This is a genomic window from Providencia rettgeri (assembly GCF_013702265.1).
GTDB lineage: Bacteria > Pseudomonadota > Gammaproteobacteria > Enterobacterales > Enterobacteriaceae > Providencia > Providencia zhijiangensis.
Map to the genome: position 1 here is coordinate 1441786 of NZ_CP059348.1, position 57671 is coordinate 1499456.

47 protein-coding genes (2 of these 47 only partly in view) are annotated in these 57671 nt (G+C 42.2%); 26 read left to right on the forward strand and 21 right to left on the reverse strand.

Going from position 1 to position 57671, the window contains the following annotated elements; all coding sequences use genetic code 11:
- The 3 genes from H0913_RS06610 to H0913_RS06620 all read left to right on the forward strand — a co-directional run.
- On the forward strand, window positions 1-575 hold the end of the coding sequence (locus H0913_RS06610; RefSeq protein WP_181478265.1) for a hypothetical protein. Its footprint begins 1021 nt before the window's first position; only the last 575 of its 1596 coding nucleotides appear in the window; its start codon lies beyond the left edge, outside the window; the stop codon is at window positions 573-575.
- 309 nt (window positions 576-884) lie between these two features.
- Complete coding sequence (locus tag H0913_RS06615; protein ID WP_181478267.1) at window positions 885-1064, forward strand: hypothetical protein; 180 nt, start codon at window positions 885-887, stop codon at window positions 1062-1064.
- A gap of 12 nt (window positions 1065-1076) precedes the next feature.
- Window positions 1077-1556, forward strand: coding sequence for a type II toxin-antitoxin system death-on-curing family toxin (locus H0913_RS06620; RefSeq protein WP_181478704.1), 480 nt, complete (start codon window positions 1077-1079; stop codon window positions 1554-1556).
- A 33-nt stretch (window positions 1557-1589) separates the two neighbouring features.
- Here H0913_RS06620 and H0913_RS06625 read toward each other — a convergent pair whose 3' ends face one another.
- Window positions 1590-1871 carry a DinI-like family protein gene (locus tag H0913_RS06625; protein ID WP_181478269.1) on the reverse strand — a complete coding sequence of 94 codons (282 nt, stop codon included), beginning with the start codon at window positions 1869-1871 and terminating at the stop codon, window positions 1590-1592.
- 624 nt (window positions 1872-2495) lie between these two features.
- On the opposite strand from H0913_RS06625, the gene clpS reads away from it, so the two are divergent.
- Together clpS and clpA are read left to right on the forward strand one after the other, a co-directional pair.
- Entirely contained in the window at window positions 2496-2816 is a 321-nt protein-coding gene (gene clpS / locus H0913_RS06630; protein WP_036951847.1) for an ATP-dependent Clp protease adapter ClpS, read from the forward strand.
- 31 nt (window positions 2817-2847) lie between these two features.
- On the forward strand, window positions 2848-5133 hold the full coding sequence (gene clpA / locus H0913_RS06635; RefSeq protein WP_154604273.1) for an ATP-dependent Clp protease ATP-binding subunit ClpA: 2286 nt from the start codon (window positions 2848-2850) through the stop codon (window positions 5131-5133).
- 67 nt (window positions 5134-5200) lie between these two features.
- Here clpA and infA read toward each other — a convergent pair whose 3' ends face one another.
- The 6 genes from infA to trxB form a co-directional block, all read right to left on the reverse strand.
- Window positions 5201-5419, reverse strand: a complete 219-nt coding sequence (infA, locus tag H0913_RS06640; protein ID WP_004244560.1) for a translation initiation factor IF-1 — start codon at window positions 5417-5419, stop codon at window positions 5201-5203.
- 139 nt (window positions 5420-5558) lie between these two features.
- Window positions 5559-6281, reverse strand: a complete 723-nt coding sequence (gene aat / locus H0913_RS06645) for a leucyl/phenylalanyl-tRNA--protein transferase (RefSeq protein ID WP_154604272.1) — start codon at window positions 6279-6281, stop codon at window positions 5559-5561.
- An 8-nt stretch (window positions 6282-6289) separates the two neighbouring features.
- On the reverse strand, window positions 6290-8032 hold the full coding sequence (gene cydC, locus H0913_RS06650; protein ID WP_154637916.1) for a heme ABC transporter ATP-binding protein/permease CydC: 1743 nt from the start codon (window positions 8030-8032) through the stop codon (window positions 6290-6292).
- Between the two features lie 2 nt (window positions 8033-8034).
- A complete protein-coding gene (gene cydD / locus H0913_RS06655) occupies window positions 8035-9801 on the reverse strand; it encodes a heme ABC transporter permease/ATP-binding protein CydD (protein ID WP_181478271.1) in 1767 nt (588 codons plus the stop codon).
- 321 nt (window positions 9802-10122) lie between these two features.
- Entirely contained in the window at window positions 10123-11796 is a 1674-nt protein-coding gene (locus H0913_RS06660; RefSeq protein ID WP_154604269.1) for a DUF7057 domain-containing protein, read from the reverse strand.
- Window positions 11797-12015: 219 nt separating this feature from the next.
- The gene (gene trxB / locus H0913_RS06665) at window positions 12016-12978 is read right to left on the reverse strand and encodes a thioredoxin-disulfide reductase (protein ID WP_132494451.1); all 963 of its coding nucleotides are present in this window, start codon (window positions 12976-12978) and stop codon (window positions 12016-12018) included.
- A gap of 553 nt (window positions 12979-13531) precedes the next feature.
- On the opposite strand from trxB, the gene lrp reads away from it, so the two are divergent.
- The 5 genes from lrp to serS all read left to right on the forward strand — a co-directional run bounded on the left by lrp (window position 13532) and on the right by serS (window position 21601).
- Entirely contained in the window at window positions 13532-14026 is a 495-nt protein-coding gene (gene lrp / locus H0913_RS06670) for a leucine-responsive transcriptional regulator Lrp (RefSeq protein WP_004918089.1), read from the forward strand.
- Between the two features lie 412 nt (window positions 14027-14438).
- A complete protein-coding gene (locus H0913_RS06675) occupies window positions 14439-18128 on the forward strand; it encodes a DNA translocase FtsK 4TM domain-containing protein (protein ID WP_181478273.1) in 3690 nt (1229 codons plus the stop codon).
- A gap of 86 nt (window positions 18129-18214) precedes the next feature.
- Complete coding sequence (lolA, locus tag H0913_RS06680) at window positions 18215-18835, forward strand: outer membrane lipoprotein chaperone LolA (protein WP_154604266.1); 621 nt, start codon at window positions 18215-18217, stop codon at window positions 18833-18835.
- 24 nt (window positions 18836-18859) lie between these two features.
- A complete protein-coding gene (locus H0913_RS06685) occupies window positions 18860-20203 on the forward strand; it encodes a replication-associated recombination protein A (RefSeq protein WP_181478275.1) in 1344 nt (447 codons plus the stop codon).
- A 105-nt stretch (window positions 20204-20308) separates the two neighbouring features.
- The gene (serS, locus tag H0913_RS06690) at window positions 20309-21601 is read left to right on the forward strand and encodes a serine--tRNA ligase (protein ID WP_154604265.1); all 1293 of its coding nucleotides are present in this window, start codon (window positions 20309-20311) and stop codon (window positions 21599-21601) included.
- A 137-nt stretch (window positions 21602-21738) separates the two neighbouring features.
- Here serS and H0913_RS06695 read toward each other — a convergent pair whose 3' ends face one another.
- From H0913_RS06695 to ycaO, 5 genes are all read right to left on the reverse strand, one after another.
- A complete protein-coding gene (locus tag H0913_RS06695; RefSeq protein ID WP_154604264.1) occupies window positions 21739-22590 on the reverse strand; it encodes a BPSS1780 family membrane protein in 852 nt (283 codons plus the stop codon).
- Window positions 22591-22813: 223 nt separating this feature from the next.
- On the reverse strand, window positions 22814-23548 hold the full coding sequence (gene pflA / locus H0913_RS06700; protein ID WP_181478705.1) for a pyruvate formate lyase 1-activating protein: 735 nt from the start codon (window positions 23546-23548) through the stop codon (window positions 22814-22816).
- 172 nt (window positions 23549-23720) lie between these two features.
- A complete protein-coding gene (gene pflB, locus H0913_RS06705) occupies window positions 23721-26003 on the reverse strand; it encodes a formate C-acetyltransferase (RefSeq protein ID WP_154604263.1) in 2283 nt (760 codons plus the stop codon).
- An 88-nt stretch (window positions 26004-26091) separates the two neighbouring features.
- Window positions 26092-26949: a formate transporter FocA gene (focA, locus tag H0913_RS06710; protein WP_154604262.1), complete on the reverse strand. Its 858-nt coding sequence runs from the start codon at window positions 26947-26949 to the stop codon at window positions 26092-26094.
- Window positions 26950-27322: 373 nt separating this feature from the next.
- Window positions 27323-29077 (reverse strand): 30S ribosomal protein S12 methylthiotransferase accessory factor YcaO, encoded by a 1755-nt coding sequence (gene ycaO, locus H0913_RS06715; protein ID WP_181478277.1) that lies wholly within the window; start codon window positions 29075-29077, stop codon window positions 27323-27325.
- A gap of 235 nt (window positions 29078-29312) precedes the next feature.
- Between ycaO and ansB the strand changes: the two genes are divergently transcribed.
- Window positions 29313-30356, forward strand: coding sequence for an L-asparaginase 2 (ansB, locus tag H0913_RS06720; protein ID WP_181478279.1), 1044 nt, complete (start codon window positions 29313-29315; stop codon window positions 30354-30356).
- 176 nt (window positions 30357-30532) lie between these two features.
- On the opposite strand, the gene H0913_RS06725 is transcribed toward ansB, so the two are convergent.
- From H0913_RS06725 to ybfF, 8 genes are all read right to left on the reverse strand, one after another.
- Window positions 30533-31054, reverse strand: a complete 522-nt coding sequence (locus H0913_RS06725) for a bactofilin family protein (protein ID WP_230089171.1) — start codon at window positions 31052-31054, stop codon at window positions 30533-30535.
- 432 nt (window positions 31055-31486) lie between these two features.
- The gene (gene fur, locus H0913_RS06730; RefSeq protein ID WP_154604258.1) at window positions 31487-31933 is read right to left on the reverse strand and encodes a ferric iron uptake transcriptional regulator; all 447 of its coding nucleotides are present in this window, start codon (window positions 31931-31933) and stop codon (window positions 31487-31489) included.
- Between the two features lie 229 nt (window positions 31934-32162).
- A complete protein-coding gene (fldA, locus tag H0913_RS06735; protein ID WP_036951795.1) occupies window positions 32163-32690 on the reverse strand; it encodes a flavodoxin FldA in 528 nt (175 codons plus the stop codon).
- A 155-nt stretch (window positions 32691-32845) separates the two neighbouring features.
- A complete protein-coding gene (ybfE, locus tag H0913_RS06740; protein ID WP_036951793.1) occupies window positions 32846-33139 on the reverse strand; it encodes a LexA regulated protein in 294 nt (97 codons plus the stop codon).
- Window positions 33140-33312: 173 nt separating this feature from the next.
- Entirely contained in the window at window positions 33313-35403 is a 2091-nt protein-coding gene (locus H0913_RS06745; RefSeq protein ID WP_154604257.1) for a type I secretion system permease/ATPase, read from the reverse strand.
- Window positions 35404-35406: 3 nt separating this feature from the next.
- Entirely contained in the window at window positions 35407-36735 is a 1329-nt protein-coding gene (locus H0913_RS06750; RefSeq protein ID WP_154604256.1) for an HlyD family type I secretion periplasmic adaptor subunit, read from the reverse strand.
- A 17-nt stretch (window positions 36736-36752) separates the two neighbouring features.
- A complete protein-coding gene (locus tag H0913_RS06755) occupies window positions 36753-38840 on the reverse strand; it encodes a peptidase domain-containing ABC transporter (RefSeq protein WP_181478281.1) in 2088 nt (695 codons plus the stop codon).
- Window positions 38841-39061: 221 nt separating this feature from the next.
- Complete coding sequence (gene ybfF / locus H0913_RS06760; RefSeq protein WP_181478283.1) at window positions 39062-39838, reverse strand: esterase; 777 nt, start codon at window positions 39836-39838, stop codon at window positions 39062-39064.
- Window positions 39839-40060: 222 nt separating this feature from the next.
- On the opposite strand from ybfF, the gene seqA reads away from it, so the two are divergent.
- The 13 genes from seqA to kdsB all read left to right on the forward strand — a co-directional run bounded on the left by seqA (window position 40061) and on the right by kdsB (window position 55289).
- Complete coding sequence (gene seqA, locus H0913_RS06765) at window positions 40061-40609, forward strand: replication initiation negative regulator SeqA (RefSeq protein ID WP_154604253.1); 549 nt, start codon at window positions 40061-40063, stop codon at window positions 40607-40609.
- Between the two features lie 112 nt (window positions 40610-40721).
- On the forward strand, window positions 40722-42356 hold the full coding sequence (pgm, locus tag H0913_RS06770) for a phosphoglucomutase (alpha-D-glucose-1,6-bisphosphate-dependent) (RefSeq protein WP_181478285.1): 1635 nt from the start codon (window positions 40722-40724) through the stop codon (window positions 42354-42356).
- 292 nt (window positions 42357-42648) lie between these two features.
- Window positions 42649-43737 carry a 3-phosphoserine/phosphohydroxythreonine transaminase gene (gene serC, locus H0913_RS06775; protein WP_181478287.1) on the forward strand — a complete coding sequence of 363 codons (1089 nt, stop codon included), beginning with the start codon at window positions 42649-42651 and terminating at the stop codon, window positions 43735-43737.
- Window positions 43738-43845: 108 nt separating this feature from the next.
- Window positions 43846-45123, forward strand: a complete 1278-nt coding sequence (gene aroA, locus H0913_RS06780; RefSeq protein WP_181478289.1) for a 3-phosphoshikimate 1-carboxyvinyltransferase — start codon at window positions 43846-43848, stop codon at window positions 45121-45123.
- A 190-nt stretch (window positions 45124-45313) separates the two neighbouring features.
- The gene (gene cmk, locus H0913_RS06785) at window positions 45314-45997 is read left to right on the forward strand and encodes a (d)CMP kinase (RefSeq protein ID WP_036951769.1); all 684 of its coding nucleotides are present in this window, start codon (window positions 45314-45316) and stop codon (window positions 45995-45997) included.
- Window positions 45998-46170: 173 nt separating this feature from the next.
- Entirely contained in the window at window positions 46171-47844 is a 1674-nt protein-coding gene (rpsA, locus tag H0913_RS06790) for a 30S ribosomal protein S1 (protein WP_006662163.1), read from the forward strand.
- Between the two features lie 54 nt (window positions 47845-47898).
- Complete coding sequence (ihfB, locus tag H0913_RS06795; protein WP_006657810.1) at window positions 47899-48186, forward strand: integration host factor subunit beta; 288 nt, start codon at window positions 47899-47901, stop codon at window positions 48184-48186.
- Between the two features lie 294 nt (window positions 48187-48480).
- The gene (locus H0913_RS06800) at window positions 48481-50793 is read left to right on the forward strand and encodes a DNA internalization-related competence protein ComEC/Rec2 (protein WP_181478291.1); all 2313 of its coding nucleotides are present in this window, start codon (window positions 48481-48483) and stop codon (window positions 50791-50793) included.
- A gap of 35 nt (window positions 50794-50828) precedes the next feature.
- Window positions 50829-52577 carry a lipid A ABC transporter ATP-binding protein/permease MsbA gene (msbA, locus tag H0913_RS06805; RefSeq protein ID WP_154639094.1) on the forward strand — a complete coding sequence of 583 codons (1749 nt, stop codon included), beginning with the start codon at window positions 50829-50831 and terminating at the stop codon, window positions 52575-52577.
- A complete protein-coding gene (gene lpxK / locus H0913_RS06810) occupies window positions 52570-53544 on the forward strand; it encodes a tetraacyldisaccharide 4'-kinase (RefSeq protein ID WP_181478293.1) in 975 nt (324 codons plus the stop codon). Before msbA ends, lpxK begins: the two co-directional genes overlap by 8 nt.
- Window positions 53545-54000: 456 nt before the next feature.
- Window positions 54001-54216: a cold-shock protein gene (locus H0913_RS06815; RefSeq protein ID WP_036951758.1), complete on the forward strand. Its 216-nt coding sequence runs from the start codon at window positions 54001-54003 to the stop codon at window positions 54214-54216.
- Window positions 54217-54358: 142 nt separating this feature from the next.
- On the forward strand, window positions 54359-54538 hold the full coding sequence (locus H0913_RS06820; RefSeq protein ID WP_036951756.1) for a Trm112 family protein: 180 nt from the start codon (window positions 54359-54361) through the stop codon (window positions 54536-54538).
- A 4-nt stretch (window positions 54539-54542) separates the two neighbouring features.
- Window positions 54543-55289, forward strand: coding sequence for a 3-deoxy-manno-octulosonate cytidylyltransferase (gene kdsB / locus H0913_RS06825; RefSeq protein WP_154639096.1), 747 nt, complete (start codon window positions 54543-54545; stop codon window positions 55287-55289).
- Between the two features lie 79 nt (window positions 55290-55368).
- On the opposite strand, the gene elyC is transcribed toward kdsB, so the two are convergent.
- Complete coding sequence (gene elyC, locus H0913_RS06830) at window positions 55369-56175, reverse strand: envelope biogenesis factor ElyC (RefSeq protein WP_154604246.1); 807 nt, start codon at window positions 56173-56175, stop codon at window positions 55369-55371.
- Window positions 56176-56358: 183 nt separating this feature from the next.
- On the opposite strand from elyC, the gene cmoM reads away from it, so the two are divergent.
- Window positions 56359-57147 (forward strand): tRNA uridine 5-oxyacetic acid(34) methyltransferase CmoM, encoded by a 789-nt coding sequence (cmoM, locus tag H0913_RS06835; protein WP_108478905.1) that lies wholly within the window; start codon window positions 56359-56361, stop codon window positions 57145-57147.
- On the forward strand, window positions 57144-57671 hold the 5' end (the start) of the coding sequence (gene mukF / locus H0913_RS06840; protein WP_132494492.1) for a chromosome partition protein MukF. Its footprint extends 798 nt past the window's final position; 528 of the gene's 1326 nt are visible here — the first part of the coding sequence; the start codon lies at window positions 57144-57146; its stop codon lies beyond the right edge, outside the window. Before cmoM ends, mukF begins: the two co-directional genes overlap by 4 nt.

The following is a 57671-nucleotide window of genomic DNA, read 5'->3' on the forward strand; positions in this document are numbered from 1 at the left end:
GCAACGGAAACATAAAATCAGCATCCCCAATCATTAAAGTCTTCGCAGACCATATCGAACTTAACGATGAATCAGAAGGTGTAGAGCTCGAAAAAATCGGCACTGGGCGCTATAAACTTAAAGGCACCCTCGGTATGAACTCCGACGCATCATGGGGCGGGATTCACGGAGGCTTAGTGGTACCGAATGGGATTAACAATTTACCATTAGTCTGGGCTGATTTTGACGTGTTATCAGATGGTGACATCATCATTGAAACCCGCTATAGAAAGCACACTCTTCATCCTCGACTCGAAGCCCAGCGACTAATGACTTATCCAGAGTTTCTCGATGAGAATAACGTTGAGCGCGAAGACTATGACTATTGCGACATCCCCAATGGTCACTGGATTGATGTTCGTGTGAATATGCCAAGTGATTCTATCTACAATCAGAAGCTAGCTGAAGCAGAGCAATTAGCGAAAATTGAAGCTGAACGGGTAGTGAAAGAAGAGGCTGAAAAAGCTGCGCGTGATGAAGCGGAGAGATTAGAGGAAGAATCCAAACAAGAACAAGCAAGCAAACTAGAAGAGTAATAACTAAGGTGCGCCAGCTCGAGTAGTTAGCGCAATCATATATTTATTCTTTAGGGCTTGGATCAAGTAGTCACTAACTCTTTTTATGATTTGCTCTTGCGAAGCATCACCGGTTCTATCTAACTAATTTTCAGTTGCAGATATGTTCAGGTCGTGTCAATCTCGCGGGGCGCGAATTATACGAGCGTCAATGTAAAATACAAGCAAAACTGTTGACTTAATGTAACTTAACTTACATTATAACCAGAGGTAATACGCATCGTATACCTAGATGTAAATTATAACTCATTGGTTTATAACGAGGTTAATATGGGTCACGCACTGCAAAAGCCTAGTCGCTTAAATATACCTGCTCGTGACAAAAGTAAAATTGCAGCACCAAAAGCTGCTATGAGCGAGCAAGGAAATCATGGTAATCAAGTCAATAATGCCTTTGACTTTGGTTTCGCTCGCTATGAAAAAGCCATGGAAAAATTAGCTAAGGTATAGTGAGTGTTGAATATCACAGGGGAGTTTGTTGAAGGTATTAACTATTTATCTATTGATGACTTAATAAATATCAATAGAAAACTGATAGAGCTACAAACTCCCAATGAGCCAATAGAAGTATTGAATTTCAACAACCTTAGCTCCTCCCAATCAAGACCAAGCCAAGTCAAATACTATCAGCAAACAGATGATATGTTTGTTCTGGCTTCTGTGTTAATTGAAAGTTTGATTCAAAATCACCCCTTTGCCAATGCAAACAAACGAACAGCCATGATGTCGGGGTATATTTTTTTATTGCTCAATGGCTATGAATTAACGGCCCCAGAAGACGAAGTGGTAGAAATGGCCCGAGGCTTGGCAACTAAAGAATATTCACTTGATGAGCTAGATAGTTGGCTTTGCAATTGGTCAAGGGACTTTGACTCTAGGCAGCTATGCTGTAAACAAGTAAATATCGAAATCTGTTCTGTAATTAAAATAAATATAGACTAAATAGCGCCAGCTCGAGTGGTTGGCGCAATCTGATCATTTATCGAAATACTCCACTTCCTCAGTTTCTTTCATTTCAGGCATCCAATCCCCATCATTCCATATTTCTTCCAGTGTTTCTTCGATGTAGGTTTTCTTTTCGTTCTTTCCAAGACCATCAATAGATACATTAGCTTGAGAACCCCAGTTGATATCGATGTTTAAATCGGGATATTTGGGACTCAATCTTTTTGTGATCTCATTTCTCAATGCGTCGAAAGTCCCCATAGGTAACTTGCCTTTCATACTTGCAGCGAAGCGAACTTTAATAGTAACCATCGTACATTCTCCTTACATAAAATACTGTATATAAAAACAGTTAAATAATAACTGTGATTATATACAGTAAAATATTAATGGAGGTCAAGAAATAAGGTGAAATTTATCTTATGGCTAAGAAAACGACTTCCCCAAAACCATTTAAAGAATATCGTTAAATCAAGAGGTTAAATGATAGTTGAAAATGACATAAAACTAAGGGGTAATGCCATTTAAATAACTATGAATCAATAGTTTAAGTTATTATTAAGCGCATGAATAAAATACACATGCAAACTAGGTATAAATACGAAGTTAATCGCGCGCATTTTATACTGTATTGAATAGGGATATCTGGTCAAGAGTCGGATTTTGGCTTTTTGAATAAACTGAAAATAATCCGATGAGCGTTTTTCGTGAATTTTTAAATTATTTGATGTGTGTCACAAAATTTAGGTGCTATAAGTTAGTCATCAGCCCATGGTACACTGAGATAAATTGAGAATTCAGTACCAAAATGAAGATTAAATATTTTTAATGGCTTAGCTTTATTGAATTGCTATTTAGTGAATAGATATCATTGATAATAAAGGCTATGCTTAAATTGAATTTCCACACTGAGTAATACGACTGAGCACGAAAGTAATGAGTGATTTTCTGGGCACATTTAAAACTGACACAATTTTTAAAGATGAAGTTGAAAAGACGCTGCAACCACCATCGATGTATAAAGTACTGTTAAATAATGATGATTATACGCCGATGGATTTTGTTGTTGAGGTGTTACAAAAATACTTTTCTTTTGATGAAGAACGCGCTACACAGATAATGTTAGATGTGCATTTTCAAGGTAAAGGTATTTGCGGTGTTTATACTGCTGAAGTTGCAGAAACTAAAGCCGCCCAAGTCAATGCTTTTGCAAGGGAACATGAATATCCTTTATTGTGTACTATAGAGAAAGTCTGAAGAGTCTTAATATCAATTTTGGGAGGTGCTTATGCTCAATCAAGAATTGGAGCTTAGTCTAAATGTTGCTTTTACCAGAGCGAAAGACAATCGCCATGAATTTATGACTGTGGAGCACCTATTGCTGGCATTATTGAGCAATATCTCTGCGCGTGAAGCTTTAGAGGCTTGTAAGGTCGACTTGGTTGCCTTGAGACAAGAACTCGAGCATTTTATCGCCCAAACCACGCCGCTATTGCCTGAGAATGATACGCGAGACACTCAACCGACTTTGAGTTTCCAGCGCGTACTGCAACGTGCTGTTTTTCATGTTCAATCATCAGGACGCAGCGAAGTGACTGGCGCGAATGTGCTAGTGGCGATTTTTAGCGAACAAGAATCCCAAGCGGCCTATTTATTACGTAAGCATGATGTTAGCCGCCTCGATGTGGTTAATTATATTTCCCACGGTACCATTAAAGGTGAAGATTCTTCTTCATCGGAGGATGATGCCGCAAACAATACACCACCAAGTGAAGAGCAGCCGGTCTCAGAAGACCATATGGACAACTTCACCACCAATCTGAACCAACAGGCCAAGAAAGGGAATATCGACCCGCTGGTGGGACGTCAGGCTGAATTAGAGCGTACCATTCAAGTGTTGTGCCGTCGCCGTAAGAATAACCCACTATTGGTTGGGGAATCCGGCGTAGGTAAAACGGCGATTGCTGAGGGTTTAGCGTGGCGTATTGAGCAAAATGATGTGCCTGAAGTGATGAAAGATTGCACAATCTACTCACTGGATATCGGCTCATTGTTGGCTGGCACTAAATATCGCGGTGATTTTGAAAAACGTTTTAAAGCGCTGCTGAAAATGTTGGAAAAAGATCCGAAAAGCATTCTGTTTATCGATGAGATTCACACAATTATTGGTGCTGGTGCGGCATCGGGTGGACAGGTAGACGCCGCAAACTTGATTAAGCCGCTGTTATCAAGTGGTCGTATCCGTGTGATTGGTTCCACGACCTATCAAGAATTCAGCAATATCTTTGAGAAAGATAGAGCGTTGGCTCGACGTTTCCAAAAAATTGATATTGTGGAACCTACCCCTGAAGAAACCGTGCGTATCATTAATGGGTTGAAACCGAAATATGAGTCTCACCATGATGTTCGCTACACCGCGAAAGCCATTCAGGCTGCGGTGGATTTATCGGTGAAATACATTACCGATCGCCATCTGCCGGATAAAGCCATTGATGTTATCGATGAAGCGGGAGCAAGAACCCGTTTAGTGGCGCCAAGTAAACGTAAGAAAACCATCGGTGTACCTGAAATCGAAACCGTGGTGGCGCGTATTGCGCGTATTCCAGAAAAAACCGTTTCCTCGAGCGATAAAGATCGTTTGAGAACCTTAGACTCACGCCTGAAGATGTTAGTCTTTGGACAAGATAAAGCGATTGAGGCGCTGTCTGAGGCGATTAAAATGAATCGCGCAGGCTTAGGGTTAGATCATAAGCCCGTCGGCTCCTTCTTGTTTGCAGGGCCAACTGGCGTGGGTAAAACGGAAGTCACCGTGCAACTGGCAAAAGCGTTAGATGTGAAACTGCTGCGCTTTGATATGTCTGAATATATGGAACGCCATACGGTTAGTCGACTGATTGGTGCACCTCCGGGGTATGTAGGTTTTGACCAAGGTGGATTGCTGACCGATGCCGTCATTAAGCATCCACATTCCGTCGTGCTATTGGACGAAATTGAAAAAGCGCACCCAGATGTGTTTAACATTCTTCTGCAAGTAATGGATCACGGTACGCTAACGGATAATAACGGTCGCAAAGCAGACTTCCGTAATGTGATTGTGGTCATGACCACCAACGCAGGGGTGCAAGAAACTCAGCGCCGCTCGATTGGTTTTGCAGAGCAAGATAATAGTACGGATGCGATGTCTGAAATTAAAAAGACATTTTCACCGGAATTCCGTAACCGTCTTGATGGCATTATTTGGTTTAATGCGCTGTCGATGGATATCATCACGCAAGTGGTGGATAAATTCATTGTTGAGCTGCAAGCACAGTTGGATGAGAAGGGTGTTTCGATTGAAGTAAGCCAAGCGGCTCGTCGTTGGTTGTGCGAGAAAGGGTATGACAAAGCAATGGGTGCCCGACCTATGGCGCGTGTCATTCAGGATAACCTGAAGAAACCATTGGCAAATGAACTGTTATTTGGTTCGTTAACGAATGGCGGCTCGGTGAGTATCGGGCTTGATGAAAAGAGTCACACACTGACATACAGCTTCAGTAGCGTACACAAGGCCTCTCCAGAGGATGCTGTAATCTGACAATAGCTAGTACCACAGGTGTCTTAGGCACCTGTGGTCTTGTCAGGCCTTGCCTGAAAATCGAAAATCAGCGGCTACGGAAAATGATGCGGCCTTTGCTCAGGTCGTAAGGAGTTAACTCTACAGTTACCTTGTCGCCTGTCAGAATGCGGATGTAGTTTTTACGCATTTTACCAGAGATGTGCGCAGTCACGACGTGACCGTTTTCCAGTTCAACGCGGAACATTGTATTTGGCAGGGTATCCAAAACCGTTCCCTGCATTTCAATATTATCTTCTTTGGCCATCTAATCCTCTAAGTCTAATAACCGTGATTTTTTACGGGCAAGATAATGCCCAAAAACCCACACTAAGTAAAGAAGTGTCGCATTTTAAAGCGATCTTTCTTTAAAATAGTTGGGGATAAAATTACTGTATTGCCACTTTCTATCGCTTAAAAAGTGGTGATTTTTCAAATGATTGAGGTAAATCAATTGACTGTGGTAACCAGCATGCTGGGTCAATCCGCAGGTCACGCCACCGATAAAGAATATGCAGAAAATCCCTGCGGGAGATCTCCGTCGCGCCAAGTGAAGCGGTGTGGTGGTTAAGTACCTGACAATCAAAAAGTTGCCCATTATAGCGCAAAAAATGAAAATAGAATGTAATAAAAGCACATTTGGACGCATCATTCATTCTACTGAACATTGACTCCCCACAAAACAGGTGTCCCATGTTCACGCCATACAAACCGCCCACCAGCTGATCACCATGCCACGCCTCAATAGAGTGGGCGAGTCCCTCTTGGTGTAGTGCGAGATAGCCCGCTTGTACAGAGGGCAGGATCCACGTGCCTTCTTTGCGTACAGCACAAGCCGCTATCACCTCTTTGAACGCATGATTTATGGTAATGCGATAAGGAGATTTTTTTAATGTTTTGATCATGGAACGGCTGATATGCAAGTCGCCCACTCTCAAGACGGCTCGCGGATCGGGTGACCACCATAAAGGCACTTCACCAGGGTTAAACCACGGGAAAATACCATCATAGTAAGCCGCTTGTAAGCGTCGAGATGATAAATCACCGCCGATCGCCAGTAACCCATTAGGTTCCCGCATCGCTTCAGACACGGGCGGGAACAGGTATGAATCATCGTCTAATTGGTACATGATGCACCTCAGCGAGTTTGCTGAACCAAATGACGTTGACGGAATTGATAATAACGACCTTGCTCAGCTAACAATTGCGAGTGTGAGCCTTGTTCGATAATTTCGCCATTATCCATCACACAAATGGTATCCATCTGCTCTAAACCTTGCATACGATGGGTGATTACCAGCAGGGTTTTATCGGCACATTTTTGCTTGAGCAGGCTGAGAATTTGCTGTTCAGTGTGGGCATCTAACCCTTCTGTTGGCTCATCCATTAATACCAGCGGCGTATTGTGCAGAAGGGCGCGAGCGATACCTAAGCGGCGCTGCTCTCCTCCTGATAATTGACGACCGCCTTCACCCATCCATGCGTTTAATTTTAGCTGATTATCCAACAAATTATCTAAGCCAACTTGAGTGAGTACATCGCAAAGTTGCTCATCTGAGGCTTGTTCGTTGGCTAATAATAAATTGTTGCGCAGGGTATCACTGAAGACATGAACACGCTGAGGAACCACGGACATCACGCCACGTAGCGCTTCTTCGCTGTAAGCTTGAATTGGCTGGCCATTAATCGATATCACGCCACTGTCCACATCCCAAGCGCGGGTGAGCAATTGCAGTAGAGTTGATTTACCGCAGCCCGTTTTTCCTAATAACGCGATGTGCTCGCCTTGTTTGATCGACAAAGTGACATTTTTTAGTACGGCGAAAGGCTGTTCTGGATAAGTGAACGTGACGTTATCAATGATTAAATTTTCTAGCGATTTTAGTTCATTACCTTGATTGACAAAGTTCACTTCCGGTTTCGCATGCATTAACTGAGAGACGCGGGTAGCCGATGCAATCACTTGCCCCATGTGTTGGAATGCGACGGCAACAGGCCCTAAAGCCTCAAACGAAGCTAATGCACAGAACACAAATAAGGCAATCAGCGCACCGGGTTGTGTGTTTCCGCCAACATGTTCAGCAGCCATCCATAGAAGCAAGGTTGCGGTAAGTCCTGATGCACACAGAATGATGGCTTGAGATAAACCTGTCAGTGCCGCTTGTTGCTGCTGGCGACCTTGCCATGAGTTTTCGATGCTTGATAAGTGTTGACGAAAACGTTGAGTCGCGCCAAATAAGGCTAATTCGGCTTGGCCTTGTAATGCGGAAGTTAATACAGTGCGGTAATTTCCACGTAACTCAGTAAGCTCACGTCCAATCGGTTTACCGGCACGATAAAATACAAATGGCATCGTAAACAGCAGGAACAGCATGACGCCGCCTAACGTCCATGCAAGGCGAGGGTCAAGGAAGCTTAAACCAATAATCAGGACAAACGTGACAAAGAAAGCACTGACAATCGGGGAGAGAACGCGCAAGTAAAGATGGTCTAGGGTCTCGACATCCGCCACCAGTCGATTTAATAGATCCCCTTGGCGGAAACGGCTGATCCCACCGGGAGATAGTGGTAAAACCTTACTGAAGGCGAAAACTCGCAGATGGGCTAAGACTTTGAATGTCGCATCGTGGCTGACTAAGCGTTCGGCATAACGTCCCGCAGTACGGAAAATAGCCGCACCACGAACTCCAGCCGCAGGGAGCATATAGTTAAAGAAAAAGATCCCCGGCGCACCAACGATAGCAGCACCGGCTAAGAACCATCCCGATAACGTGAGAAGGCCAATACTGGAAAGCAGCGTGACAATCGCCAGAATGATCCCTAAGGAAATCAAAAACCAATGACGGCGATAGAGGGCTAAGAAGGGGAGTAATACTTTCATTTTCAAAGCTCCTCTTGGCGATGAGCGAGTAATTGGGCAAAGGCACCTTCAGACTGTCTCAGTTGTTGGTAGTCACCACGCTGGATAATTTTCCCGTTAGACATCACCCAAATTTGGTCGTAATCCATGGTTTCTTCAAGTAAATGGGTCACTAATAACGTGGTTTGCTGCTCAGATAATTGATTCAATGTTTCCATCACGCGTTGCTCGCTGTGCGCATCTAAGCTGGCAGCTGGCTCATCTAATAGCAATAAGCGAGAAGGTTTTAAGAGTACGCGAGCGACAGCGACACGTTGGGCTTGCCCAACAGAAAGACGTGCGGCGAAATCACCTAAGCGAGTATTTAACCCATCCGGTAAGTTTGGCAGAAATTCCGCCACATAGGCTTTTTCGATAGCAGATTGAATTTCTGATTCAGTCGCATCGGGTTTACCTAGGCAAATATTTTCTTGCAACGTTTGTTCAGGCAAATGCGGGTTTTGCCCAACCCAGCCAACCAAAGCACGCCATTGTTCAGGGCATAATTGATTGAGCTCATTGCCATTAATAGTAATGGAGCCGCGATAAGGCAGGAAGCCAAGTAATAAGTTTAATAGGGAACTTTTACCTGCACCACTTTGACCCACTAAGGCGATGCGTTGCTGCGGTTCAATGGTGAAATCGAGAGGACCTGCGAGAATAGTGCCATCATGGGAGAGAACTTCCAGTTGTTTGGCTTCAATGCGAATAGGTTGCTCATCAATCACCTTGTCGCCTTGTGGTAATTGTTCGTCACCTTGGCTTTCGAGTAAGGTCACCAGCGATTCCGCGGCGCCTACTGCTTGGGCTTTTGCGTGATAGTAAGTACCTAGGTCGCGCAGAGGTTGGAAAAATTCCGGGGATAAAATCAGCGCAAGGAAACCTGCAAATAGTGTGACAGGTAGACCATAACTACCGAAACTTAACTCTCCAAGATAAGAGAATCCGAAATAAACAGCGACCACCGCAATGGAGATTGACGCGAAAAATTCTAAGACTCCCGACGATAAAAATGCCATACGCAGCACTTCCATGGTGCGAGAACGGAAGTCTTCAGTGGATTCACGAATTTGGGTGACTTCTGCTTTGCCACGGAAGAACAGGCGTAGGGTGTCTAATCCACGTAAACGGTCGAGGAAACTGCCACTCAAACGGCTTAAAGCAAGGAAGTTACGGCGGTTAGCATCGGCAGCACCCAGCCCAACCAGTGCCATGAAAATCGGAATTAACGGTGCGGTTGCAAATAAAATCAGCGCAGCTGCCCAGTTAAAAGGGAAGATGGCAATCAAGATCATGATTGGGATAATGGTGGCTAAATACATTTGCGGAAGATAGCGAGAATAGTAATCTTGCATATCCTCAATCTGCTCAAGAATAATCGTCGCCCAGCTTCCTGCTGGCTTACCTTTGACCCAAACAGGGCCTAATTCTTGCAGTTTATCTAACACCATGCCGCGGACTTGCTGTCTGACAACTTGTCCACAACGGTAGCCAGCGCGTTCACGAAGATAATGAACAACACCGCGTAAAATAAAAACACTAATTAGTAACGCAAAGTCGGTGAGGAGTTGCTCGCGTGGAATACTCTCCATCATGAGCGCTTGTAGGATCACAGCAAGGAACCAAGCCTGCGCAATAATTAATAAACCGCTGACTATGCCTAATAGCATAGAAATTCGGAGCCAACGCTTAGCAGGAGCGCTGTGTTGCTTTAACCAACGCACCAATTCAGTCTGTCTTGATTTATCCATAATGATTTAGTTAGCAGGTGTAGTTTTCATGTTATTGAGTGCAGTTAAGATAGTTGACTTTGTCATCAAATCTAACCGAATTTTTGCCTATCATAACAGCTTCCATCAGATATGTTACATAATAAAAGCCAGTTATTTGAATAGAACAATTTTTGTTATCGATATGTTTTATAAAGGTAAATTATATTGGGCGTAATATAATTAAATTTGAACGAACAGAGGATGTTACCGTTATTACAAAGAAAAAATAAGGTGGCTTAATTTATAATTGTTAAGCCACCTGCATTTTAGGTTGAAATAATTTTGGGGGAATTTTGTGTGTTATTCAGGAACAATTTGCAACCAGGTTTTTGGTTTCAATATAAACTGGTTGTTAAGTAGCTTATCCCATGCCGCTTTTTTGGATGACATATCGTCGAATACCTCTCGTTGCGTATCGACTAATTTCCATGTGTTATCCACGGACTGCCAAATAGTACATTCATAATCAAGGGACTCGGGAATGGAGTAGCACATCACCACTTCGTTTGTTCCATCGTGGTTTGCATCGGCCATAAATCCAAGACATTCATAATTGCTGTAATAATTGGTGCAATTCCATGCGTCGCGGATCCCGTCTTCCATATCAAACCAGTTTTGTGGCAATGGTTGGCTGCCTTTGGCGATGATGAGCACATCTTTAAGCGGTTTAGGGACATCAGAGTAAGCGCCAACTTTGAGCTGTGCTTTCGTTTCAGGATCTTGCTCCAATTTTGCTAACGCTTCTTTTCCCCGCACTCCTAACTTCTCTAAGTCATAAGACAAATCGTAGTTAATTTTAATTTTGCCTTTCTCAACGGCCGCCATAATGCTGTTGACCGCAATACGTTGGAAATCACCAATAGGGCTGTTAATAACTAAGATAGTGGCGATTAAACCAAGAATAGCGACCTTATTGATAGCGCCGAGGGAGAATGCCCAGCGGTGTCGCTTTATAATGATTGCGATACTATAAGCTAAAATAATCAGGGCTAAGAATAGTGCAATAGTAAATGCATATAGCCTACTTACACTCCAGCTATATTGGCTAACACGAACGAAAATACCGTACAGAGAAAGTGCAGAAAATGCATTTAATAGAACGATGCTGATTAATACAAAGCCATTGATAATCGATTTAAATTGGAATTGTGTTGTGCCATCGCCATAAAGGGCATTAATAAAGATAATATTTAAAATCACAAAGCAGAGCATGGTGCCAGAACCCAGCTCTGAAGCTGTGTAATGCACACCAGTTAATATGGAAACCGCCAATCCGGCTAAGAAAATTACGGCGATTAAACTGAGTAAAGGCAGGAAAAACTGCGAGAAATATTTGGCGATGTTGTTCAGTTGCATCACCAATTTAGAACGCAAAAAGAGCAAGCTGGTATTAAAACCAACTAAAAAGGCCACCCAAAGGACAATGTAGTGACCAAGAAATTGGCTGAGTGTTGAAAGATTGACAATGCCGAATAAAAAGCTGGCTTGTTTGACTATCAGGGCTAATAAGCCCCCAATGGCACAGGCGAAAAGACCAAATAAGGTGTTGCGGAAATAGTGCCCAACTAAGCAGCTGTAATTAGCTTTCCAAGTTCCTGTAGCCTGACGGTTTTGCATCCAAGGTAATATAAAAAAAATCAGGACAGTGAGCGTTGTAATCGAGAGGAATGCGTCATTGTTATCAGAAGTACCAATATCAAGGCTTTGCCAAGTATTGATCCAAAAAACAAGCACAACCGTTAGGATAATATTGAGATAAAACACGGCTTGCTTGGCATTGGTAATAAGAAAGCTGATAACCGAAGGAACAAAAATAGCCAATATCATGGGTAAATAAGCCCATGTAGGGCTTAATGGGATTTCTATGGAATAATCAAGCGTGGCGGTGATGACAATTCCTTGAATAACCGATAGCAAGATAACAATAAAATATGCCAGCTTATTAATGGGCTCTTTTTGCGTTTGTGGCTCCATGTCACTTCCTTATTTGAATGAACAAGATAATTAAATGAGTATAGGCATGGGATAAAAAGAGCAAAATAAACTTGCTCCTAATTCAGGAGGGAATAGCGCTTTATTTTTGAAACAGGAATAAATAAAAAGCCCCATTCTATTTCGCTGCGAACTTAATGAACGACAACGTAAAAATGAGGCTTCAAGGAAATTCAGATTAGCGATTTTTAGATTAAAAAATTATTTCTTGTCTGCTAACCCGTCTAGGTAACGCTCGGCATCTAATGCTGCCATGCAGCCAGTGCCGGCTGAGGTAATTGCTTGGCGGTAGATGTGATCCATCACATCGCCAGCCGCAAAGATCCCTTCAACAGATGTTTGAGTAGCGTTACCGTTGGTGCCGGATTGCACTTTAATATAGCCATTATTTAAGGCTAACTGACCGTCGAAAATCGCGGTATTAGGACTGTGACCGATAGCGATAAAGGCGCCCATGACAGCGACATCTTCGGTTTTATCGGTTTTGGTGCAACGTAAACGAACGCCTGTCACGCCCATATCATCGCCCAGAACTTCGTCTAATGTGTTGTCGGTATGTAGAACGATGTTCCCATTTTCAACTTTATCCATCAGGCGATTAACCAGAATTTTCTCTGCTCTAAAGCTATCGCGACGGTGAATCAAATGTACTTCAGACGCGATGTTAGAAAGATACAGCGCTTCTTCAACGGCAGTATTACCACCACCGACGACCGCAACTTTTTGGTTACGATAGAAGAAACCGTCACACGTTGCACAAGCAGAAACACCGCGACCTTTAAAGGCTTCTTCTGATGGTAGGCCGATGTAACGAGCGGATGCGCCTGTCGCAATGATCAATGCGTCACAAGTATATTCTGTATCATCACCAAACAGGCGGAAAGGGCGCTGTTGAAAATCCACTTTTGTAATGTGGTCGTTGATGATTTCAGTTTCGAATTTTTCTGCATGGGCATGCATGCGTTCCATGAGTCCCGGGCCTGTTAAGCCTTCAGGATCACCCGGCCAGTTTTCAACTTCCGTGGTTGTGGTTAATTGGCCGCCTTTTTCCACCCCAGTAATCAGTGCAGGGTGTAAATTTGCGCGAGCTGCGTAAACGGCTGCGGTATAACCTGCAGGGCCTGAACCTAAAATGATTAACTTGCGATGTGTGGTTGTGCTCATGAATTCCTCTTTTTAGTCTCAAAAAAGCATAAGGACGATTGTAGGAGAAATAGGGGGGTAACAAAAGTGATTTAACCATTCATTGATGTGGAGGGAACAAATTTTTCTGATAGGCAATACCAATTAAGAGTTAAAAAATGAAAGGGAAAGTGCTTTAATCACGAAACGGTAATTTTAGGAATTATCTTGAATTGCGTCTGCGAAACGTTTTACTGAAAAAAAAACCGAAATCTTGTACTGATTTTTATTCATTTACTTTGACAATCGGCTGCGCATTTGCGAAAACATCTATCTAAGAGTTAATTATCTAGCAGGTCAATGGAAATGGCGCATTTTTGTTCTTACTGGAAAATTAACTTTACGTCACACATTCTGGCAATGTCGCGACGATTGTAAGCCGCTCCAAAGGTAAATATGTTTCGGTTTACGAGAACTTCAGTTATTACGAATAGAATAGGTTCCACGCCCGCTAGTCCGCTTAGGAAGACTGACGAATAGATGGTACCGTTTTATAAGATGTAGAAAATAACAATTAAAGAAAGAGAGATAAGAGATGATTGACAATAAAAAGCGTCCTGGCAAAGACCTTGACCGTATTGACAGGAATATACTGAACGAATTGCAAAAAGACGGGCGTATCTCTAACGTTGAGCTATCTAAGCGTGTTGGTTTATCTCCAACGCCATGTTTAGAGCGTGTTCGTCGTCTTGAAAGACAGGGTTTCATTTCTGGCTATACCGCACTGTTAAATCCACACTATTTAGATGCATCGCTGCTGGTTTTCGTGGAAATTACCTTAAACCGTGGAGCACCAGATGTATTCGAACAATTCAACACAGCAGTTCAAAAACTTGAAGAAATTCAAGAATGTCATCTCGTTTCCGGTGACTTTGACTATTTGTTGAAAACGCGTGTGCCAGATATGTCCGCATATCGTAAACTGCTAGGTGAAACTTTATTACGCCTTCCGGGTGTAAACGATACTCGTACCTACGTAGTTATGGAAGAAGTGAAACAAAGTAACCGTTTAGTGATTAAAACTCGCTAATTGTACTTTGAGTTCATCATTCCTGCACAGCAATCTGCATTGTTGTCGCACTGCTGTTTCAACGCTGGGTTTACTCAGCGTTGTTCCGTTTTTAAGCACTATAATTTTTCTCTTTAATTCTCCCAATGGTTCTTTTTCGAACATTCTCTCGTCACTGCCCGCGATAGACTCAAAATTAGTCAGAAATTTTCATTTCAATTTATTGATTTTAAAGCTATAAACAATTAAGAATTTTGACCTTAAATAGAGTTTGAAACCCTATTCGTAAGATGAAATACTGAGTCTTATGGTCTCTATGGTGTGATAATTTGTCTTAATCCCCTTAAAGCAGGCGCGTTTAGAGGATTAGTGTTAGAATAATCATAGGATAATCACGTATTAAGCAAGAACATCAGTCAGTAAAGAAACAATAATGAGCCAAGAATATACCGAAGATAAGTACATCAAATTTAAAAAGCTCAGTAGCGGCAGACGGCTATTAGAGGTGATTTTGTTGGCAATCTGCCTCTGTGCGATTTTTCTTATGGTCGCGCTATGGAGCTTTAATCCTTCCGATCCAAGTTGGTCACAAACTAACTGGGACGCCCCCGTTAAAAACTTAGGGGGAAGTATTGGCTCATGGAGTGCGGATATCCTATTTTCCGCATTTGGTATTCTCGCGTTTGCGATCCCGCCATTATTGTTACTCGGGTGTTGGGCAATTTATCACTATGAGAGCCAGCGGCGTTATATTGACTTTTTCTCGCTCTCTCTACGTCTCATTGGCGGTTTAGCGCTGATCCTTTCATCTTGTGGTTTGGCCGCACTCAACTTTGATGATTTACCTAACTTCGCTTCTGGTGGGGTCATTGGTAGTGTATTCAGTAATGCAATTATGCCGTGGTTTAATTCATTGGGTGCAACCTTGGCGCTGTTGTTCCTCTGGGCAATCAGTTTTACCCTCTTCACGGGTTGGTCTTGGCTGACTATTGCAGAAAAAATAGGGGCAGGGATATTGCTTCCTATCACCTTGCTAACAAACCGCGCCCGTGGTGATGAGCTTGATGACTACGATTATGATGTTGAAGAGACCGAAGAAGCGCTGCAGCGTGCTCAAATCGCTGAGCATCAAGCAAATGATGAAAGCCAACAATTTGATGCGGATGATGTACTGTTTTCCGCGCCAACAGTCTCTGAGCTCGTTTCTGAAGATGTACAGCCTGCGGTTGAACCACAGGTTATGGCTGATCCTCTGTTAGCTTCTGAAGCGCAACCTGTTATTGAGCCAGTCCAGCCAAGCGCTTCTTTGGCAGAGCAGCCCACTTTTACTGCTCAACCAACGGAAAATACAGTTTTACCGACATTTTCCGCGACAGAAGAGCCTTCCGCAACTAAAGAGCCGCAAACTTACCATTTTGAAGTGCCTGATGATTATCAGCCTCAAGTGGCACCAACGCAGGCATTTTCTCCTGCACCTGTTATACCTCAAGAACCGACATTTACACCTGAGCCCGTTTTTGCTCCAGAACCTGTTTTTGAGTCCAAACCGGCAGCTCCAACATTTACATCGTCACAGTCTGCGCCTGTAGAGCCAACCATTGATATGGGAAGCCCTGACGTGAGTGAATCATCGGTAACTAGCCGTGTCGCCGACCCTGCTGCGCTAGCCGCTGCGGGCATTTCGATTGCAGCGATGGAACGCCACGCGCAAGTGAAAAAGAATCTGGAGCCAGAATTACCTCGTCCAAATCCGGTTCGCTTGCCGACTCGCCGTGAGCTGTATGGCATTCGTATTCCATCTCAGCGTGATGCGGAGCTTCAGCGTCGTCAAGAAGAGGCATCTCAGCGTGAACAGGCTTATCAGCAATGGTCGGCTACTGAAGAACCTGAAAATGAAGTGAAAACTGACGATGAGTTAGAGCAAGAAAGATTACTGCGCGTTCAATTCTTAGAGCAGCAACGTCAACGCTACGGTGAGCCAGAAACAGATATGCAGGAGTTTGACGCTGCATTCCAAGTTAACCAGCCTGCCGTTGATTCTGTTCAAGATTCTGATGTTGCACTAGAGCCAGAAACTCCGCAGGATTATATGCCTGCGAGTACGTTTACTCAGCCAGAAATTGAACATCGTTGGGCTTCTGCTCCTGCATTTACGCCAGCTTTTGAGCCTACAAAGCAAATAGAACCAACTTCACCTTCTGATATCCATCGCTTTACTGCCCATGCAGATGATGAGCATGAGCTGGATAATGATGTGGATGATTTTGAACCTAAAATTGATTTAAGTACGCCATTATCGGCATTTGAGCGTTTCTCGCCGGTAGATGATTTAGTTGATGATGAGCCAGCAGCGCCGCTGTTTATGCCATCATTTACTGAACCGCCAGTGCAAGCTCGTTCGATAACACAAGAACAGCCGATAACACCTGCTCATAATGGAAATGAATTTGTTGCTCATCCTGCGGGGCAGCCTCAAACTGCAGCTCAGCAGCCACAGCAGCCACAGCAGCCACAGCAGCCACAGCAGCCACAGCAGCCACAGCAGCCACAGCAGCCACAGCAGCCACAGCAGCCACAGCAGGATAGCTTATTCCACCCATTCTTAGTGCGTAACGACCAACCGTTACCAAAACCGACGACGCCAATGCCATCTCTTGACCTGCTGGCGAGCCCACCGGAACAAGAAGAGCCAGTGGATATGTTCAAATTAGAGCAAACCGCAAGGCTAATTGAAGCACGTTTGAATGATTATCGAGTTAAGGCTGAAGTTGTTGGCTTCTCTCCGGGGCCGGTGATTACTCGCTTTGAGTTGGATCTTGCGCCGGGAGTTAAAGCGGCTCGAATTTCCACATTATCCCGAGATCTTGCGCGTTCATTGTCGACTACGGCGGTTCGTGTTGTTGAGGTGATCCCAGGTAAACCGTATGTTGGTCTAGAATTACCTAACGAAAAACGTCAAACCGTTTACTTGAGTGAAGTTTTAGATTGTGATGATTTTAGAAAAAATCCATCGCCATTGACGATAGTGTTAGGGAAAGATATTGAAGGTGAGCCTGTTGTTGCCGACTTGGCAAAAATGCCGCACTTACTAGTGGCGGGTACAACGGGATCCGGTAAATCGGTTGGGGTCAACGCGATGATCCTCAGTATCTTATATAAAGCGAAACCTGAAGATGTTCGCTTTATTATGATTGACCCGAAAATGCTGGAACTTTCTATCTATGAAGGGATCCCGCATCTGTTAACTGAAGTTGTCACCGACATGAAAGACGCGGCGAATGCGCTGCGTTGGTGTGTCAATGAAATGGAACGCCGTTATAAACTGATGTCAGCTTTAGGTGTACGTAATCTCGCGGGTTACAACGATAAGATTAAAGCGGCAGCGGATATGAATCGCCCAATCCCAGACCCATTCTGGAAGCCGGGTGACAGTATGGATATGGAACATCCAATGCTGAAAAAAGAACCTTATATCGTGGTGATGGTGGACGAATTTGCGGACTTAATGATGACCGCAGGGAAGAAAGTGGAAGAGTTGATTGCTCGTTTAGCACAAAAAGCGCGTGCAGCGGGTATCCACCTCGTTTTAGCTACCCAGCGCCCATCCGTTGACATCATCACCGGGTTAATTAAAGCCAATATTCCAACGCGTATCGCCTTTACGGTATCGAGTAAAATTGACTCACGTACTATTCTTGACCAAGGTGGTGCGGAATCACTATTGGGTATGGGGGATATGCTGTATCTGCCACCAAACTCATCCATTCCTGTTCGTGTTCATGGTGCATTTGTCCGTGACCAAGAAGTTCACGCAGTTGTGAATGATTGGAAAGCGCGTGGAAAACCGCAATATATTGATAGCATCACAACGTGTAGCGATGATAGTGAAGGTGGCGGAAGTTCAGATAATGGTGATGAAGATCTTGACCCGTTATTTGACCAAGCTGTCGAATTTGTTGTTGAAAAACAAAGGGTATCTATCTCCGGTGTACAACGTCAATTCCGTATCGGTTACAACCGTGCAGCTCGGATTGTTGAGCAAATGGAAGACCAAGGAATTGTCAGTGAACCAGGGCATAACGGTAACCGAGAAGTATTAGCGCCACCATCAATGGGATATTAATATTTCATGTGCTAATTGCTGGTTTAATTCAAGGGGTGTATAAAGACATACGCCCTTTGTGGTATTAATTTTAAGGTCTTTTCTCGATGAAAAAAATGATGTTGTTAGGTGCATTAGCCCTGAGTTTAAACGTAGGTCAAGTATTGGCAGATGCGAGTCAAGACCTTCAAGATCGTCTGAGTAAAGTGAATAGCTTCCAAGCGAACTTTTCTCAGAAAGTGACTAGTCCAGAAGGTGATCTTATCCAAGAGGGCGTTGGTGACTTGTGGATTGAACGCCCTAACTTATTTAACTGGAATATGACTTCGCCGGATGAAAGTGTTCTGGTATCAGATGGTAAAAATCTGTGGTTTTACAACCCTTTTGTTGAGCAAGTGACGGTGACAAATTTAGCCGATGCTACCCAAGATACGCCATTCCTGTTATTAACGCGCAATAACCCGAAGGATTGGAAGCAGTATTCTATTGTCCAACAAGGCAATACGTTTGATCTGAAACCAAAACAATCTAACGGTACATTAAAAAGCTTCTCTATTACGGTTAACCCACAAGGGACGATTGAGAAGTTTGCTGCGGTTGAACAAGACGGACAAACCAGCGCGTACCAATTAAAACAGCAGAAAAATGGCCCAGTAGATCCAAGTAAATTCAAATTTACGGTACCAAAAGGGGTCACATTGGATGACCAGCGTTCTCGCGCTCACTAATATCTAGGGGGTAAAGAGGGTCTCGTGGGTAACTTATCTCTCGATTTTTCACAAAATGAATTCCAACCTCTGGCTGCGCGTATGCGGCCGGAAACCCTTGAACAATATATTGGTCAAACGCATTTACTTGCCGAAGGTAAGCCATTACCTCGTGCGATTAAGGCGGGTCATTTACATTCAATGATCTTGTGGGGACCTCCGGGAACGGGGAAAACTACCTTGGCTGAAATTATTGGTCACTACGCACAAGCGGATATCGAGCGTATTTCTGCGGTAACTTCGGGGATCAAAGAGATCCGCGAATCTATCGAAAAAGCGCGCCAAAATCGCAGTGCGGGGCGAAGAACCATTTTGTTTGTGGATGAAGTTCACCGCTTTAATAAAAGTCAGCAAGACGCTTTTTTACCTCATATTGAAGACGGTACCATCACTTTTATTGGTGCGACTACCGAAAATCCTTCATTCGAACTCAACTCGGCACTGCTTTCTCGCGCAAGAGTTTATCTATTAAAATCCTTGGACAGCAGCGAAATTGAAAAAGTGTTATTACAAGCGCTGGGAGATAGTGTTCGAGGATTGGGTGGGCAAAATATCGTTCTCCCAGATAGCACCCGAAAATTAATTGCCGACTTGGTTAATGGGGATGCAAGGCGTTCATTAAATCTGTTGGAAATGATGTCGGATATGGCTGAAGCGGATAGTCAAGGTCAGCGAGTTCTAACCGCAGAGTTACTCAAAGAAGTGAGTGGCGAGCGTGCGGCGCGTTTCGATAATAAAGGTGACCGTTACTATGATTTGATTTCTGCGCTGCATAAATCAGTTCGTGGTTCAGCCCCTGATGCTGCGCTTTATTGGTATGCGCGAATTATTACTGCGGGTGGAGATCCTTTGTATGTAGCTCGTCGTTTATTAGCGATTGCCTCTGAAGATGTCGGAAATGCTGATCCTCGAGCCATGCAAGTGGCGATTTCAGCGTGGGATTGCTTTACTCGTGTAGGGCCAGCTGAAGGGGAGCGAGCGATTGCTCAAGCCATTGTTTATCTTGCGTGTGCACCGAAAAGTAATGCTGTGTATACCGCCTATAAAGCGGCTATCAAAGATGCTCAAATGCAGCCAGATTATGATGTGCCTGAACACTTAAGAAATGCCCCTACCAAATTAATGAAAGAGTTAGGCGTCGGTAAAGAGTATCGTTATGCTCACGACGAACCTAATGCTTACGCGGCAGGTGAAAACTATTTCCCAGAGCCGATGAAAGCGACACAATATTATTATCCTACCGCGCGCGGGTTAGAAGGCAAAATTGCTGAAAAACTCGACTGGTTAGCCCAACAAGATCAAATTAGCACAACAAAACGCTATCGCTAATCGGGTCAATGCGGTAAGGTTATAACGCAATAAAATAATCTAAATATAATGCCGGAGCGCGTTATATTCGCTTTCACAATTGACTAACAAAATCACAGGACTAGCATGCTCGATCCAAATTTACTGCGTACGGAGCTAGACGCGGTTGCTACAAAACTGGCTCGCAGGGGTTTTACCCTTGATGTGGAAAAGCTGCGTGAATTAGAAGAACGCCGCAAAGTTTTACAAGTTGAAACTGAAACCCTGCAAGCAGACCGTAACTCGCGATCGAAAACAATTGGTGCAGCGAAAGCGCGTGGTGAAGACATTGAGCCATTACGTCTGGAAGTGAACCAATTAGGCGAAAAATTGGATGCTGCTAAAGCAGAGTTAGACAAACTGCAACAAGAAATCCGTGATATTGCATTAAGTATCCCGAATATGCCTGATGATGAAGTGCCTGACGGTAAAGATGACTCTGAAAACTTAGAAGTCTCTCGTTGGGGAACACCTCGCCAATATGATTTTGAAGTTAAAGATCATGTTAGCCTTGGTGAACTGGCTGGTGGTTTAGATTTTCCAGCGGCGGTGAAATTGACAGGTGCTCGTTTTGTTGTGATGAAAGGTCAAATCGCGCGTATGCACCGTGCATTAGCGCAATTTATGCTGGATTTACACACTGAACAGCACGGCTATCAAGAGCTGTATGTTCCTTATTTAGTCAACCATGACACGCTGTATGGTACTGGTCAGCTGCCGAAATTTGGTGAGGATTTATTCCACACTAAACCGTTGGAAGAAGAAGCGGATAGCAGCACTTATGCATTGATCCCAACTGCAGAAGTGCCAGTAACTAACTTAGTACGTGATGAAATTTTAGATGAAGATTCACTTCCTCTGAAAATGACGGCTCATACACCATGTTTCCGTTCAGAAGCGGGCTCTTATGGTCGTGATACTCGTGGCCTTATCCGTATGCACCAATTTGATAAAGTTGAATTAGTGCAAATAGTGCATCCAGAAAAATCAATGGCGGCACTGGAAGAGTTAACCGGTCACGCGGAAAAAGTTCTGCAATTACTGGAACTGCCATACCGTAAAGTTCTGCTGTGCACTGGGGATATCGGCTTCGGTTCACGCAAGACTTACGATTTAGAAGTTTGGCTGCCGGCGCAAAATACATACCGTGAGATTTCTTCTTGCTCAAACATGTGGGACTTCCAAGCTCGCCGTATGCAAGCGCGTTTCCGTGGTAAGAGCGACAAGAAAACCCAACTGGTTCATACATTGAATGGTTCTGGTTTAGCTGTTGGCCGTACTCTGGTTGCTGTGTTAGAAAACTACCAGCAAGCAGATGGCCGTATTGAAGTTCCAGCAGTATTACGTCCGTATATGAATGGTTTAGAATATATCGGTTAATTGATATATTTGACGTTGAAGGCTGAGCTTGGTTTTAGACTGAGCTCAGCCTTTTTTATGAGCTCAACGGTATTGGCTATAATACAAATATTTGGAGCCAAATTTTCAAAGAAAAAATGGCTCCATATCTGCCTTACTTACATAATCAATGAACTGGTCTGTGACTGTTTAGTATCGGTAAAAAAGATACTGCGGTACGTACTGTAGTAAGTTGCGTACATAATTGGCATTGAGATAAATAATCCTAAGCCGAATGGAATAATAGAAACAAACATGAGCACCATGGCAATCAGGAAGAATAAGAAACCGGGTAATAGGTTTTTCTTCACTGCTTGTAAGCTGGCGGAGATAGAGGTGCCAATTTTGAAATCATGATTCATGATAAGCGCAGGGGCAAACCACGTTAGTGCTGTGCCAAATAAGCTGGCTAATGCCATGACAATGCCCGCAAACACAAATGTTCCCGTTGATGCAAACAAGGCTGCATCTGAAATACCATCGTATTGGTCAGCTTGCATCACTAAGCTAAAAATGGCTGAGCCAGCAATCAGAAATGCAATTAACATTCCGACCATATTGGCAGCAAAGTTTATGGCGCCGATGGCAAATAGCTCACCAAATTTCTTTTGGAACCCAGAAAAAAGTAAGCCAATATCTGCTTCGCCAGTTTTGCGTTGGTTTTCACAAATCGCAATGATCCCCCCGACGAAAACTGGGGTAACAAAACTTACAAACATACTGACAAGTGGCAGAAAAGCCATGGCAAAGATAATCAGGAAAAAGACAACGTTAATCAGGATCCACATACCTAATTTTTCTTTGACCAGCGCCCACGCTTGGCTTATCCATTCAACACCTTCTCCAGCTTGAACAGCGCGAGGTTCAGGTGTAAATACAAAACTATCGACGAGCTCTTGAGGTGATTGTGTTTCAGGTGCTGGCGTTACAGGTGATATGTCGTTATCGACATGATCGTGTTCATTATTCATGGTAAATGACCTATTCGTAGTGATGAATCAGCAATATTTATTATAGTGTTATGCTGCTATTGATTTATAAATTAAATTTAACTTGAGGATTATGCCTAAAAACTCAACATTATCAAAGCAGAGTAATCTGGTTGCGCGAGAGTAGGTAGGATTATGAAAGCTGGTAGGATGGTGTTGAAGAATAGATAATAAAGAGGCTCCCCGAAGGAAGCCCCATTTTAAATTAGTACATGACTTTTTTGCCGTAGCTTTCGAGGATGCTTTTTACTCTTTCCATCACTTCTTTTGACGGTGGTCTCACACCATCAAGTTTGTATTCTTCACCCATGGTTTCCCATTTGTGTTTACCCAGCTCATGGTAAGGGAGCAGCTCAATTTTTTCGATATTATCCATATCTTTGACAAACTCACCGAGCATATGGACTGAGTGGTCATCGTCACTCCAGCCTGGAACGACGACATAGCGGATCCAAGTCTTTTGATTGCGCTTAGCGAGGTAGCGAGCAAATTCTAAGGTGCGATGATTAGAAACGCCCACGAGTTTTTGGTGGATCTCATCATCAAGCTGTTTTAAGTCAAGCATGACAAGATCAGTGACGTCCATCAGCTCATCAATGACTGGATCATAGCGACGAACAAACCCGTTAGTGTCTAAACAGGTATGGATGTTTTCTTTCTTACAAGCGCGGAACCAATCACGAACAAAATCAGCCTGTAAAATAGCTTCACCGCCGGATGCGGTTACGCCACCGCCCGTTGCATTCATAAAGTGGCGATAAGTGACGGCTTCTTTCATTAGCTCATCAACGGTGACCATGTTACCGGTATGGGTATCCCACGTATCACGGTTATGGCAATACAGGCAGCGCATTAGGCAGCCTTGGAAGAAGACAATAAAGCGGATCCCTGGCCCATCGACGGTACCACAGGATTCGAAGGAGTGAATTCGTCCAAACATCGCAGGTGGCGAAGTGGTTGAAATTTCAGTCGTTGGAATAGTCTTTTGCGTTGTTGACATAGCAGGAACTCACAGAATGTAGAATTATAATTTGTTATCTTTGACTAAGATAGAAAGGCCCCAATGGGAGGGGCCTTTTATTTATTTTACGTTATAGAATCTTAGCAAAGTCTTACAGTGTACTGGTGAAAGTACGAGTAATAACGTCTTGCTGCTGTTCTTTAGTCAGAGAGTTAAAGCGTACTGCGTATCCTGATACACGGATAGTCAGCTGCGGATATTTCTCTGGGTTTTCCATCGCGTCTAACAGCATTTCGCGGTTCATGACGTTCACGTTTAAGTGCTGACCACCTTCGATAGAGGATTCATGGTGGAAGTAACCATCCATCAGACCCGCTAAGTTAGTTTTACGCACTTCGTCGTCTTTACCTAATGCATTTGGAACGATAGAGAAGGTATAAGAAATACCATCTTTCGCGTAAGCAAACGGCAGTTTAGCCACTGAAGTCAGTGATGCAACCGCACCTTTTTGGTCACGACCGTGCATTGGGTTAGCACCTGGTCCGAATGGTGCACCAGCACGACGACCATCTGGGGTGTTACCTGTTTTCTTACCATACACAACGTTAGAAGTGATGGTCAGAACTGACTGAGTTGGTACCGCGTTACGGTAAGTAGGCAGTTTCTGGATTTTCTTCATGAAACGTTCTACTAAGTCACAAGCGATGTCATCAACACGTGGGTCGTTGTTACCGAATTGTGGGTATTCACCTTCGATTTCGAAGTCGATAGCAATACCATCTTCGTCACGAATTGGTTTAACTTTGGCGTATTTGATTGCAGACAGTGAGTCAGCTGCAACAGACAGACCTGCAATACCACATGCCATTGTACGGTAAACATCACGGTCATGAAGTGCCATCAGTGCTGCTTCATAGCTGTATTTATCGTGCATGAAGTGGATGCAGTTCAGCGCAGTGACATACTGAGTTGCTAACCAATCCATGAAGTGGTCCATTTTGTCCATCACGGTATCGAAATCAAGAACTTCGTCCATGATTGGAGCATGTTTAGGACCGACTTGCATTTTCAGTTTTTCGTCCACACCACCGTTGATGGTGTACAGCATAGTTTTCGCTAAGTTTGCACGAGCACCGAAGAACTGCATTTGTTTACCAACAATCATTGGGCTCACGCAACATGCGATTGCGTAGTCATCATTGTTGAAGTCAGGGCGCATTAAGTCATCGTTTTCATACTGTACAGATGAAGTATCGATAGACACTTTTGCTGCGAACTTTTTGAAGTTCATTGGCAGTTTTTCTGACCACAGGATAGTCATGTTAGGCTCTGGAGATGGGCCCATGGTATACAGTGTGTTCAGGAAACGGAAGGTGTTTTTAGTCACCATAGTACGGCCATCAAGACCCATACCAGCCAGTGATTCTGTTGCCCAGATTGGGTCACCAGAGAACAGCTCATCGTATTCAGGAGTACGTAAGAAACGAACCATACGCAGTTTCATGACTAAGTGGTCAATCAGTTCTTGCGCTTGTTCTTCTGTGATTTTACCTGCTTCTAAGTCACGTTGGATGTACACGTCTAAGAACGTAGATACACGACCAAATGACATTGCTGCACCGTTTTGAGATTTAACAGCGGCTAAGTAACCGAAGTAAGTCCATTGAACTGCTTCTTGCGCGTTAGTTGCAGGACCAGAGATGTCGTAGCCATATTTAGCAGCCATCTCTTTGATTTGACCCAGTGCACGGTGCTGTTCAGCAATTTCTTCGCGCAGTTGGATAGTCATTTGCAGGTCTTCACCTTTCTCTAATCTTTCTTGCAGAGAGGTGAATTGGTTGAACTTGTCTTTCATCAGGAAATCAATACCGTACAGCGCAACGCGACGGTAGTCACCGATGATACGACCACGACCATAAGCATCTGGTAAACCAGTTAAGATACCTGATTTACGGCATTTTAAGATGTCTGGAGTATAAACATCGAAAACACCTTGGTTATGGGTTTTACGATAGTCAGTGAAGATTTTTTTCAGGCTAGGATCTAAAGTACGATCGTAAGCTTTACATGAACCTTCAACCATTTTGATACCACCGAACGGGATAAGACCACGTTTCAGAGGTGCGTCAGTTTGTAAACCAACGACAGTTTCTAAGTCTTTGCTAATGTAACCAGCATCATGGGAAGTGATTGTTGAAGCAACGTCTGTATCAAAATCAACTGGCGCGTGAGTGCGGTTTTCGATTTTGATCCCTTCCATGACTTTTTCCCACAGCTTATCAGTCGCTGGAGTAGAGCCTGCTAAGAAAGATTCATCACCTTCATACGGAGTATAGTTTTTCTGAATAAAGTCACGGACGTTGACGTTATTCTGCCAGTCACCTTGGCTAAAACCTTGCCATGCTAAAGCGAATTTTTCATTTAATTCGGACATGATACTTTTACCTTTTAACAATGGATCTTTGAGGGATCTTAATAAATCTTTGTGTACTTGTAATAACGATCGTATTAGCCAATTTCGATTAATGTTTTTCGCTATTACGTAGATGCATTAACCAGTAAATCAGGCCGACTAACACCGCGCCGCCAATAATATTTCCGATAGTTACTGGTATTAAATTTTCGGTAATAAAGTTTCCAACGGTTAAGTTAGAAAATTGTTCTGGTGCCATGTTGATATTTGACCAAAATTCAACAGGGGCAAATTCTTTAATCATGATAGCGAGAGGGATCATAAACATATTTGCAATACTATGCTCAAAGCCACTTGCGACAAACATTGCGATTGGTAGAACTAATACTACCAGTTTGTCAGTTAGGCTACGACCGGCATAGCTCATCCAAACTGCTAAACAAACCATTAAGTTAGCTAAAATACCTAAAAAGACGGCTTCAACAAAAGTATGGTGTAATTTGTAGTTAGCTGTTTGGAGAACGTTTAATCCCCATTGTCCATTCGCCGCAGCATATTGGCCTGCAAACCAAATAATAGCGACAAAAAACAGTGCGCCAATTAAGTTGCCAATATAAACGTTGAACCAATTGAGGAACATTTTTCCCCAAGTAATTTTGCCTGTTGCTTTAGATACGATGGTCAGAACAGTGGATGTAAATAAATCAGCACCACATACAACAACTAACATGAGTCCAAGGGAGAAGCAGATACCGCCAATCAGTTTAGTAAAACCGTAAGGAGCACTTGCTGCACCTGTTGTTGCAGTAATATAGAAAACGAAAGCGATAGAGATAAAGATACCAGCAGTGAATGCTGACAAGTAGGTAATAGCTGGGTGTTTGTTCGTTTTATAAACACCTACATCATCAGCAACTTGCGCCATGACAGCAGGGGATAATAAATTAAAAGGGTTGTCAGCTTTCATACTAACACTCTCTTACAAAGTTGATTAATTATAGCACGCAATTATAGTAACAAACGGGTGTGACGATAAATTTGATGTGGATCATGAAGTGTTGAGAGAACGGGGTTAAAACAGCGCAGAAAACGTCAAAATACAACATAACTGTTTGATTTTAATATAAAAAATATTTTTTAAATTTTATAAAAAAATTTTATAAAACGACTCAAAACGGTCTCGATAAGTAAAATGTTACAGATGATTGTTAATGAATCTCGATAATTATTATGTGATTGAAATTAAATATTGCTTAAGTAAAGATAAAAGCCCAGAGGCTTTTATCTCAAATCACCTTAAACCCCACCAAACCTATGGATTTAGTGGAGGGCTTTCTTAATTAAGCATTAGCACGCTTAGCTTTTTGCAGCTTTTCGTAAGCTGCTAAAAGCCCTTGATGAGCAGGTAATGCTTTGAGCTCTTCATCAATTGCCCATAATCCGTAGAAGCTTGATTCGCCAGCAATTGCTGCCGACGCAGCATCTACTGCCTCTTGCCCATACATACGAACAAATGCTTGATAATACTGAGCAGGCTCTCTCTCTTCTTCTTGGGAAAGCAGCAGCAGAGTGTGCAAGCAGCGGTAGTAGTTAGCGCGTTCTGGCGTGAAGACAGAACTGTTGAAGTCTTGTGTCCATTCAACCCAAGCCAGTGCTTGTTCAAGATCGCCACCCGCTAAGGCTAACATTGATTTCAATTCGCCAATGCGCAGATTGCTCCAGCCGTTATCTTTACCAACAGCCAAACCTAACAGCTCGCGCACACGGGTAAAGTCATCTAATCCGTCGTCATCTAACTGTTCAATGAGAGCAAGATAATCTTCTTTTTCCCACTGACTATCAGGGAGGGACATAATGGTATCGCGCAGGTAAGCGCCCATCGCATTGTTGGCAATATGCAAATCTTCCACAGGATAGATATCTGACATACCTGGCACTAAGATACGGCAAGCATACACACCTAAATGGCTGTAATCTGCGATATAGACTTCTGCGTCAAGTTTGTTGAAGATTGCCATTAACGTTGCAAATTCTTCTGTCGTGGTACCTTTAAAGCTCCAATCTGCAAATGGATAATCCGCATCGTCTTTAAACATATCCCAGCTAATTAAACCGCTCGAATCGATAAAGTGGGTTTCTAAGTTTGTGTGCTCACCGACTTCTTCATCGTCAAAGGTTGGGGCGTTAAACACGTCCAAATCTTTCAGTCCACGACCTTGCAGTAATTCAGTGACTGTACGCTCTAAGGCAACACCAAAATCAGGGTGCGCGCCGAAAGAAGCAAAACACGTTCCGTTCTGTGGGTTAAACAGCACAACACAGATAACTGGGAATTGACCACCCAAAGAGGCGTCGTAACAGAAGATAGGGAAGCCTTCGTTTTCCAGTGTTTCAATCGCGGCGACTACACCAGGATAGCGAGCCATCACATTGGCAGGGATCGTTGGTAAACTAATGCTTTCGGCAATAATTTTGTTTTTTACAAAGCGTTCGAATACTTCGGATAATCCTTGCACACGGGCTTCGTTTGCCGTGTTTCCGGCAGACATCCCATTAGACACATATAAGTTACCGACGATATTCATTGGAATATAGACGGTGCTGTTATCAGATTGACGTGTAAATGGCAGGGCACAAATACCGCGCTCTTCATTACCTGATTGCAGGTCAATCAGTTGGCTGCCTGCGAGTGCATTGTCGGGATCATAAAAAGCAATCAAACGCTCATCCAGCAAACCGGCTGGCAGGCTATCATCTTCAGTTAACGGGAACCATTTCTCATTAGGGTAATGAACGAAATCCCCTTCAGCGATGGATTTACCTAAATAGAAATCCGCGAAGAAATAGTTGGTGGATAAACGCTCAAAATATTCACCGAGAGCAGAGGCTAAAGCCGCTTTTTTACTTGCGCCTTTACCGTTGGTAAAGCACAGCGGGCACTCTTTGTCACGAATATGAACGGACCAAACATTTGGAACTGGATTCAGCCAAGAGGCTTCTTCGATATCGAATCCTAAATTTTTCAGTTTGGTTTGGAATGCATCAATGGAGTCTTCGAGTGCGGCATCTTTGCCGGGAATAAATGTTTGGCTCATTGTCAGTCACTTGTAAATGGCTTGTTTCAGATAGCGGCTATGATACGGACTTTTTGCCTAGGGCTCACGCTTTTTATGTTGAGCTCACGCTTTTTATTCAAGACAGAAAAATAGCGAAAAATTAAAATTTACTAAAATGACAAAGTCGATCACAAAACTCTCAGATTAAATCCACATAATAACGTGAGTTTATTTTTAATATTATGCTCGTTAATTTTAGTTAAAGGAAAATAGGATGAAAAACCGAAATAAAGCGCTGTTAGCCACACTGGTTTCACTGTTTGCTGCATCCGCATTTGCACAACCGAATATTACGGTGTTGGCAACGGGCGGAACCATTGCGGGCGGTGGAGAATCAGCAACAGGTTCAAGCTACCAAGCTGGGAAAGTAGGAATTGACTCTTTACTTAATGCGGTACCAGAGACTAAAAAAATCGCTAACCTGAGTGGTGAGCAGCTGGTGAATATCGGCTCTCAAGATATGAATGACCAAGTTTGGTTAACTCTCGCCAAAAAAATCAATCAAGATTGTAATAAAACCGATGGTTTTGTGATCACTCATGGTACTGACACCATGGAGGAAACGGCCTTTTTCCTTGATTTAACCACGGCCTGTAAAAAGCCAATTGTTATGGTGGGGGCAATGCGTCCTTCCACGGCTTTGGGCGCTGATGGACCATTGAACTTATATAATGCCGTTGTATTAGCATCTGATAAATCTGCAGGAGAGCGTGGCGTGCTGATGGCTATGAATGACAAAGTGATCCAAGGTCGCAATGTCATGAAAATGAGCACAACAGAAGTTCAAGCCTTTGATGCCGTGAATGCGGGGGCAGAAGGTTATATTCATGATGGTAAAGTGACTTACTATAAAGTACCGGAACCTCGTGGTGATAAACCTGTTTTTGATGTTAGTAAGTTAGATAAATTACCAGAAGTGGGTATTGTCTATAACTATGCGAATGCATCTTCAGCACCAGTGAAAGCACTGCGCGAAGAAGGCGTTAAAGGTATTGTGAGTGCCGGTGTTGGTAACGGGAATATGTATAAAACTATTTTTGATGCATTAGCTAATGCAGCGAAAGAGGATGTTGTCGTGGTACGTTCCAGCCGCGTACCGACAGGCTATACAACGCGAAATGCGGAAGTGAATGATAATGAATATGGGTTTGTAGCATCTGAAAGATTGAACCCACAAAAATCTCGTGTATTACTGCAATTAGCATTGACACAAACGAAAGACCCGAAAAAAATCCAAGAGATGTTTGAACAATATTAATATTTAATAATAGGCGACAGAAATGTCGCCTTTATTCTATTTTTATTACGTATAAAACGTGTTCTTTTGGTGATAAGCGAATTTATATAATCAAAATAACTCGACAATAAATACCTATAAATAAGGAAATAAAGTTATTATCGAGCAATTCAATATCATTTATTTAACAAATTTAATTACAGAGCACCCGCTTCAGATGTGTGTGGTTCTGAATTTTCTTGTTTGGTTTTTTCTTTAAATACCGCTACGTTTCCCGTCGATTTCGTTGCAGATTTAACCTCAGCATGACCAGAAAATATTCCGCCTTTTTTAATGGATAAACTGGAATAGCGGATGATGCCATAAATTTCACCATTGGTATCAATGCTAATAGTTTCGGTGATGCATTCACCTTCCACTTTGCCATTTACCCATAGCTCATTACTGGTTATATTGCCGGTAACATGTCCATTTTGCATGATTTTGACGGTGTTGTTTTTACCGGTAATATTGCCAATCACAGTACCATAAATATGCACTTGTTCATTGGAAGTAATATTGCCCTCAAACACGACATCTTTGGCAATAATGGTATTGGTTTTTTCTTCGCTAACGACTGCTGTAGATGTTTGCATTTTTTCCTCAGCAATTTGTTGAGTGATTTCTTCTTTATTGATAGTGGGAGTGGGCTCTGGTTTGTTTTGTTTTTTATTGAACATGTGACTAACCTTTTTGTAATTGAAGTATAGAACCAAACAAATGATTGAAGATATAAAGGCAACGGATGCCACAAAGGTATATCTAAAAAACCACGCTATCAAAGTAAGAAACCAGAAGAAAAAACTTATGTTCAAAAACAGATATGTTTTTTTCATCCTTTAATCTCTTACGCATAAATTTGATCATGAGTATAAATTAAAATAACACATGGCAAATTAAAGAATAGAGGATAATTTTAGTTTTATCTGAAGAAATAAAGCTATGTATTTTAAAAAAATAGTCGCTAATTTTCAGCTAAAGAGCAAAATAGGGGAATGTTAAGAATATATAAATAAAAATACCCACTAATAAACATTAAGTGGGTATCATCAATACGAAATCACTGATTAATTAAATCGCCTCATTTTTAATGAGACGATTTATGAATGTGATTATTTAGCTTCGTGGACGCTTTCATTTTCACGACAGTCACCTTCAGCACAGTGGCCATATAGATATAAACTGTGGTTAGACAGTTTAATGCCGTGGCGCTTGGCGATGTCATGCTGACGTTCTTCGATTGATTCGTCAGTAAATTCGATAACTTTGCCACAATCTAAACAAATTAAGTGGTCATGGTGATGCTGCTGAGTCAATTCAAATACGGATTTTCCACCTTCGAAATTGTGACGAGTCACAATACCTGCATCATCAAATTGGTTTAATACGCGGTAGACAGTGGCTAACCCGATTTCTTCACCAATATCAATCAGCTTTTTGTAGAGATCTTCCGCACTGACGTGATGGCACTCAGGCTCCTGAAGTACTTCCAAAATCTTCAATCTTGGAAGAGTGACTTTGAGTCCTGCATTTTTCAATGCTTTATTATTGTCTGTCATGCGGGCTTGTCCTGTATTTTAAATCATAAATTTAACAATAATGAGACGTTTTTAACAAAAATCCAGTTGTCTTCTAAACTGATTTACAATTATAGGCATGGAAAATAAAAATAGAAACCATGCATTGTCTCATTATTTTGATTCGTTCTTAAAAGCGAGTCCATTAGATGGAAGGAATAATCCATCATATCGAATGGCACCCGCTTTTAATTGACAATCTATGTCATTATTAGCCAAGGATTTCAGCCAGAGACATCTCTTCAGAGATCTGTTTAACCCAAGCGTCAACACGCTCTTCGGTCAGTTCTGGTTGACGATCTTCATCGATAGCAAGGCCGATAAAGTGATTATCGTCTGCCATACCTTTAGAGACTTCAAAGTGGTAGCCTTCAGTTGGCCAATGGCCCACGATCACTGCACCACGTGGCTCAATGATGTCACGGATAGTTCCCATCGCATCACAGAAATACTCTGCGTAGTCTTCTTGGTCTCCACAACCAAACAGTGCGACAAGCTTGCCGTCAAAATCAATTTCTTCTAATGTTGGGAAAAAGTCATCCCAATCACACTGAGCTTCACCGTAGTACCACGTAGGGATGCCAAGAAGTAGGATATCAAATGCTTCGATATCTTCTTTGCTGCATTTAGCAATATCGTGAACTTCTGCAACATCTTTGCCTAATCTTTCTTGGATCATTTTGGCAATATTTTCTGTGTTACCTGTGTCACTTCCGAAGAAAATGCCTATAACTGCCATAAAGTGATTAACCTCTTGTTTTTCTAGTAGAGAGTATAAATTACCGATTCTGCTAGAACTAAAATAGAGAACGAAAATAGGTAAAATTTTGCGCCTTATTTTGGCGAAAAAAACAGTGTTAGTCTGTCAAATTTGTGTGATTTATCCAGATACGGCTAGCGATCAATTGTCTCACTAACCTGCTCAAGTTGAGCCATCAAAATTTCTTCAATTAGCTCACTTCGGCTTATGTTTTTCTCTTCAGCTAATTGGTTTAAGACCGCGACAGCGTCTTCATTTAATTTCAGCTCAACTCGACGTAGCCCTTTGACTTTGTCTCGTTTTAGCTGATTTCGCTTATTGATTCGTAATTGTTCATCCCGCGACAACGGGCTAGTTTTTGGTCGCCCAGGCCTGCGTTCTTCTGCGAACAAATCCAGTGTGGTGCGGTCAGTTTGTTCTTTTGCCATATCTACTATTGCTAACGGAAGGGGTGTGCCAGTAATTCAGCGGGCAATGATACCCTAGCTGAACCCCTAGTACCATAGGTGCATACCCCGCTAATTCATCTAATAGATTAAAAAAAAAGCACTTTTAAGAAAAAAGCATCACCCAAAGAGTAAGTGATGCTTTTTTATTCAGGTTAACGAGTCTGTTGTTGCCATAAATTGGCATAAAGACCATTCAGTTTTAGAAGGTTCTGATGAGTTTGCGCTTCGGCGACTTCACCATTTCGTATCACGTAAATTTTATCGGCGTTCATAATGGTATTGAGGCGATGGGCAATGCTAATCACCGTTCTGCCTTGTGTGATCAACGGCATATTTTTCATGATGGCGGATTCCGATTCGTAATCCAGCGCAGAGGTGGCCTCATCGAGAATTAAAATATCAGGTTCAGTAATTAAAGCTCGAGCAAGCGCAATACGTTGACGTTGACCGCCAGAGAGATTTAACCCTTTTTCAGATAAATGATAATTAAAGTTTTCAGGCAAAGACATAATAAACTCATAGGCTCCAGCCAATTTTGCAGCATGGACTAATTGTTCTTCACTCGCTTGTGGGTAACTTAATCGGATATTTTCTGCAATTGTTCCGACAAAAAGAGTACTTTCTTGAAGGACGACACTCATTCGGCGGCGTAACGCGACGGTATCTGTCACCGCTAGATCCATTCCATCCACAATAACTTGCCCATGTTGAGGGATATATAGCCGCTGTAACAATTTGGTGAGGGTACTTTTTCCTGATCCTGATGGCCCTGTGATACCAATAAATTCTCCGGCTTTGATGGATAAAGTCAGATTACTTAGCACCTCAGGGGTTTCAGGTTGATAGCGAAAACGGATATTTTGAAACTCAATTTCCCCTTGAATGGTGCTTGAGCTAGCAATGCCTTGGCGTTCATTTTCTATAGGTTTATCAAGAATATCGCCAACGCGACGTAGAGAAATGATGGTATGTTGGAAGTCTTGCCAAATTTGAGCAAAGCGTAGAATAGGCTGAGTAACGTGGGCGCTTAACATATTGAAAGCGACAAGTTCTCCAGGAGTGATATTTCCTTCCAAGACTTCATTAACACCAAGCCAAAGTAGAACAGCGGTAGTGACTTTACTGACTAACGTCATTAACTGTGTTGCCACCACACTACGCATGGAAACTTTGAAGCCTTGACTCAATTGTTGACTGAGTAATTTTTGCCAGCGTTGGAAAAAGTATTTTTCAGTGGCTGTCGTTTTTACAGTTTCGATACCGGTTATTGATTCAGTTAAAAATGTGAGTCCGTTTTCATCAGCTTGGTAGGATTTTTCCGTCTGCTGGCGGATGATTGGACCTAAAATCATCCACAGAACGAAAAAGACTCCCATAGACCCTACCAGCGTCCATGTCATTAGGCTGCTATATGAAAATAAGACGGCGATAAAGAGGATCACAAAGATAAAGTCAATAAACAGCATCAGTGTTGAGCCAGTCAAAAACTGGCGAATATGAGCTAATTCACGGACTCGTGCAATGATTTTCCCTGTGGGCCTTAATTTAAAGTAATTAAGCGGCAGTGCCATTAAATGGCGATAAATTTTACCTGATAGCTCCGAGCCAATTTGTGTGCTGGTATGACTGAAAATTTTATCACGAATAAAACTGTAAACAGGTTCTGCAATAGCAATAGCTAGTATTCCCAAGGCAATAACATGTAAATTATGCAAGCTGCGCCCGACAAGTACTTTATCGATTAAGTTTTGAAATAGTAGGGGGCTTACGAGAGCAAAAAATTGCACAATTGCAGCAAGAATAAAGACGTTTTTGAGTTTTAAACGTTGGCGAATAATGGATGGAATAAACCAACTGATACCAAATGCTCTTTTTTGTTCTTTCTCCAACTGCTCTTTAATTAAAATGACGGAGTAATTGTATTCGGGGGATTCATTCCATGGTTCCTCATCGCCTTCTTTTGGTGAGAGCACGGTGAGCGGTGAGTTTTGGGTGATAATATGCCAGCGTTGATTAATCAACACCAAAGCAGGTAATGGGATATCCTGCATCTGTTGTCGAGTGAGAGAAATGAGCTCTGTTTCATAACCAATAATCTGTGCACATTGTCTGATTTCAAAATCTGTGGGGGAATCATTCTGCATACCAATGGCATGCATTAATTGTCCTTGAGTGACATTTTTTTGAAAATGATTAGCAATCCATATTAAGGCTTCCAAGCCATTGTTATTTTGCTGTTCCATCGATTACTTCTCTCTCATGGCTGTGGCAGTATATTCGTTAATTGGGCTTAATAGATAATCAATTAATCGCCGTTTATCTGTTTTTATTTCAGCAACAATAGACAAGCCTGGAGTCATTTCAATTTGCTCGCCTTCCACCAATAGCTGTTTGCTGCTTAAACCAATTTGCGCTAAATAAACGAGACCTAGATTGTCATCTTGCGTGCTATCACGGGAAATGGACAATACCTCACCTTCGATAGTCCCATAGCGGGTATAAGGAAAGGCGTCAATTTTGACATCCGCTTTTAAGCCTTCTTGGATAAAGCCAATATCTTTATTGAGTATTTTGACTTCAGCTAATTGCACATGGTTATTGGGTACAATAACCATCAATTGCTGTGCTGGTTGTAATACAGCGCCTAGGGTATAAACCGCAATTTGTTGCACGGTTCCATCCACTGGCGCGCGAATAACTTCAAGCTGATTTCTTTCTTGGTTTTTAATCAATTCCTGTTCAAGAGAAACAAATTTGAATTTAGCTTGCTGATATTTCTCATGCCATTCTTGGTGTTTTTGCGCATTAATCCTATCTTGCTTTTCGAGTAACGCATGATGTTGGCTATTTAATATAGAGAGTTCGGATTGTTTGGTGGTTTTTTCTTTTCTTGCGAGTAGTAATTCACGCTCCTGTTCTAAAAATTCTTTTTGACTGATTAACTGTTTTTGACTCAGGGCGGTATGCGCATCGAGCCGTTTTTTAATGTTATTCATCAAGATATTGATGTCTTTTAACTCTCGTTCTCTCGCTTGAAAGTTAACGCGATTAATTTGAATTTCATTGGTTATTTCGTTGAGTAAGGTTTCATACTCTTTTTTAATAGTTTGATAGCTGAGTTGTGCTTGAGTTTTCTCCGTAGCGGATAGTTTGCTGTAATAAGCAGAAATTTCAATGGATTGCTGGTTGAGTAGAGCATGGTGGATCATTTCTTCACTAGCGTGAAAGTTTTTTTGGTAGTGTTGACTAAGGATATCTTGGTCTACGCCTAATACTTTAACGCTGAGTAATGGATCCCCTTGCTTTACCTGTTGCCCATCTTCAACGTGAATTTGCTGTAAACGACTTAATTCAAAAGCTTGAATGGTTTGGGTTCGTCCTGAAACGATGAGTTTTCCTTGAGTGGTCGCTTGAACATCCAGTTTGCCAAAATAAGACCAAGCAATAGCGATAAAAATACCAACACTAATACTGATGGCTATGGTAAATGCCAAATAAGAAGGTGGCGTTTTTAAAATAGCCAAATGGGCAGGTAAAAAACTGTTATAGCGAGAGAGCGCTGATTTTTTTTTCATGGTTAACATCCGTGTCATTATTTAAGAGACTGCTGAAGCGTCCATAAATGTGTATAAAATTGATTGTTCTCGATTAATTGTTGATGGCTACCTTGCTCAACAATTTGCCCTTGCTGCATCACGATAATTCTTTGGTGGTTGCGGATCGTCGAAAGGCGGTGGGCAATAGTAATTACGGTACGTCCTTTAGCTATTTCTTGCATATTTTCTTGAATGATAGCTTGGGATTCATCATCCAAGGCGCTGGTGGCCTCATCGAAAATAATGATCTTTGGATCCGACAATAGTGTTCTGGCAATGGCGATGCGTTGGCGTTGGCCTCCAGAAAGAGAAGAGCCGCCTTCGGCTAAAATCGTGTCATAGCCCATCGGCAATTTAAGGATGAAATCGTGGGCTCCCGCCATTTTTGCAGCATTCACAACCTCATCCATTGAGGCATTAGGGCGAGTTTGAGCAATATTGTCGAAAACAGATTGATGAAATAAAAAATTCTCTTGCAAAACAATACCAATTTGCTGCCTTAGGGAAGCAAGGCTAAGCGCTGTAATTGGCATTCCATCAAGATAGATTCCCCCTTGTTCTGGGGTGTATAAACGCAAAATTAACCGAGCTAGAGTGCTTTTCCCTGAGCCCGATGTGCCTACAATACCAATAGTTTCTCCGGCTTTTATTGAAATGTTAAAGTTATTGAGGACGGTCGGCATATTGGGTTGATAACGGAAGCTAATGTTATGTAATTGAATATCACCACTCAGCCGAGATTCGTTTTCTTTCTTGCTCTGTTCTTGCGGAAGATTAATGATTTGTGACAGCTTTTCTACTGCCACTTTGGTTCGAATATAATCTCCCCATAATTTGACCAGTTTGACGAGAGGCTGGTTTGCATGATTGACCATCATATGAAAGGCAATAAATTGCCCAATAGTCAATTGCAGAGCCAGAACTTCAGATGCGCCAACCCATAGAATGATGGCGCTCGTCACCTTTTCAATGACCATTACAATATGTTCAGAGCGTGAACTGATTTGCCCAGATACAAAATTGGTTTGGCTCATATCTGCCGTTTGTTTATCCCAACGACGGGTAAAGCTCGGTTCAATGGATAAGCTCTTGGCAGTTTCAATCCCATTAACGCTTTCTGTTAAGAATGAGGTATTCACCGCAATATTGGCAAACTGTTGCTGAGCCGCAGCTTCAATTTTCGGTGTTAGCCACCATGCGACCAATAAATAACAGGGAATAGAACAGAGGAAAAGTAAGGTGAGGGTGCCGGAAAGCAAGTTCATCACATAGATGAAGACGAACAAAAACAGAACATCGACACATAACGTGAAAAAGCTACTGGTCAAGAATTCTCGGATAGTTTCCAATTCTTTAACTCGGGTAACAATGGCACCAATTTGTCGATTTTTAAAAAATGAAATAGGTAGGTGCAATAAGTGATTAACTAACTTTAATCCTAACGTCATATCGATACGATTAACGGTATGATTATAAATATATTCCCGTAGCCCTTTTAATATAACCTCAATAATCGCAGCGACGATTAAACCGAAAATTAAAACATCCAAGGTGGATAAACTATGATGAATAAGCACTTTATCCATAATAACCTGCATCACAATGGGGGAGGCTAGCGCTAATATTTGTAAAATAAAAGAGAAAACCAATACCCAAGTGATGATTTTGCGGTACTTCATAAATTCCGCTTGGAACCATGAAATATCGAATTTCCCTTGCTTCACTTTGACGTGAAGCCAATCCCCATTCCAATTTTTTTGTAGCTCTTCATGGCTCCATATTTCAGGTGTAGGATGACCAAAACGCTGAATGAGCACTTGTTCTTGATTATGATTAGCCAACAGAAAAGCGTGACCATCATTATCATAAAGAATGGCGGGTGACGGTAGTTTTGCAATGCCTTTATCGCGCTGATGCTTATTCTTGCATTTAATCTGATAATTATCTTTTATTGTTTTAATATAATTTTGAAATTGATTTATATTCTCTGTTTTCTGTTTGAAATCATCATAATCAATTTCGCCAGAAAGTTTTGCAATAACGCCAATAAAATATAATGTTGATTGTGTTTTGACACTTTCCATTGTGTATATTCATCATCCTGTATATTTAATAATGTCTGTGTATATATCGATTTGAAAAATATGATTATTTAATCGAGGTAGATAATACAGTCATCATAATTACAAGTGTATTGAAGTTCGTCTTATTATTTGAATATGAATATATTTAATGGATGTGTTTTATCCTGATATTGACGATTTGAATATTCAATATCAGGATTGCGGGAGTCAATGCGGTTAGATCAGTCAGGAATAGCTAAAAAGCGGTGAATCGCTCGTAATACATGCTCTGGTTTTTCGGCATGAACCCAATGTCCGGCATCGGCAACCACCCAAGCTTTAGCTTGAGGAAACTGCGCAGCAATGTCGTCGCGGTATTCGGCTTGCACATAGGGCGAATTTCCGCCGGGGATCAGTAACACGGGTTTATCCCATTTTGGCACAGTTTTCCAACCGATGATCTTTTCATAGTTAGCTTTGATTGCCGAAAGATTGAATTTCCACTCACCTTGTTTAAAGGATTTTAGTAAGAATTGAATGACACCTTCTTCGGGAATGAATTCGCGCATAATGCCGCTAGCCTCTTGGCGGGTTTTAGCGTGCGCTTGAGTTGTTGCTTCTAGCGCAGCAATAATTTCGTCATGGCGGCGAACGTTGTAAGCGACAGGTGCGATATCGATGGCCACAATTTTTTCGATAAAATCAGGCGCTATCTCACTGGCAGCCATGGCAATTTTGCCACCCATAGAGTGCCCAATAAGAATGGCATTGTGGTAACCAAGGGATTTTACGAGCGAAATCACATCTTCGGCCATCTGTTGGTATTCCATTTCGTCAGAACGAAATGAGTCACCATGGTTGCGTACATCGATTTGAATAGTATCGAAATAGTTTTGTAAGTCGCGACCTAAAACACCTAAATTATTCAGGTCACCAAAGAGTCCATGGATCAAAACGACGGGGGTGACGGTGATCGGATTTTCAGGTTTATGGATTGTATAATTGAGTAATTCGGTCATATTTGGACTACGATTGATATTGTTTGCCAGGTTGGTGACTTATCATGGCATGGTGATGCCAAAAAACCAAATCTGTATAATCAGAACAAGGTAACCTACTGAAATCCCATGAAACTTAACTCGTTGTTTGTTTTAAGTTATTGAAATTTTAATTGTTTTGTTTTTTTTAATTCTGGCTTATAATCTGGCGCGAATTTTAGTTTAAGAAAGTACTGGGAAAAAATGAAAACGATAGAAGTTGATGAAGAGCTTTACCGCTATATTGCAAGTCACACACAGCATATCGGTGAAAGTGCATCGGATATTTTACGCCGTATGCTAAATTTCAAATCCGCGCAGCAGCCAGTACCCGCAAAAGAAGTGAGTGTAGCACCGTTAGCGCCACAAGATGCGCCGGTGATGAATACCAAGGTGGTTGCTCAAAACCCTGTGAGAGTGATCAGAGAATTATTATTATCTGATGCTTATGCAGAAAAAAATAAGGCGATTGACCGCTTTATGCTAATTCTTTCAACGCTATACAGCTTAGATGCGAAAAGTTTTGAGAGCGCAACAGAATCGATGCATGGCCGCACCCGTGTTTATTTTGCTGGTGATGAGCAAACACTACTGGCTGCGGGCAAGCAATCAAAACCTCGCCATATACCGGGCACGCCGTATTGGGTGATCACTAACACCAACACTAATCGCAAGCGCAGTATGATTGATGCGATTATGCAAGAGATGAACTTCCCAGCGAATGTCATCGAAAAAGTCGGCAATACGATTTAACTTTGGTAAATACTATCTAATCTTAGTAATGCTATCTAACCTTGATAGTCATCTAAACATTGTGAAGTCACTGGTGTTTCACGCTAAGCATCAGTGCTTTGGGAGATAACAAGTGGCAATTCATGAACGAGCAGGGCAGCTTCCATTTCAAAGTGATTTGATTAACGTTGCTCAGTTAACAGCTCAATATTATACCCAGCAGCCAGATCCCGATGTGTCTTCTCAGGCTGTCAAGTTTGGGACTTCTGGGCATCGTGGTAGTTCGCTGCGTAAAAACTTTAATGAAAACCACATTCTGGCAATCGCTCAAGCGATAGCTGATCTGCGTAAGCAGCAAGGGGTATCAGGACCTTGTTATGTGGGTAAAGATACCCATGCGCTGTCAGAAGCAGCTTTTATATCGGTGATCGAAGTATTAGCAGCTAACCAAGTTCATGTTATTGTTCAAGAAGATAACGGTTTTACCCCAACTCCGGCTATCTCCCACGCGATTTTAAGCTATAACAAAGCGCATCAAGATGTTGCTGACGGCATCGTAATCACTCCATCCCATAATCCACCGGAAGATGGTGGAATTAAATATAATCCTGCTAACGGTGGTCCTGCGGATACAGATTTGACATCGGTTATTGAACAGAATGCTAATCAATTACTTGCAGCAGATCTTGATGGTGTGAAGTGCTTAGATTTTGCCGATGCAATGGCGAGTGGTTTTGTGACAGAGCAAGATCTGGTGATGCCATACGTTCGCGCACTCGGCGAAGTTGTGGATATGCAAGCTATCCAAAAATCAGGATTAAAAATCGGCGTCGACCCTCTGGGCGGTTCCGGTATTGAATACTGGAAAAAAATTGCAGAGTATTATCAGTTAGATATTGAAATTGTTAATGACCAGCTTGACCAAACATTCCGCTTTATGCCATTAGACCACGATGGTGTGATCCGCATGGACTGTTCATCCCGTTGGGCGATGGCTGGCTTGCTGGGAATGAAAGAAAAGTTTGATTTAGCATTTGCGAACGATCCGGATTATGACCGCCACGGCATTGTTACCCCAAGTGGATTAATGAACCCTAACCACTACCTTGCTGTTGCGATTGACTATCTATTTCAACATCGCCCTCAATGGGGCAAAGAAGTTGCTGTAGGTAAAACGTTAGTTTCCAGCGCCATGATTGACCGTGTTGTTAATGATATTGGCCGTGAACTCATTGAAGTGCCTGTTGGCTTTAAATGGTTTGTGGATGGCTTATTTAATGGCAGCCTTGGTTTTGGTGGCGAAGAGAGTGCTGGTGCTTCATTTTTAAAATTTGATGGCACGCCATGGTCGACAGATAAAGACGGTATTATTTTATGTCTGCTTGCTGCAGAAATTACAGCAGTAACAGGGGAAAACCCTCAGCAGCGTTATAATAAACTCGCTGAAAAATTTGGCGCACCAATCTACAGTCGTATCCAAGCGAAAGCAACCCACGAGCAGAAAGCTAAGTTAAGCAAGTTATCGCCAGAAATGGTATCAGCAGATACATTAGCGGGTGATAAAATTACTCAGCGTTTAACGGCGGCTCCGGGCAATGGGGCATCAATTGGCGGGTTAAAAATCATGACTGACTATGGTTGGTTTGCAGCTCGCCCATCAGGCACTGAAGAAGCTTACAAAATTTACTGTGAAAGTTTCCGTGGTGAAGAACATCTTCACTTGATTGAGAAAGAAGCGATTGAAATCGTCAGTAAAGTGATTAGTTAGTTTTTGTCTTTAAAGCGGGTGGTTATTGCCCGCTTTTCATCATTAAATCCCCAACTGCAAAATAAAGCAGATTCGAGATTTTATCTCCTTTTTAGTACACATTACTTCATAAAATTGTGGTAGCGGATTCTGTGACGCTATTAACAAAATTGTTTTCTTTTTTTACCCTTCAAATTTGACCTTTTGTTTTTGCTATCGATACGTAATAACCGTTGCAGCTAGTGGCTCGGAATGATACAACTTTAGGTATCTGAGTGATGTTAACTAACAATATTGAAGGTAGGTAAGGTCAATGAGTCAGGTTTATAATTTCAGCGCAGGGCCGGCAATGTTACCCGTTGAAGTCATGCGCCGTGCAGAGCAAGAATTTTGTAACTGGAAAGGTTTAGGGGTTTCTGTGATGGAAGTGAGCCATCGCGGGAAAGATTTTATTGAAGTTGCGAAAGAAGCAGAACAAGATTTACGCGACTTATTAAATATTCCTGATAACTATAAAGTTTTATTCTGTCATGGTGGTGCTCGTGCTCATTTTGCCACACTGCCAATGAACCTGTTAGGTGATAAAACGACAGCAGACTACATTGTCAGTGGCTATTGGTCTGAATCAGCTGCTAAAGAAGCTCAAAAATATTGCACCCCGAACGTGATTGATGTCGTTCAAGAAAATAACGGCGTTGTTAGCATCAAACCAATGAGTGAATGGCCATTAAGTAAAGATGCTGCCTATGTTCATTATTGCCCGAATGAAACCATTGGTGGCTTAGCTATCCATGAAGAGCCTGATTTCCCAGCGGACAAAATTATAGTTGCTGATTATTCATCTGCGATTTTATCTAAACCTATCGATGTAAGCCGCTATGGCGTGATTTATGCTGGCGCACAGAAAAATATTGGTCCAGCAGGCTTAACGCTGGTTATCATTCGTGAAGATCTGCTCGGCAAAGCTTCACCTCAAACGCCATCTGTTTTTGATTACACTGTACTTGCGCAATATGAGTCCATGTTCAATACTCCGCCAACTTTTGCTTGGTATTTAGCGGGTATGGTTTTCAAATGGTTAAAAGAGCAAGGCGGATTGCAGGAAATCGCAAAACGTAACTATGAAAAATCACAGTTGCTGTATAGCGCAATCGATGACAGTGAATTCTATATTAACCGCGTCGCGGTGGAGAATCGCTCTTGGATGAACGTACCATTCCAAATGCAAAACCCTGCATTGGATACAACATTTATCGAAGATGCTAAAAACCAAGGGTTATTATCACTAAAAGGCCATAAGGTTTCCGGCGGAATGCGCGCATCTATTTACAATGCGATGCCGCTGGCGGGTGTTCAGGCGTTAGTTGACTTTATGGCTGATTTTGAACGTCATCATGCCTAATTTATGATGTACTAGTTGTTAGGCCGATTTGCTCAGGAAGAGCGAGTCGGCTCATTCATTTAAATAACGATAAAAAAGTAGCAAATCACATCGGAGAAATCACTTTTCATGCAATCCCTGACATTACAACCAATTTCTTCAATTAATGGCACCATTAATCTGCCGGGGTCAAAAAGTGTCTCCAACCGCGCACTTCTCTTAGCCGCTATGGCAAAAGGCACTACGGTACTCACTAATTTATTAGACAGCGATGATATTCGCCATATGCTGAATGCATTAAGCCAGCTAGGTGTTAAATATCAATTATCTGAAGATAAAACTCGTTGCCAAGTTGAAGGGATAAATGGCTGTTTATCTCATCAAGGCGAACTTGAGATCTTTTTAGGTAATGCGGGCACCGCAATGCGCCCATTAACGGCCGCACTGTCATTATGCGCAAATAATATTGTATTAACGGGCGAACCGCGCATGAAAGAGCGCCCGATTGGTCATTTAGTGGATGCCTTAAGAGAAGGCGGCGCTAAGATTGACTATCTTGAACAAGAAAATTACCCACCGATGCGTTTAAATGGCGGCTTTGTTGGTGGGAATATCTCCGTAGATGGCTCTGTTTCTAGCCAATTCTTAACTGCATTATTAATGGCGGCGCCTTTAGCTTCTCAGGACACGGTGATTACGATTGCAGGCGAGCTGGTTTCCAAACCTTATATCGACATTACGCTGGCATTAATGAAAACCTTCGGTGTGAATGTTGAAAATCATCAATACCAAAAATTTGTGATCAAAGGTCAGCAACATTACGTATCTCCGGGTGAATACCTTGTCGAGGGGGATGCATCTTCCGCTTCCTATTTCCTAGCCGCCGCAGCGATTAAAGGTGGCGTCGTTCGAGTCACTGGGATTGGCCGCAATAGCTTACAGGGTGATACGAAATTCGCTAACGTTTTGGAAAAAATGGGTGCAATTATCCGCTGGGGGGATGATTACGTTGAATGTGAGCGTGGAACTCTGAACGGCATTGATATGGATATGAACGCTATTCCCGACGCAGCGATGACTATCGGAACGGTTGCTCTGTTTGCAAAAGGTGAGACTGTCATTCGTAATATCTATAACTGGCGAGTGAAAGAAACGGATCGCTTATTTGCGATGGCAACTGAGCTACGTAAAGTGGGTGCAGAAGTTGAAGAAGGGCACGACTTTATCCGTGTCGTGCCACCAGCCCAGCTAAAACATGCTGAAATTGAAACCTATAATGATCATCGTATCGCGATGTGCTTCTCGTTGGTGGCACTCTCCGATACCCCGGTAACGATTTTAGATCCGGGTTGTACAGCAAAAACTTTCCCAGATTATTTCCAACAACTCGCGCGATTAAGCCACTAACCGAATTGGATTGGTTGATTAACATCAATGTGTTATCAACCAATCTTTTCCTTTCATTTTCCTTATTTTCACCTATTTTTATTTGTAACAAACCCACCTGCGTATTTCACAATATCGATGAGTAGGTATAATATCCCCACAGATTTTAATTGCGGGTAGCTGAGGCTATTTGCAGGAAAGGAGATTTTTTATGGTGGCTATCGCCCCTGTAATCACCGTTGATGGACCAAGCGGAGCGGGTAAAGGTACTCTTTGCCAAGCATTAGCAAATGAATTTGGATGGCAATTATTAGACTCTGGTGCAATTTACCGCGTATTAGCGCTAGCGGCTCTGCATCACCACGTCGATATTCAATCTGAAGATGCTTTAGTGCCTTTAGCTGCAAATTTAGATGTGCGTTTTGTACCTGAAGAAAATCGTTTAAAAGTCATTCTCGAAGGTGAAGATGTGTCTAATGAAATTAGGCAAGAAACCGTCGGGAACACTGCATCTCAAACAGCCACGTTTCCCCGAGTGCGTGAAGCCCTGTTAAGACGTCAGCGTGCATTTAGAATGATGCCCGGCTTAATCGCAGATGGTCGTGATATGGGAACAGTAGTTTTTCCTGATGCACCAGTGAAAATTTTTCTGGATGCCTCCGCTGAGGAGCGAGCTCATCGCCGGATGAAGCAGTTGCAGGAGAAAGGGTTTGATGTTAACTTTGAGCGACTTTTGACCGAAATTCAAGAGCGCGATTATCGGGATCGTAACCGTCCGGTTGCTCCTCTTATTGCCGCTAAAGATGCGTTAGTGCTGGATTCCACAAGTATGTCTATTGAGGAAGTTATTGAAAAAGCACGTACCTACGCGAAAAAAATTCTACAATTATCGTGATAATAGGCTTTATTTTAGCTTATAATTAGATAATATACGCAATTACCTCCATGCTGGTTATTTTCTAGCATGGTTAAAACCTTGCGACAAGGAATGTTGTGGGGTATGTGAAACAACCCCATTTGGCGGGATGCTAGATGGACGTTAATATAAGACACTTGAAGATCATTAATATGACTGAATCTTTTGCTCAACTCTTTGAAGAATCCCTGCAGAATATTGAAACTCGTCCTGGTTCTATTGTACGCGGTACAGTAGTTGCTATCGATAAAGACGTAGTCCTGGTAGACGCAGGTCTTAAATCAGAATCTGCTATCCCAGTAGAACAGTTCAAAAATGCTCAGGGTGAGCTGGAAATCCAAGTTGGCGACGAAATCGATGTAGCTCTGGATGCAGTAGAAGATGGTTTCGGTGAAACTATTCTGTCTCGTGAGAAAGCTAAACGTCATGAAGCATGGCTGATGCTGGAAAAAGCTTACGAAGAAGCTGAAACTGTAACTGGTGTTATCAACGGTAAAGTTAAAGGTGGTTTCACTGTAGAACTGAACGGCATTCGTGCGTTCTTACCAGGTTCACTGGTAGATGTACGCCCAGTTCGTGATACTACTCACTTGGAAGGCAAAGAGCTTGAGTTCAAAGTAATCAAGCTGGATCAGAAACGCAACAACGTTGTTGTTTCTCGTCGTGCTGTAATTGAATCTGAAAGCAGCGCTGAGCGCGATCAACTGCTGGAAAATCTGCAAGAAGGCATGGAAGTTAAAGGTATCGTTAAGAACCTTACTGACTACGGTGCATTCGTTGATCTGGGCGGTGTTGACGGCCTGCTGCACATCACTGACATGGCTTGGAAACGTGTTAAACACCCAAGCGAAATCGTCAACGTTGGTGATGAAATCAATGTTAAAGTTCTGAAATTCGACCGTGAGCGCACTCGTGTTTCTCTGGGTCTGAAACAACTGGGCGAAGATCCTTGGGTCGCAATCGCTAAACGTTACCCAGAAGGTACTAAACTGACTGGTCGCGTTACTAACCTGACTGACTACGGTTGCTTCGTAGAAATCGAAGAAGGCGTTGAAGGTCTGGTTCACGTTTCAGAAATGGATTGGACTAACAAAAACATCCACCCATCTAAAGTTGTTAACGTTGGTGATGTTGTTGAAGTTATGGTTCTGGATATCGATGAAGAACGTCGTCGTATCTCCTTAGGCCTGAAACAGTGCAAATCTAACCCATGGCAGCAATTTGCTGAGACTCACAACAAAGGCGACCGTGTTGAAGGTAAGATCAAGTCAATCACTGACTTCGGTATCTTCATTGGTCTGGACGGCGGCATCGATGGCCTGGTTCACCTGTCTGACATCTCCTGGAACGTTGCAGGCGAAGAAGCAGTTCGTGACTACAAAAAAGGCGACGAAATCGCAGCTGTTGTTCTGCAAGTCGACGCAGAGCGTGAGCGTATCTCTCTGGGCGTTAAGCAGTTAGCTGAAGATCCATTCAACAACTACCTGGCAGCAACCAAGAAAGGCGCAATCGTTACTGGTAAAGTAATCGCAGTTGATGCTAAAGGTGCAACTGTAGAGCTGACTCTGGGCGTTGAAGGTTACCTGCGTGCATCAGAAGCTTCACGTGACCGTGTTGAAGATGCAACTCTGGTTCTGAACGTTGGTGATGATGTTGAAGCTAAATACACTGGTGTTGACCGTAAAAACCGTGTAATCAACCTGTCTGTTCGCGCTAAAGACGAAGCTGATGAGAAAGACGCTGTCGCAGCTGTGAACAAGCAAGAAGATACTGCATTCGGCAACAATGCAATGGCTGAAGCTTTCAAAGCAGCTAAAGGCGAATAATTAAGTGGGGGTAACTTCGGTTACCCCTTTGTATCGGTAGTTTAGGGAGGTACTATGACCAAGTCTGAATTAATTGAAAGACTGGCTAGCCAGCAGTCTCATCTTTCAGCGAAAACCGTTGAGGAAGCTGTAAAGGAAATACTTGAGCATATGGCTGATACGTTAGCTGAAGGCGAGCGTATTGAAGTCCGTGGATTCGGCAGTTTTTCTCTTCACTACCGTGCTCCACGCGTTGGCCGTAACCCAAAAACAGGTGATAAAGTGGAACTGGAAGGTAAATACGTTCCCCACTTCAAACCAGGTAAAGAGTTACGCGATCGTGTAAATATTTACGGTCAATAATCGACTGTAAATCTTAATTATTACTCTAAAACAGCGCCTATATTGATATAGCGCTGTTTTTTTATGTCTGTAATATCCCCATTCTGCTTTTCTTAAATTACCTTCTAATATCTTATTAAATGCATCATTTAAAGCTATTTTTGCGAAGCGCTTCGCAGCTCAATTTTTTAACTCTTTTGCATTGCATATAGTTTTGGAATAACGCTTTAAATTTTCTAATTACAAGGTTATTGAATCACTCTGAATACCTTTAACTTATCTGCACAGAAATAATCGTAGGTAGGTTTAAGGTCGATGGGAAAATTTAGCCGCCACTATCAAGATAAACTCTCTTATACAGAAGTCGCTATTGCATTGATTATCGGTACGCTTCCGTTGCTTTTCTTGCCGAATCTTCCTAGTTCTAGTCACTACTTAGTGGCTGGTATTATTCTGTTAGTCACTCTGATGGTTATTTGGCGCAATAAGCGCATTCGATTCTTGGCATTAATGGGAATGAGCTGGCTTTGGGCTTGCTGGCATGGTGTTGAAGTGCAGAAAAAAATCGATTTTTTAAGTAGTTCTCATCGTCAATGGGATATTACGATTGTTAGCATTCCACTCAATCAGGACGATGTAAAAAAGAGAGTAAGGATAGACAGAGTCGATGGAGTACGAATTTTTCCTCCGCTCTATGCATCATGGAATTTAAAACAGAATAAGCATGAAAGAATATGCGCAGGGCAGAAGTGGAATGTCGTTGGCAAGCTAAATCCAGTTCATGCTTCTTTGAATGAGGGCGGATTTGATCTGCAAAGGCATTTCATTGCTCAACGAGTTGTCGGTACACTAAAAATCAAACAAGCAGTACAAGTAGGCCAGCAATGTTCTCTACGGCAAAAAATTATCGACCAGTTCGGCGAAACACTTTCGACACGACAAAATCATGGAATTATTTATGCACTAATGTTTGGGGAGAGAGGACGGCTTTCTACGGAACATACACAGTTATTGCAATCAACAGGATTGACACACTTGATCGCAATTTCTGGATTACACATTGGAATTGCCTATTTAATTGGTTATTTATGCGCTCGCTTATTGCAATTTTTCCTACCCGTTAAATGGATAGGGGAGAATTTACCATTATTTTCAGGTGTTATATTTGCCATTCTCTATGCTTGGTTATCGAATTTTGCGATCCCTGCAAATCGAGCTGTATTTGCATTGCTACTTTGGATTTATATTCGTAAGCAGCCATTTTTCTGTTTTCCGTGGCAATGGGCGTTATGGAGTATTTCTGGGATTTTATTGTTTGATCCGCTTGCTATCCTTTCCGATAGCTTTTGGTTATCTAGCTTTGCTGTATTAGCTATTCTGTATTGGTTTCGTGTTTTTCCCATTTCACCTACGTTGAGTTGCCATCCAATTATGGGAAAAATAATGCCTCTAATTCATCTGCAAATTGGTTTATTGATTTTACTAATACCTATTCAAGTATTGTTGTTTAACGGTGTTAATATTATGAGCTTATTTGCAAATTTATGGTTTGTGCCGCTTATTACTTGGGGAGTGGTGCCCGTTATTTTTAGCACGCTATTGTTACCTATAAGTGCTTGGCATAATGTTGCTTTCGGGTTAATTGATAGTATCCTCGAGTTTGGGCTAGGGCCATTGATATATTTAAGCGGCTTTTGGACTGAAATTAACACAATGCCTATTTATAGCGTGTTTTTTTGTTGGGCATTTGCTTTTATTATCTTATTTGGTTGGTATAAAAATTATCTTGGTTTATTAAGTTGTATTGGTATTTTATTATTTTTCACTAAGAGCCAAAGCCAGCACGAAGAGCATGACTGGTGCTTAACCATGCTGGATATTGGGCATGGACTTGCCGTGGTTATGGTGCAAAATCAACAAGGGGTTTTATATGATACGGGAAACCTCTGGAATGGTGGAAGCAACGCTAAACGGCAAATTATTCCTTTCTTAAAGCATCATCAAGTCACACCTATCAACGCAATCTTAAGTCATAATCACCTTGACCATACTGGTGGTATATCTGATTTAATTGAAGCATATCCATGGTTAAGCCTACGTAGTAGCTTTGGCCAACCCAATCATCTTCCTTGTTATCAAGGACAACGCTGGCAATGGGGGATGTTAAGGTTCGAAGTATTGTGGCCAGAGAAATTAGCTGAAATATCACATAATAATGATTCTTGCGTGATTCAGGTTAGTGATGGGCATCGGCGACTATTGCTTACTGGAGATTTGGAAAAACAAGGCGAAAAAAGATTAGCATTACAAAATGATGGGCAGCTTAAAGCGGATATTTTATTTGTTCCTCACCATGGAAGTAATACATCTTCAACACCTTTATTTATACGAAAAGTACAACCAACGTTCGCATTAGTTTCCTCTGCGAGATATAGCCCATGGAAAATTCCATCAGATAAAGTCTATTTGCGCTATGCTAAAAAGAATATTCAGTGGCTAAATACGGCGGAGGAAGGTCAGGTAACAATATGTTTTAATAAAGAAAAAATGGAAATCTTACGTTACAGGAAAGAAATTAATCCACGTTGGTATCATCTGTGGTTTGGTGTTAGCCAATTTCCCTTGTAGAATAGTGCGCTTACATTAAGTCTGGTAATAAAAGCATGAATGATCAAGACCTATCGACAAAGCAAACATTTAAGCGCCTATGGCCAACCATTGCGCCTTTTAAAATTGGGTTAGTTGTTGCAGCAATTGCTCTTATCATCAACGCCGCAGGTGATGCGTTTATGATTTCTTTACTGAAACCATTATTAGATGACGGTTTTGGTAAAGCGGATAACAACACACTGAAGTGGTTACCACTGGCAATTTTGGGCTTGATGGTCGTGCGTGGATCTTCAAGTTTCGTCTCTACATACTGCGTTTCTTGGGTGTCAGGAAAAGTAGTGATGAGTATGCGCCGCAAATTATTTGGTCATATGATGGGAATGCCGGTGAGCTATTTTGACCAGCAATCCACAGGGACTTTATTATCGCGTATTACCTATGATTCAGAGCAGGTCGCATCTTCGGCTTCCGGTGCTCTCATTACCATTATTCGCGAAGGAACTTATATCATCGCGTTATTTGGTATTATGTTTTATAACAGCTGGCAGTTGTCGCTGATTTTGATTGCCATTGCACCTGTCGTCTCTATCACTATCCGCGTGGTTTCTAAGCGTTTTCGTAAAATTAGCAAAAACATGCAAACGGGTATGGGCCATGTGACGACTAGCGCCGAGCAAATGCTTAAAGGGCATAAAGAAGTCCTTATTTTTGGTGGGCAGAAAGTCGAAACTGAACGTTTTGATAAAGTCAGCAATAATATGCGCCGTCAAAATATGAAGATGGTTAGCGCCTCCGCTATTTCTGACCCTATTGTTCAGATGATTGCCTCTTTTGCATTAGCATTTGTTTTGTACGCAGCAAGTTTCCCTGAAATTAAAGAGCAATTATCACCAGGTACGATTGGTGTCGTTTTCTCATCCATGTTTGCGTTAATGCGCCCACTTAAGTCTCTAACTAACGTGAATGCGCAATTCCAGCGCGGAATGGCAGCATGCCAAACGTTATTTGCGATTTTAGATACTGAAAAAGAGAAAGATGAAGGAACGAAAGTTCTGACTCAAGTGAAAGGTGATATTGAGTTCGACTCAGTGACGTTTACTTATCAAACCAAAGAGCATCCCGCACTAGAGGATGTTTCTTTTACGCTGCCTGCTGGTAAATCAGTTGCTTTAGTGGGGCGTTCAGGTTCCGGTAAATCCACCATCGCTAACTTAATAACCCGCTTCTATGATATCGATAAAGGCAGTATCCGTATTGATGGTCATGATATTCGTGATTACACCTTAGAATCTTTACGAAGCCAAGTCGCTCTCGTATCTCAGCATGTTTATTTATTCAATGATACTGTTGCGAATAATATTGCCTATGCGACAGACGGGCGTTATAGCCGAGCGGAAATTGAAAAAGCTGCAGAAATGGCATACGCCATGGACTTTATCCAAAAGCTGGATAAAGGCTTAGATACGATGATTGGTGAAAATGGCGTGATGCTTTCCGGTGGTCAACGCCAGCGTATTGCGATTGCTCGTGCATTATTGCGTGATGCGCCAATTTTGATTTTAGATGAAGCGACATCAGCATTAGATACGGAGTCAGAGCGTGCAATTCAAGCCGCGTTAGACGAATTGCAGAAGAATAGAACTTCGCTTGTGATAGCTCACCGTTTATCCACTATTGAAAATGCGGATCAAATCTTGGTTGTACAAGATGGGCATATCATTGAACGTGGTGACCACACAACGCTACTAGCCCAAAATGGGGCATACGCGCAATTACATAGGATCCAATTTAAGAATGATTGAGCGAATTTGGTCCGGTAAATCATGGCTCTATATTTTGTTGCTTCCGTTATCCTTTTTGTATGGATTGATAACGTTAGTACGTCATATCGGCTATAAAGCTGGACTTCTTCGCTCATGGAAAGCCCCTGTGCCTGTTGTGGTTGTAGGGAATTTAACCGCAGGGGGAAATGGAAAAACTCCTGTGGTTATTTGGCTAGTTGAATCGCTCATGAAACAAGGTGTTCGTGTGGGTGTTGTATCTCGTGGATATGGCGGGCAGTCTGACCATTATCCGCTAGTGTTAGACCAGACGACAACCACGACAGTTGCAGGCGATGAGCCAGTTTTGATTTATCATCGTACTCATGCACCTGTTGCCGTGGCACCAAAACGTAGTGATGCAATTAAAGCATTACTCGATAATTTTCAATTAGATATTATTGTTACAGACGATGGTTTACAGCATTACGCATTGCAACGTGACTATGAAATTGTCGTCATTGATGGGCAGCGTCGTTTTGGTAATGGCTGGTGGTTACCTGCGGGGCCAATGCGTGAACGTGCAGGGCGATTAAAAACAGTCAATGCCTTGATTGTAAATGGTGGTGTTCCTAACGCAAATGAAACACTGATGTCCCTAGAAGGGGATATTGCAGTGAACCTCATTTCAGGTGAAAAATGCTCGGTCACTGAGCTTAACAATGTGATTGCGATGGCGGGAATTGGTCATCCACCTCGTTTTTTCTCTTCTTTAGAAAGCAAAGGATTAACGCTTGTTAATACCCATGCGTTTTCCGATCATCAAGCTTATAGCCAGCAGCAACTCGTTTCTTTAGCAGAAAAAAATCAAAATTTACTGATGACTGAAAAGGATGCTGTCAAATGTCATTCCTTCGCACAGACCAATTGGTGGTATCTTCCTGTGGAAGCGCAGTTTGATAAAATAGGCGAAAAACGAATCTTAAGTGAAATAAAATCACTTATCTGAAATAAAACTGCTTGCTTTTAGGATTAATTTCAGATAATAATACCTGCAATGTGATGCAGATCTACTTATTATGTACCAAGTTGCAATACATTAATAAGTGGATTATTTGCTAGCTTTAATTTTACGACCCGTTCTTGAGTTAGTCACTTATCCTCGCAATACACTACTTACTCTACTATTTCGTGTTGTCATCATAATGTCAAAATAGACTGTTAAGTTCACGGTAAATGTGTGGTGCCTGAAACCTACACTTGGGTCGTTATAAGATATGCATAAACATTTGATGCATAAATTGGTTAAGTTAATTACTCTTAATTATGTTAATAGATTGGCTTGAATAGATAGGTCAGAATGAACTGATCGAAATAAATAGTTCAGCAAAATAAATGGAATAACGTGTAGAGAGTAATGATACAAATATAAAAAATTGTTCTCGGAACAAGAAGGAGTTTCAATATGAATTTTCAATTACATATGGGCCAAGTTAAATGGTTTGACGCAAAAGAAGGTTACGGTTTTATTTCACCTCGTAATGGTGGCGATGATATCTTCGTAACAACCAAATCAATTGCGAATAAAAAAATCAAATCTTTATCTGAAGGTCAAAACGTCGAGTTCTCTGTTACTCGTAATTCAGATGGCATAACGGCAAGAGACGTTATCGCTTACTAATTGAATTCTTAACAGAAATATTTCTCCTGCACTATCCTCTCATTCTTCGCAGGAGATCTTAATAAGCAAGAATAGAGTTAACGGTGATACCTGCATGTGATATCCTGACGCCAAGTGAGTTTAAATCCATTTGGGAGAAAACATGGATCACCGTTTACTTGAAATTGTTGCTTGCCCATCCTGTCACGGCAAACTAAGTTACAACAAAGAAAACCTCGAATTAATCTGCAAGTTTGATCATCTCGCCTTTCCTGTTCGCGATGGCATCCCCGTTTTACTTGAGAACGAAGCGCGTAAAGTTGCTTTAGACGAAGGACTGTAATCCTATGTTTACCGTCATTATTCCTGCGCGTTACGCTTCAACACGATTACCGGGTAAGCCTTTAGCAGATATTCACGGTAAACCGATGGTTGTTCGAGTCATGGAGCAAGCGATTAAATCAGGTGCTAGCCGAGTCATTATTGCAACTGACCATCCAGATGTCGCTGCCGCGGTCATTGCAGCGGGAGGGGAAGCTTGTATGACTAACCCCGATCATCAATCTGGTACGGAACGTTTGGCTGAAGTGATTGACACTTACGGCTTTTCCGATGATGAAATTATTGTCAATGTGCAAGGCGATGAACCGCTGATCCCACCTGAAATTATTCGCCAAGTCGCTCATAATTTGCAAGGTAGTCAGGCAAATATGGGAACACTCGCCGTCCCCATTCATAGTGCACAAGAAGCCTTTAATCCGAATGCAGTGAAGGTGGTAATGGACAAAGACGGTTATGCGCTCTATTTTTCTCGAGCGACAATTCCGTGGGATAGAGACCAATTTGCAAAGAGCAAAGAGACTATTGGTGATACTTTCTTGCGTCACATTGGTATCTACGCTTATCGCGCGGGTTTTATTCGCCGTTATATCGCTTGGGATGCAAGCCCATTAGAGAAAATCGAGATGCTAGAGCAGCTTCGCGTGCTTTGGTATGGTGAGAAAATTCATGTGGCGGTTGCTGAAAAAGCACCGGGTGCAGGGGTGGATACACCAGAAGATCTTGAATTGGTAAGACAAGAATTTCAGCCATAATTTCCGGTGTGAACAATGGTTTGATAAAACAATGGTCTGATAAAACAAGGGGAAACTGAATAAGTTTCCCCTTTGTATTTTATTCCGCCTGATTATCTTCAATTGTCTGGGTATTATCGGGCTTTAAGTGCCACCAAATTGAGCCAATGAGCTCATACCATGCTCGTTCGCTGTGGCTAAAATAGAAAGCGGAAGGAATATAGCGCTCCCAAGGATTCAAATCGCTGGTGATCACCAATTGATTAGCCGGAGCTGGATAAGGCTGCATCCCACGACTGGTAAACATTTTCAACGCGCGGGGTAAATGGTTCGCTGAAGTCACTAACAAGAACGGCTGCTTACCAATAATTTTTTCCACTTCATAGGCTTCTTCTTGCGTATCTTTCGGTTCGGTTAGCGGGATTGTATCTGTCGCTGGAACACCTAAAGATTGAGCAACCATAGATGCAACTTCAGCGCTACTGATTGGGCTACTGGCTTTACCGCCAGTAAAAATCAATTTGCTACCTGGATGTTGCAGATAAAGACGTACCCCTTCAGTGACTCGAGGCAAGCTGTTACTGAGCAAATTCGAGCTAGGACTCCAATCAGGGTTATAGGTAAATCCACCTCCTAAAACCACAATATACTTTATCTCTTTAGGTGGATTGGTGGTGATAAGCTCATAACGCTTATCATACGGGCCTTCAACGGGCGCGAGTAACCGATCTGAAATAGGTTGTAGCCCTAATAACGCGATGATAACAAGGCTTAATGTTACTAAGGATTTTCCACTTTTTTGCCAACGGGTAAACCACAATAAAATCAGTCCAATTCCCCCAATGATCAATAATAAGGGTAGCGGCATTAACAGTGAGCCAAGGTATTTTTTTAGCAGAAATAACATAGAAAACCTGTCATGAAGATAATGTAAGCGACTAGGGTCAAATGTAGCTGCATCAGCAATAAAATGCTATGCAAAATAAATCGGATACAAAATAAAGTACTATGCAAAAACAGCTAGATTATCTGTTATAATTCTTGGTTTTGATATGCTGTAAATAACTCATGATAGGTAACTGGAACGCAGATGGCAGACCGCAACTTTGATGATATTGTCGATAAATTTGCAAAAAATATTTATGGAACGACAAAAGGAAAAATTCGCGAAGCGGTAGTTTGGCAAGATCTTACCCAGTTACTGGAAACGCATTTTCAAGGCCAAACATTACGTATATTAGATGCGGGCGGCGGAGAAGGGCATTTTTCTCGTCAATTAGCCGCAATGGGTCATCAGGTTATTCTTTGCGATTTATCCGAAGAAATGTTAGAACGGGCATCGGTACTTGCTGATGAACAAGGAATTAGCGAGAATATCAGCTTTGTTCACTGCGCCGTTCAAGATATTGCTCAACACCTTGATGAACCAGTTGATTTTGTCTTGTTTCATGCGGTACTTGAATGGATTAGCGACCAAAAATATGCATTAGAGCAACTGGCAGAGATTATCAGACCGGAAGGCATATTTTCTGTCATGTTCTATAATGCAAATGGCTTGGTGATGCGTAATGCAATTTTAGGTAATTTTCATCTCGCAACTCCTCATATCCAGCGTCGTCGCAAACGTTCATTATCGCCACAGAACCCGCTTTTCCCTCAACAGGTTGATGAGTGGCTTATTGGTTGTGGTATGGATATTTTAGGCAAAAGTGGCGTCAGAGTGTTCCATGATTATTTGCAAAGTAGACAATTACAACAAAAAGACTTTCCAGCGTTATTGGCGCTTGAACAACAATATTGTCGTGAAGAACCCTATATCAGTATGGGGCGATATATTCATGTCATGGCACGCAAACAAACCCAAAAGGACGATTTATGAGTGATTTTTCCCAGACCGTCCCTGAACTCGTGTCTTGGGCACGAAAAAATGATTTTGCGATTTCCCTACCCGCAGAGCGCCTAGCATTTTTGCTGGCCGTCGCAGTACTTAACAGTGAGCGGGTTAACGGTGAAATGAGTGAAGGGGAGCTGGTGGATGCGTTTCGAGAAGTGTGCAAAGGCTTCGAACAAACCACCGAATCACTGGCAGTCAGAGCGAACAACGCCATCAATGACATGGTTCGCCAAAAAATATTTAACCGCTTTGCCAGCGACATTGTCGAAGGAAATGCGATTTATCGTCTAACGCCACTCGGCATTGGCATTAGTGATTACTATATTCGTCAACGCGAATTTTCGACATTAAGATTGTCGATGCAGTTATCGATTGTGGCGGGAGAGCTACAACGTGCAGCGGAATCAGCCGAAGAAGGTGGTGATGAATTTTATTGGCACCGTCATGTTTTTGCGCCATTAAAATATTCAGTCGCTGAAATTTTTGACAGTATTGACCTGTCACAGCGA

What these genes read in the sequence shown, in the direction of transcription:
- H0913_RS06615 (WP_181478267.1), top strand. Translation starts at nt 885, where the DNA reads ATGGGTCACGCACTGCAAAAGCCTAGTCGCTTAAATATACCTGCTCGT.
- H0913_RS06625 (WP_181478269.1), bottom strand. Translation starts at nt 1,871, where the DNA reads ATGGTTACTATTAAAGTTCGCTTCGCTGCAAGTATGAAAGGCAAGTTA.
- clpS (WP_036951847.1), top strand. Translation starts at nt 2,496, where the DNA reads ATGAGTGATTTTCTGGGCACATTTAAAACTGACACAATTTTTAAAGAT.
- clpA (WP_154604273.1), top strand. Translation starts at nt 2,848, where the DNA reads ATGCTCAATCAAGAATTGGAGCTTAGTCTAAATGTTGCTTTTACCAGA.
- infA (WP_004244560.1), bottom strand. Translation starts at nt 5,419, where the DNA reads ATGGCCAAAGAAGATAATATTGAAATGCAGGGAACGGTTTTGGATACC.
- aat (WP_154604272.1), bottom strand. Translation starts at nt 6,281, where the DNA reads ATGTACCAATTAGACGATGATTCATACCTGTTCCCGCCCGTGTCTGAA.
- cydC (WP_154637916.1), bottom strand. Translation starts at nt 8,032, where the DNA reads ATGAAAGTATTACTCCCCTTCTTAGCCCTCTATCGCCGTCATTGGTTT.
- cydD (WP_181478271.1), bottom strand. Translation starts at nt 9,801, where the DNA reads ATGGATAAATCAAGACAGACTGAATTGGTGCGTTGGTTAAAGCAACAC.
- H0913_RS06660 (WP_154604269.1), bottom strand. Translation starts at nt 11,796, where the DNA reads ATGGAGCCACAAACGCAAAAAGAGCCCATTAATAAGCTGGCATATTTT.
- trxB (WP_132494451.1), bottom strand. Translation starts at nt 12,978, where the DNA reads ATGAGCACAACCACACATCGCAAGTTAATCATTTTAGGTTCAGGCCCT.
- lrp (WP_004918089.1), top strand. Translation starts at nt 13,532, where the DNA reads ATGATTGACAATAAAAAGCGTCCTGGCAAAGACCTTGACCGTATTGAC.
- H0913_RS06675 (WP_181478273.1), top strand. Translation starts at nt 14,439, where the DNA reads ATGAGCCAAGAATATACCGAAGATAAGTACATCAAATTTAAAAAGCTC.
- lolA (WP_154604266.1), top strand. Translation starts at nt 18,215, where the DNA reads ATGAAAAAAATGATGTTGTTAGGTGCATTAGCCCTGAGTTTAAACGTA.
- serS (WP_154604265.1), top strand. Translation starts at nt 20,309, where the DNA reads ATGCTCGATCCAAATTTACTGCGTACGGAGCTAGACGCGGTTGCTACA.
- H0913_RS06695 (WP_154604264.1), bottom strand. Translation starts at nt 22,590, where the DNA reads ATGAATAATGAACACGATCATGTCGATAACGACATATCACCTGTAACG.
- pflA (WP_181478705.1), bottom strand. Translation starts at nt 23,548, where the DNA reads ATGTTTGGACGAATTCACTCCTTCGAATCCTGTGGTACCGTCGATGGG.
- pflB (WP_154604263.1), bottom strand. Translation starts at nt 26,003, where the DNA reads ATGTCCGAATTAAATGAAAAATTCGCTTTAGCATGGCAAGGTTTTAGC.
- focA (WP_154604262.1), bottom strand. Translation starts at nt 26,949, where the DNA reads ATGAAAGCTGACAACCCTTTTAATTTATTATCCCCTGCTGTCATGGCG.
- ycaO (WP_181478277.1), bottom strand. Translation starts at nt 29,077, where the DNA reads ATGAGCCAAACATTTATTCCCGGCAAAGATGCCGCACTCGAAGACTCC.
- ansB (WP_181478279.1), top strand. Translation starts at nt 29,313, where the DNA reads ATGAAAAACCGAAATAAAGCGCTGTTAGCCACACTGGTTTCACTGTTT.
- H0913_RS06725 (WP_230089171.1), bottom strand. Translation starts at nt 31,054, where the DNA reads ATGTTCAATAAAAAACAAAACAAACCAGAGCCCACTCCCACTATCAAT.
- fur (WP_154604258.1), bottom strand. Translation starts at nt 31,933, where the DNA reads ATGACAGACAATAATAAAGCATTGAAAAATGCAGGACTCAAAGTCACT.
- fldA (WP_036951795.1), bottom strand. Translation starts at nt 32,690, where the DNA reads ATGGCAGTTATAGGCATTTTCTTCGGAAGTGACACAGGTAACACAGAA.
- ybfE (WP_036951793.1), bottom strand. Translation starts at nt 33,139, where the DNA reads ATGGCAAAAGAACAAACTGACCGCACCACACTGGATTTGTTCGCAGAA.
- H0913_RS06745 (WP_154604257.1), bottom strand. Translation starts at nt 35,403, where the DNA reads ATGGAACAGCAAAATAACAATGGCTTGGAAGCCTTAATATGGATTGCT.
- H0913_RS06750 (WP_154604256.1), bottom strand. Translation starts at nt 36,735, where the DNA reads ATGAAAAAAAAATCAGCGCTCTCTCGCTATAACAGTTTTTTACCTGCC.
- H0913_RS06755 (WP_181478281.1), bottom strand. Translation starts at nt 38,840, where the DNA reads ATGGAAAGTGTCAAAACACAATCAACATTATATTTTATTGGCGTTATT.
- ybfF (WP_181478283.1), bottom strand. Translation starts at nt 39,838, where the DNA reads ATGACCGAATTACTCAATTATACAATCCATAAACCTGAAAATCCGATC.
- seqA (WP_154604253.1), top strand. Translation starts at nt 40,061, where the DNA reads ATGAAAACGATAGAAGTTGATGAAGAGCTTTACCGCTATATTGCAAGT.
- serC (WP_181478287.1), top strand. Translation starts at nt 42,649, where the DNA reads ATGAGTCAGGTTTATAATTTCAGCGCAGGGCCGGCAATGTTACCCGTT.
- aroA (WP_181478289.1), top strand. Translation starts at nt 43,846, where the DNA reads ATGCAATCCCTGACATTACAACCAATTTCTTCAATTAATGGCACCATT.
- cmk (WP_036951769.1), top strand. Translation starts at nt 45,314, where the DNA reads ATGGTGGCTATCGCCCCTGTAATCACCGTTGATGGACCAAGCGGAGCG.
- rpsA (WP_006662163.1), top strand. Translation starts at nt 46,171, where the DNA reads ATGACTGAATCTTTTGCTCAACTCTTTGAAGAATCCCTGCAGAATATT.
- ihfB (WP_006657810.1), top strand. Translation starts at nt 47,899, where the DNA reads ATGACCAAGTCTGAATTAATTGAAAGACTGGCTAGCCAGCAGTCTCAT.
- H0913_RS06800 (WP_181478291.1), top strand. Translation starts at nt 48,481, where the DNA reads ATGGGAAAATTTAGCCGCCACTATCAAGATAAACTCTCTTATACAGAA.
- msbA (WP_154639094.1), top strand. Translation starts at nt 50,829, where the DNA reads ATGAATGATCAAGACCTATCGACAAAGCAAACATTTAAGCGCCTATGG.
- lpxK (WP_181478293.1), top strand. Translation starts at nt 52,570, where the DNA reads ATGATTGAGCGAATTTGGTCCGGTAAATCATGGCTCTATATTTTGTTG.
- H0913_RS06815 (WP_036951758.1), top strand. Translation starts at nt 54,001, where the DNA reads ATGAATTTTCAATTACATATGGGCCAAGTTAAATGGTTTGACGCAAAA.
- H0913_RS06820 (WP_036951756.1), top strand. Translation starts at nt 54,359, where the DNA reads ATGGATCACCGTTTACTTGAAATTGTTGCTTGCCCATCCTGTCACGGC.
- kdsB (WP_154639096.1), top strand. Translation starts at nt 54,543, where the DNA reads ATGTTTACCGTCATTATTCCTGCGCGTTACGCTTCAACACGATTACCG.
- elyC (WP_154604246.1), bottom strand. Translation starts at nt 56,175, where the DNA reads ATGTTATTTCTGCTAAAAAAATACCTTGGCTCACTGTTAATGCCGCTA.
- cmoM (WP_108478905.1), top strand. Translation starts at nt 56,359, where the DNA reads ATGGCAGACCGCAACTTTGATGATATTGTCGATAAATTTGCAAAAAAT.